The 57671-nt window shown below is 63.4% G+C and carries 48 protein-coding genes (2 of these 48 running past the window's edge); 24 read left to right on the top strand and 24 right to left on the bottom strand.

All coding sequences use genetic code 11. The features are described 5' to 3' along the window. Positions 1–1649, top strand: partial view of a M16 family metallopeptidase gene (locus VSX79_RS06100; RefSeq protein WP_326914805.1) — the 3' portion only. 1267 nt of this gene lie to the left of the window's left edge; the window shows 1649 of its 2916 coding nt (coding positions 1268–2916); its start codon lies beyond the left edge, outside the window; it ends in the stop codon at positions 1647–1649. 46 nt (positions 1650–1695) lie between these two features. Here the strand turns inward: VSX79_RS06100 and VSX79_RS06095 are convergent, their stop codons facing one another. Next, complete coding sequence (locus VSX79_RS06095) at positions 1696–3153, bottom strand: aminotransferase-like domain-containing protein (RefSeq protein WP_326914804.1); 1458 nt, start codon at positions 3151–3153, stop codon at positions 1696–1698. Between the two features lie 25 nt (positions 3154–3178). Here VSX79_RS06095 and VSX79_RS06090 point away from each other — a divergent pair, with 25 nt between their 5' ends. From VSX79_RS06090 to VSX79_RS06065, 6 genes are all read left to right on the top strand, one after another. Beyond that, complete coding sequence (locus VSX79_RS06090; RefSeq protein ID WP_326914803.1) at positions 3179–4381, top strand: alpha/beta hydrolase; 1203 nt, start codon at positions 3179–3181, stop codon at positions 4379–4381. A gap of 42 nt (positions 4382–4423) precedes the next feature. Continuing rightward, positions 4424–6643 carry a TonB-dependent receptor gene (locus VSX79_RS06085; protein ID WP_326914802.1) on the top strand — a complete coding sequence of 740 codons (2220 nt, stop codon included), beginning with the start codon at positions 4424–4426 and terminating at the stop codon, positions 6641–6643. A gap of 66 nt (positions 6644–6709) precedes the next feature. After that, positions 6710–7324 carry an FMN-binding negative transcriptional regulator gene (locus VSX79_RS06080; RefSeq protein WP_326914801.1) on the top strand — a complete coding sequence of 205 codons (615 nt, stop codon included), beginning with the start codon at positions 6710–6712 and terminating at the stop codon, positions 7322–7324. Positions 7325–7350: 26 nt separating this feature from the next. Further along, a complete protein-coding gene (locus tag VSX79_RS06075) occupies positions 7351–8538 on the top strand; it encodes a serine hydrolase domain-containing protein (protein WP_326914800.1) in 1188 nt (395 codons plus the stop codon). Positions 8539–8762: 224 nt separating this feature from the next. Further along, positions 8763–9365 carry a TetR/AcrR family transcriptional regulator gene (locus VSX79_RS06070; protein ID WP_326914799.1) on the top strand — a complete coding sequence of 201 codons (603 nt, stop codon included), beginning with the start codon at positions 8763–8765 and terminating at the stop codon, positions 9363–9365. Positions 9366–9778: 413 nt separating this feature from the next. Beyond that, positions 9779–10249, top strand: coding sequence for a MerR family transcriptional regulator (locus VSX79_RS06065; protein WP_326914798.1), 471 nt, complete (start codon positions 9779–9781; stop codon positions 10247–10249). Between the two features lie 81 nt (positions 10250–10330). On the opposite strand, the gene VSX79_RS06060 is transcribed toward VSX79_RS06065, so the two are convergent. Together VSX79_RS06060 and VSX79_RS06055 are read right to left on the bottom strand one after the other, a co-directional pair. After that, positions 10331–10774, bottom strand: a complete 444-nt coding sequence (locus tag VSX79_RS06060) for an acyl-CoA thioesterase (protein WP_326914797.1) — start codon at positions 10772–10774, stop codon at positions 10331–10333. Positions 10775–10873: 99 nt separating this feature from the next. After that, complete coding sequence (locus tag VSX79_RS06055) at positions 10874–11542, bottom strand: GntR family transcriptional regulator (RefSeq protein WP_326914796.1); 669 nt, start codon at positions 11540–11542, stop codon at positions 10874–10876. Between the two features lie 59 nt (positions 11543–11601). Between VSX79_RS06055 and VSX79_RS06050 the strand changes: the two genes are divergently transcribed. The 5 genes from VSX79_RS06050 to VSX79_RS06030 are packed head-to-tail and all read left to right on the top strand — an operon-like array spanning position 11602 to position 15939. Next, positions 11602–12354 (top strand): SDR family NAD(P)-dependent oxidoreductase, encoded by a 753-nt coding sequence (locus VSX79_RS06050; protein ID WP_326914795.1) that lies wholly within the window; start codon positions 11602–11604, stop codon positions 12352–12354. Between the two features lie 10 nt (positions 12355–12364). After that, positions 12365–13069: a CoA transferase subunit A gene (locus VSX79_RS06045; protein ID WP_326914794.1), complete on the top strand. Its 705-nt coding sequence runs from the start codon at positions 12365–12367 to the stop codon at positions 13067–13069. Between the two features lies 1 nt (position 13070). Next, positions 13071–13706, top strand: coding sequence for a 3-oxoacid CoA-transferase subunit B (locus tag VSX79_RS06040; RefSeq protein WP_326914793.1), 636 nt, complete (start codon positions 13071–13073; stop codon positions 13704–13706). Next, positions 13703–14890, top strand: coding sequence for an acyl-CoA dehydrogenase family protein (locus VSX79_RS06035; protein ID WP_326914792.1), 1188 nt, complete (start codon positions 13703–13705; stop codon positions 14888–14890). The genes VSX79_RS06040 and VSX79_RS06035 overlap by 4 nt, the downstream gene beginning before the upstream one ends. Further along, positions 14887–15939, top strand: a complete 1053-nt coding sequence (locus VSX79_RS06030) for a phosphotransferase (RefSeq protein ID WP_326914791.1) — start codon at positions 14887–14889, stop codon at positions 15937–15939. Before VSX79_RS06035 ends, VSX79_RS06030 begins: the two co-directional genes overlap by 4 nt. 63 nt (positions 15940–16002) lie before the next feature. Here the strand turns inward: VSX79_RS06030 and VSX79_RS06025 are convergent, their stop codons facing one another. The 3 genes from VSX79_RS06025 to VSX79_RS06015 all read right to left on the bottom strand — a co-directional run bounded on the left by VSX79_RS06025 (position 16003) and on the right by VSX79_RS06015 (position 20171). Further along, positions 16003–17436, bottom strand: coding sequence for an aldehyde dehydrogenase family protein (locus tag VSX79_RS06025; protein WP_326914790.1), 1434 nt, complete (start codon positions 17434–17436; stop codon positions 16003–16005). A gap of 84 nt (positions 17437–17520) precedes the next feature. Next, positions 17521–18495 (bottom strand): apramycin biosynthesis protein, encoded by a 975-nt coding sequence (locus VSX79_RS06020; protein WP_326914789.1) that lies wholly within the window; start codon positions 18493–18495, stop codon positions 17521–17523. A 41-nt stretch (positions 18496–18536) separates the two neighbouring features. Beyond that, a complete protein-coding gene (locus VSX79_RS06015; RefSeq protein WP_326914788.1) occupies positions 18537–20171 on the bottom strand; it encodes a GMC family oxidoreductase in 1635 nt (544 codons plus the stop codon). A gap of 49 nt (positions 20172–20220) precedes the next feature. Here VSX79_RS06015 and VSX79_RS06010 point away from each other — a divergent pair, with 49 nt between their 5' ends. The 3 genes from VSX79_RS06010 to VSX79_RS06000 all read left to right on the top strand — a co-directional run bounded on the left by VSX79_RS06010 (position 20221) and on the right by VSX79_RS06000 (position 24361). Further along, positions 20221–21291 carry an IclR family transcriptional regulator gene (locus VSX79_RS06010; protein WP_326914787.1) on the top strand — a complete coding sequence of 357 codons (1071 nt, stop codon included), beginning with the start codon at positions 20221–20223 and terminating at the stop codon, positions 21289–21291. A gap of 584 nt (positions 21292–21875) precedes the next feature. Next, positions 21876–22949, top strand: a complete 1074-nt coding sequence (locus tag VSX79_RS06005) for a maleylacetate reductase (protein WP_326914786.1) — start codon at positions 21876–21878, stop codon at positions 22947–22949. Between the two features lie 464 nt (positions 22950–23413). After that, entirely contained in the window at positions 23414–24361 is a 948-nt protein-coding gene (locus tag VSX79_RS06000) for a LysR family transcriptional regulator (RefSeq protein WP_326914785.1), read from the top strand. Positions 24362–24697: 336 nt separating this feature from the next. Here VSX79_RS06000 and VSX79_RS05995 read toward each other — a convergent pair whose 3' ends face one another. Further along, positions 24698–25675, bottom strand: coding sequence for a PDR/VanB family oxidoreductase (locus VSX79_RS05995; protein WP_326914784.1), 978 nt, complete (start codon positions 25673–25675; stop codon positions 24698–24700). Positions 25676–25685: 10 nt separating this feature from the next. Further along, entirely contained in the window at positions 25686–27371 is a 1686-nt protein-coding gene (locus VSX79_RS05990; protein WP_326914783.1) for an FAD-dependent oxidoreductase, read from the bottom strand. Positions 27372–27576: 205 nt separating this feature from the next. Here VSX79_RS05990 and VSX79_RS05985 point away from each other — a divergent pair, with 205 nt between their 5' ends. The 3 genes from VSX79_RS05985 to VSX79_RS05975 all read left to right on the top strand — a co-directional run bounded on the left by VSX79_RS05985 (position 27577) and on the right by VSX79_RS05975 (position 32196). Beyond that, positions 27577–28452, top strand: coding sequence for a LysR family transcriptional regulator (locus VSX79_RS05985; protein WP_326914782.1), 876 nt, complete (start codon positions 27577–27579; stop codon positions 28450–28452). Positions 28453–28615: 163 nt separating this feature from the next. Continuing rightward, entirely contained in the window at positions 28616–29623 is a 1008-nt protein-coding gene (locus VSX79_RS05980) for an MBL fold metallo-hydrolase (RefSeq protein ID WP_326914781.1), read from the top strand. A 341-nt stretch (positions 29624–29964) separates the two neighbouring features. Further along, complete coding sequence (locus tag VSX79_RS05975; RefSeq protein WP_326914780.1) at positions 29965–32196, top strand: TonB-dependent receptor; 2232 nt, start codon at positions 29965–29967, stop codon at positions 32194–32196. 150 nt (positions 32197–32346) lie between these two features. Here VSX79_RS05975 and VSX79_RS05970 read toward each other — a convergent pair whose 3' ends face one another. Continuing rightward, positions 32347–32943, bottom strand: a complete 597-nt coding sequence (locus VSX79_RS05970) for a TetR/AcrR family transcriptional regulator (protein WP_326914779.1) — start codon at positions 32941–32943, stop codon at positions 32347–32349. 69 nt (positions 32944–33012) lie between these two features. On the opposite strand from VSX79_RS05970, the gene VSX79_RS05965 reads away from it, so the two are divergent. Both VSX79_RS05965 and VSX79_RS05960 read left to right on the top strand, forming a co-directional pair. Beyond that, the gene (locus VSX79_RS05965; protein ID WP_326914778.1) at positions 33013–35202 is read left to right on the top strand and encodes a TonB-dependent receptor; all 2190 of its coding nucleotides are present in this window, start codon (positions 33013–33015) and stop codon (positions 35200–35202) included. 28 nt (positions 35203–35230) lie between these two features. Then, positions 35231–36520 carry a metallophosphoesterase gene (locus VSX79_RS05960; protein WP_326914777.1) on the top strand — a complete coding sequence of 430 codons (1290 nt, stop codon included), beginning with the start codon at positions 35231–35233 and terminating at the stop codon, positions 36518–36520. A 21-nt stretch (positions 36521–36541) separates the two neighbouring features. Here the strand turns inward: VSX79_RS05960 and VSX79_RS05955 are convergent, their stop codons facing one another. Next, positions 36542–37174 carry a glutathione S-transferase family protein gene (locus tag VSX79_RS05955; RefSeq protein ID WP_326914776.1) on the bottom strand — a complete coding sequence of 211 codons (633 nt, stop codon included), beginning with the start codon at positions 37172–37174 and terminating at the stop codon, positions 36542–36544. 435 nt (positions 37175–37609) lie between these two features. On the opposite strand from VSX79_RS05955, the gene VSX79_RS05950 reads away from it, so the two are divergent. Then, positions 37610–38290: an alpha/beta hydrolase gene (locus tag VSX79_RS05950; protein WP_326914775.1), complete on the top strand. Its 681-nt coding sequence runs from the start codon at positions 37610–37612 to the stop codon at positions 38288–38290. A 288-nt stretch (positions 38291–38578) separates the two neighbouring features. Further along, the gene (locus VSX79_RS05945) at positions 38579–39541 is read left to right on the top strand and encodes a ring-cleaving dioxygenase (RefSeq protein WP_326914774.1); all 963 of its coding nucleotides are present in this window, start codon (positions 38579–38581) and stop codon (positions 39539–39541) included. A gap of 133 nt (positions 39542–39674) precedes the next feature. Here the strand turns inward: VSX79_RS05945 and VSX79_RS05940 are convergent, their stop codons facing one another. The 11 genes from VSX79_RS05940 to VSX79_RS05890 all read right to left on the bottom strand — a co-directional run bounded on the left by VSX79_RS05940 (position 39675) and on the right by VSX79_RS05890 (position 51059). After that, complete coding sequence (locus VSX79_RS05940; protein WP_326914773.1) at positions 39675–39878, bottom strand: hypothetical protein; 204 nt, start codon at positions 39876–39878, stop codon at positions 39675–39677. A gap of 6 nt (positions 39879–39884) precedes the next feature. Continuing rightward, positions 39885–40508 (bottom strand): TetR/AcrR family transcriptional regulator, encoded by a 624-nt coding sequence (locus VSX79_RS05935; RefSeq protein ID WP_326914772.1) that lies wholly within the window; start codon positions 40506–40508, stop codon positions 39885–39887. Between the two features lie 42 nt (positions 40509–40550). Continuing rightward, positions 40551–41978 carry an efflux transporter outer membrane subunit gene (locus VSX79_RS05930; protein ID WP_326914771.1) on the bottom strand — a complete coding sequence of 476 codons (1428 nt, stop codon included), beginning with the start codon at positions 41976–41978 and terminating at the stop codon, positions 40551–40553. Then, a complete protein-coding gene (locus tag VSX79_RS05925) occupies positions 41975–43579 on the bottom strand; it encodes an MFS transporter (RefSeq protein WP_326914770.1) in 1605 nt (534 codons plus the stop codon). The genes VSX79_RS05930 and VSX79_RS05925 overlap by 4 nt, the downstream gene beginning before the upstream one ends. Further along, positions 43576–44610, bottom strand: a complete 1035-nt coding sequence (locus tag VSX79_RS05920; protein ID WP_326914769.1) for an HlyD family secretion protein — start codon at positions 44608–44610, stop codon at positions 43576–43578. Before VSX79_RS05920 ends, VSX79_RS05925 begins: the two co-directional genes overlap by 4 nt. 476 nt (positions 44611–45086) lie before the next feature. Then, positions 45087–46388: a spinster family MFS transporter gene (locus tag VSX79_RS05915; protein ID WP_407697259.1), complete on the bottom strand. Its 1302-nt coding sequence runs from the start codon at positions 46386–46388 to the stop codon at positions 45087–45089. Between the two features lie 149 nt (positions 46389–46537). After that, positions 46538–46984, bottom strand: coding sequence for a DUF4334 domain-containing protein (locus tag VSX79_RS05910; RefSeq protein ID WP_326914768.1), 447 nt, complete (start codon positions 46982–46984; stop codon positions 46538–46540). A 45-nt stretch (positions 46985–47029) separates the two neighbouring features. Then, on the bottom strand, positions 47030–47470 hold the full coding sequence (locus tag VSX79_RS05905; protein WP_326914767.1) for an SRPBCC family protein: 441 nt from the start codon (positions 47468–47470) through the stop codon (positions 47030–47032). Positions 47471–47514: 44 nt separating this feature from the next. Then, positions 47515–49047, bottom strand: coding sequence for an acyl-CoA synthetase (locus VSX79_RS05900; protein ID WP_326914766.1), 1533 nt, complete (start codon positions 49045–49047; stop codon positions 47515–47517). Positions 49048–49089: 42 nt separating this feature from the next. Beyond that, positions 49090–50193 (bottom strand): Zn-dependent alcohol dehydrogenase, encoded by a 1104-nt coding sequence (locus VSX79_RS05895; RefSeq protein ID WP_326914765.1) that lies wholly within the window; start codon positions 50191–50193, stop codon positions 49090–49092. Continuing rightward, positions 50193–51059, bottom strand: a complete 867-nt coding sequence (locus tag VSX79_RS05890) for a VOC family protein (protein ID WP_326914764.1) — start codon at positions 51057–51059, stop codon at positions 50193–50195. The genes VSX79_RS05895 and VSX79_RS05890 overlap by 1 nt, the downstream gene beginning before the upstream one ends. Positions 51060–51432: 373 nt before the next feature. Between VSX79_RS05890 and VSX79_RS05885 the strand changes: the two genes are divergently transcribed. Continuing rightward, complete coding sequence (locus tag VSX79_RS05885) at positions 51433–52992, top strand: AMP-binding protein (protein WP_326914763.1); 1560 nt, start codon at positions 51433–51435, stop codon at positions 52990–52992. Positions 52993–53075: 83 nt separating this feature from the next. Then, positions 53076–53768, top strand: coding sequence for a TetR/AcrR family transcriptional regulator (locus VSX79_RS05880; RefSeq protein WP_326914762.1), 693 nt, complete (start codon positions 53076–53078; stop codon positions 53766–53768). A gap of 77 nt (positions 53769–53845) precedes the next feature. On the opposite strand, the gene VSX79_RS05875 is transcribed toward VSX79_RS05880, so the two are convergent. The 3 genes from VSX79_RS05875 to VSX79_RS05865 form a co-directional block, all read right to left on the bottom strand. Next, on the bottom strand, positions 53846–55999 hold the full coding sequence (locus VSX79_RS05875) for a molybdopterin-containing oxidoreductase family protein (protein ID WP_326914761.1): 2154 nt from the start codon (positions 55997–55999) through the stop codon (positions 53846–53848). Between the two features lie 221 nt (positions 56000–56220). After that, positions 56221–57510, bottom strand: coding sequence for a metallophosphoesterase family protein (locus VSX79_RS05870; protein WP_326914760.1), 1290 nt, complete (start codon positions 57508–57510; stop codon positions 56221–56223). Between the two features lie 119 nt (positions 57511–57629). After that, positions 57630–57671, bottom strand: the final stretch of a protein-coding gene (locus tag VSX79_RS05865) for a TonB-dependent receptor (RefSeq protein ID WP_326914759.1). Its footprint extends 2415 nt past the window's final position; 42 of the gene's 2457 nt are visible here — the last part of the coding sequence; its start codon lies beyond the right edge, outside the window — the gene reads right to left on this strand; its stop codon occupies positions 57630–57632.

Genomic DNA, 57671 nt, shown 5'->3' with positions numbered 1-57671 from the left:
CGGCCTCCACGCGCGATTCGGTCGCGCTCGCCGGCAAGCTCGTTTATGCGGTGAATGACCGGCAGGTCTTCGCCGCACCCGCCACGTCGCTCGACATCTTCAACGCTGCGGTCGAAGGCCTGACGCTGGAAAAGGTCAATGCCATCGCAAAGACTATGTTCACGGGGCAGGGGCCGATCGTGTCGCTGCTTTCGTCCAGCCCCATCGAGGGCGGCAACGGAACGCTACGCGCAGCCTATGACAGCTCCGTCCGGCTCGCGGTCGCGCCGCCCAAGGCGCAACAGGCAAAGAGCTGGGCCTATAGCGATTTCGGCAAAGCCGGCACCGTCGTGAGCGTTGGTAAACCCGACCTGCTGGGCGCCACGACCTACACATTCGCCAACGGCGTCAAGCTGACGGTGAAGCAAGTCGATTTCAACAAGAATTCGATCTCGATCGGGCTTCTTACCGGCATCGGCGAGCGCAATTTCTCGCCCGACCGGGTCGACCCGCGCTATACCGCGCTGGGCGCCGTCGTTTCGGGCGGACTCGGCAAGATGACCATCGACGAGGCATCGCGCGCGCTCAACGGGCATCTTATCGGCGCGAGCCTCGCGACGCTCGGCCAGCGCTTCCTGCTTTCGGGCGGAACCCGCCCCGAAGACCTCCAGCTCCAGATGCAATATATGGCGGCGCTGATGACCGATCCGGCGCTGCGTGCCAACGAGTTCAACAAGGCGATCGCTTCAGCGCCGATGGGCTGGGCGCTCGCCAATTCGGACCCGAGCGGCGTCTTCTCGCTCGAAGCTGTGCCGATGATCGCTGGCGGCGACCAGCGCCTTGCAAAGGCCCCGCCGGAGGTTTCGAAGGACTGGAAACTCGAACCGCTGCGCGACGACGTCCGCCGCATGATCTCAAGCGGCCCCATCCATATCGTCATGGCGGGCGATCTCGACGTCGAGCAGGCGGTCAAGACCGTCGCTTCGACATTCGGCGCCCTCCCGCCGCGACCGCCGTATAACCCGCCGGCCCCCGGCGCCGACCAGCGTTCGTTCGGCACGCCGACCTCCGAACCGCTCGTCCTTACGCACAATGGACTCAACGATCAGTCGCTCGGCTCGGTCGTCTGGCCGACCACCGACCTTATCGGCCCGAATCGCAAACTCTCGCGCGAATTGTCCGTATTGAACGCTGTGTTTCAGCTGCGCGCAAATGATATCATCCGCGAAAAGGAGGCCCTCGCCTATTCGCCGCAGGTCGGAATCACATCTTCGGCGGATTATAGGGGCTATGGCACCCTCACCGCCTCCGCCGCCGCTGCGCCTGAGAAGCTCCCGGCCCTTTACGACGCGATCGACGGCATCGTGGCGGACCTGCGCAACAAGCCGATCGGCGACGACGAGCTGCACCGCGCGCGCGAACCGATGGTCGAACGTTTCCGGCAGTCGCTCAAGACTAACCGCGGCTGGTATGGCATGATGCTGGCCGCCGCCTACTCGCCCGAGACAATCAACGACGCTCTCACCGAGGTCGAGGTGGTGCAGGGGGTCACGCCTGCCCGCCTCCAGGAGCTCGCCCGCCAATATCTGGTGCCCGACAAGGCGATGCGGATATCGGTGGTGCCGAGCGCCACGGCCAAGGATTCCAAGATCCTCGCCAAGGCGGAGTGACATGGGCGCGCCGATCGCGTTTTGCGATCGGCGCGCGTTGTTTCGCCTAGTTCGCGACCTCGCGAAGAGACGTGAGCGCGCGGTCGGCTTCGTCTTCGTCGAGGCTCGCAAAGCCGAGCCGCAGTCCCCGCCCCCGAGAAGGCGGGATTGCGAAAGATGTCGATGGCGCGAAACGCAACTCGGCGGTCTCCGAAAATCGATCGATCCGATCGAGCAGGGCTTCGTCCCGAAATTGGAGCCAGAAGGCAAGACCGCCTTCGGGCATGGTGAAATCCGCAACATCGGAAAGATGCCGTCGCAGCGCATCGGCAAACGCCAACCGGCGGGCGGCGTAGATGCCGTGAGATTTTCGGATATGCCGACGCAGCTCGCCCGAAGCGATGAGATTGGCGACGGCTTCTTCGGAGATGATGTTTCCCTGCCTGTCCAGATTCATGACCTGACCCGCGATGCCGTCGACAACCTGGGTCGAGGCAACGACATAGCCGATGCGCAGGCTCGGCAGCGTGAGTTTCGACAGTGAGCCGATGTAGAGCGTCCCTGCCGGCGCGTAGCTCGCCAGCGGCCGCAGCGGCTTAGATTCAAAATGATACTCATGATCGTAATCATCTTCGATGATCGCGATTCCGTAATGGCGCGCGAGGTCGAGAAGCTTCAGCCGCCGTTCGGGCCCAAGCGATACGGTAGTCGGAAACTGGTGGTGCGGCGTAACAAAGATCGCGCGGACGGGGTGGCGCTTGCACAGAGCCTCCACTTCCTCGACATCGATGCCCTGGGCGTCGAGTCCCACGGTTACGATGCGCGCGCCGGCCTCCGCCAGCGCGACCGCTGCCGGCGAATAGCTCAGCCTTTCCATCACGACGATATCACCTCGCTCGACCAAGGCCCGCGCGACGATCGTCACCGCCATCTGACTGCCGCGTGTAATACAGATGTGCTCGGGCCGGACGACCATGCCACGTTGCGCTCCGAGCATCGCGGCGATGGCTTCTCGCAGCATCAGCGATCCGCGCGGGTCCCCATAGCTCAAACGCTTTGCCCGGCTCGCCTGTAATGCAGCATCGCGATATGCGCGCCCGAGCACGTCGGCAGGAAACAGCCGGCAATCCGGCGAGCCGAGATCGAGCGTCAAGGTGTCGCGGTGAGGTGTCACCGACAGCCGAATGTCGGCGCGCAAAAATTCGAAGTCGGGATGTTCGCCCGGTCCCGATCTTTCGACCATCTGGTCAGGGAGTTGCTCGGGAAGTGCGGCGGCGACGCGTGTGCCGCGCGTGCTCGTCGCTTCGATCCATCCCTGCGCTTTGAGCTCTTCATAGACAAGCACGATCGTCTTGCGATTAACGCCCACGGACACGGCGAGTTCGCGGCTGCTGGGCAAAAAAGCGCCGGGAGCAAGGCGCCCGCGCTGAATGTCGCGGATCATACTGTGAACGATGTGCATCCGCAGCGATTGCTGCCCCGGGTCTGGCAATTCATCGAGACTGAGCTTCCAGGGTCGGAGCATTGGACCACCATTTAAATCAGAACTGGTGGTCGCCTGTAGTCCAATAGGGGTCCAGTTTCAATCGCGGGAGGATCATATGAGTCGTTTCGTAACCTGGACCCTCGGCGCCGCCATGATGGTCGCCGCGTCTGCCGCAACTGCCGAACCAGCTCCGACGCCTTCGGAAAGAAAGCTGGTGGAGCTACTCGTCCAGCCCGAGAGCTGGTTCATCGAGCAGCTCGGCGGCAAGCGCGTCGTCGTCGACGGTCAGACGCTCGATCCCAAGATCCAATATATGCTCGCCCGCGACGCCACCGCGCCAAAGCCTTCGGGCCCGGCCGTCGATCCCGCGGCGACCCCCGAAGGCCGCGCCGCGCTGCGCGAAGGTGCCGACCGGTCATGGACCTACCGCACCCGCGTGACCGCACCGATGGCCGAGACGATTGACCGCGAGGTCAAGGGCCGAGGCGGACCTATCCCGGTTCGCGTCTACAAGCCTGCGGGAAGCGTGGGCGCCCTTCCCGTCCTCGTCTATTTCCATGGCGGCGGATGGATGACGGGCAGCATCGCGGGATCGGACCGGGCGGTGCGGCTGATGGCGAACGAGGCCAAAGCGATTATTGTGTCGGTGCAATATCGGCTCGCACCTGAGAATCCCTATCCGGCGGCTTGGGACGACGCTGAAGACGCGTTCACATGGGCCAGGGCCAACGCAGCCAGCTTTGGCGGCGACCCAGCCATGATGGCGGTGGGCGGCGACAGCGCGGGCGGTAATCTTGCGATCGCGGTTTCAAGCCGGCGCCTTGCCGCCGGGCAGACGCCGCCGCTCTATCAGCTTCTCTACTATCCAGCGGTCGATATGGGTCGTGACTATCCGTCGTGGACGCTCTTCGGGCAAGGCTTTGGTCTGGATGTAGGCTACGCCGATTATGCAGTTCCGCGGGTGTTCGGCACACGGGATCTCGCTCAGCCCGAAATATCACCGATCAAGGCGAAGTCGCTAAAAGGCATGCCGGCAACGATCCTTTCGACCGCGGGCTTCGATATCCTGCGTGATGCTGGCCGCGCCTACGCACGCCGGCTCGAGAGCGAGGGTGTCAGCGTCCTGTATCTGAACTTTCCATCGCTCAACCACAGCTTCCTGCAGGCCTCCGGCGTCATTGCCGATGCCGATCGCGCCGCGACGGACACGGCGCGTATCTTCGGCGCCGCGATCCGCAGCCGCGCCGGACCGGACACAGCGAACTGACGAACTACGGGCAATCGACAACAGAGCTACCAAGGGGGACTTATGACCAATCGCACCATGATCCGCGCGGGGACCGCGTGTTTGACACTCGCAGCGGCGCTCGTTGCTGCGCCAGCGTTTGCGCAGGACAGCGCCGCGGGCACCGAAGAAGATGATGGCGCAATCGTCGTCACGGCGCAGCGTCGCGAAGAACGGCTGATCGACGTACCAGTCTCAATTGCTGCGATCGGCGAGGATCGCATTACGGCGACCGGGGCGCGAGACGTAGGCGACCTCGGATCCTATGTCCCCAACGTCGTGATTGCCGAGGGTACGGGCCTCGGCTCGGCGGTCGTGATCCGCGGCGTCGGTGCATCGAGCCGCAACATTGGCTTCGACAGCCGCGTCGGCGTCTATCTCGACGGCGTCTATCTCGGCCAGTCGCCAGCGATCAACCAGTCGCTCGTCGATATCGAGCGCGTCGAGGTGCTGCGCGGGCCGCAGGGCGCCTTGTTCGGCAAGAACACAGTAGCGGGCGCGATCAACCTTGTGACCGCCAAGCCGGGCGATGATTTTTCGGCTTATGCCAATGTGCGCTATGGCAATTATGACGCCTGGTCGCTCACCGGCCGCGTCAATGTGCCCATAGCCGAAGGCGTCGCGGTGAAGCTCTCGGGCTCGCGCAACAAGCGTGACGGCTTCATCCACAATATCGTCGATGACAGCTATGGCGACACCGTCGACACCTGGACCTGGCGGGGTCAGCTGCGCATCGATGCAACGCCGAACCTCCAGTTCCTGATCAGCGGCGACGGCCTCATCGGACGCGAAAACGGGAGCCTCGGCAATGTGCTCACCAATTCGACGGGCACAACGATCGACACCGTCGCGCCCGGCCGCCGCGAGATTTCGGTGAGCAAGATCCAGCTCAACGACCGCACGCTCTGGGGCACGTCGCTCGACGCCGTGCTTAGCCTCGACAGCGGGCACACGCTGAAGTCGCAGACCTCGTACCGCGACACCAAGTTCCACACGGCGCTCGATCCCGATTATTCGGCCTTCGACATTTTCTATGTCGACTATCACGATCGCTACAAGCAGTTCATCGAGGAGGTGCAGTTCGTCTCGCCCTCGGGGCAGCCCTTCGAATATCTCGCCGGCCTCTATTATTACCGCACCAACGCCAAGACCGACCGTCTTGCCCGGACTGGAACGCAAGGCTTCCTGCTATTCGGATCGCCGAACAATACCGTGCTGCCGTCGGCCGGCACGGTTCGGACCGAGAATATCGCGCTCTATGCGAACCTCACCTACGATATCCTGCCGAATCTTGAGCTCGGCGCGGGTTTCCGCCTGTCGCGCGAGACGAAGAAGGCGACCTTCGACATCAACGGGTCGACGCTCCCGGTGCTCGGCATCGCGACCGGCAGCTTCGCCGACAAGCGAAAGGATGAGGATTTCTCGCCGAGCGTGACGCTGACCTACAAGCTCTCGCCGGAAATCTCGGCCTATGCGCGCTACGCCGAGGGCTATAAGAGCGGCGGCTATAATCTCGACTTCGTCAGCGCCGCGAGTTTCCCGAACGGGATCGAGTTCGACAAGGAAACGGTCAAGAATTACGAGCTTGGCCTCAAGGGTTCGGTCGAGGGCGGCCGCCTGACCTTCGCGCTGGCCGGGTTCATCGCCAATTACAGCGATTTCCAGATCAACCAGTTCCGCGACCTCGGTGGCGGGCGCACGGCGATCGTCATCGGCAATGCAGCGACCGTGAAGACCAAGGGCGTCGAGTTCGAGATGACGACGCGCCCCGTCCGCGGGCTAACGCTCGCCGGCGGCATCGGGTTCCTGAAAGCCGATTACGACAATCTGCCCCTCGATCCGGTGACGATCGTGAGCGGCAAACTGCCCAACGCGCCCGACGCGCAGGCCAGCGGCTCGATCGAATATGAGACGGCGGTCGGCGGCAGCCTCCAGCTCCGCTCGAACTTCACCTACACCTACCGCGGTAATTATTTCTCTAGCCTCGATAACCGCCGCCAGGTGACGGTCGGGTCTCCGGCGGGGCCCGTAACCATTCCCTACGACCGCGTGAAGGGCTTCGGCTACGCCGATGCACGGATCGCGCTCGGCGCCGAGAATGGCCGCTGGGAAGCCGCAGTCTTTGCGCGCAACCTGTTCAACAACACCTTTGTCGAGGGCTATGAGCGCGACTTCTTCGGCACGCTGATCGAAGGGCTCGGCGATCCGCGCACCTACAGCGTCGAAGCGACGTTCCGTTTCTGAATCAACCTCCCGGTGCAGCGCGGTCAAGGCCCAATCGTCCGCGCTGCTTTCGGAAATCGGATTTCCATGACCATACCTTTGACCATTCATCACGACCGGCAAACGGTGGTCCATCCCGCTATTGCCGATCTGATCGAGTCTTATCCGCTCGCTTGGGTCACCTCACGCCTCGGCGACGCGTCGATTGCGACACCCCTGCCCCTCGTCGCGGACTATGACGCCGAGAGCCGCCTCACTGCGTTCATCGGGCACTTCGCGCTGGCAAATCGACATGTCGCAGCGCTGCGCGCAGATGCGCGTTCGCAAATACTCTTCTCCGGACCTCAGGCTTATGTCTCGCCCAAGCATGTCGCTAACCGGACATGGGCACCCACATGGAACTATTCGGTTGCGCGCTTTGATTGCCGCATCGCGTTCGACATCGACGCCAATGACAAGGCGCTGCGCCGGCTTACCGATAAAATGGAAGCGATGTGCGGCGACGGCTGGACGGTCGACGAGGTCGGCAGCCCGCGATACGAGACAATGAAGACGCATATTATCGCGTTTCGCGCCGATATCCTTGGGTGTGACGCGACCTTCAAGCTCGGTCAGGACGAGCGCGAGGGGGATTTCGAAACGATCACTGCGGGTCTGGAAGATCAGACGATGGTTGCTTGGATGAAAAAGGCCCGCGGCTAATTTCAGGTGCAAGGGAGAATAGCTAAATGACACGGCGCGCGATCAATCGAGTTTCGAAATTTGTCATGCTCGGGCTGGCGCTTGCACTTGCGGGACCAATTGAGGCAAAGGAAACCGAGCTTCCCAAGGCCGCCGACATGCTGCGCTGGCGCGGCGACGCGCAAGTTGCCGGCTTTCGCAACGTCGACCGCATCTTCCCGGTGCGCATCGTCAAGCGCGGTCCCAAGGTTCGCCCGCTGCCGCGCGCCGACCAGCAGATTGCCCCTTCGCTGAACTACGATGGAAGCACGATCTCGATCGACGAGTATGTGGCGCGCGAGCGCATCGCGGGTCTTCTCGTGATCAGCCATGGCAAGGTCGTGCTCGAGAAATATGGCCTCGGCCAGAAACCCGAAGACAAATGGATTTCCTTCTCGGTCGCCAAGTCGGTGACCTCGACGTTGCTTGGCGCCGCGATCCGCGACGGCAAGATCAAGAGCGTCGACGATCTCGTCACCACCTATATCCCCGAACTCAAGGGCGGTGCCTATGACGGCGTGACGCTCCGCCAGGTTCTCGCGATGCGCTCGGGCGCACAGTGGAACGAGGATTATACCGACGCGAGTTCGGATGTCGGCCAGCTCGCGGCGTCGATGGCCGAGAACAAGGGCGCCTCGCTGATCGCGATGATGGCGACAAGGCCCCGTGCCGCCGAACCCGGCAGCCGCTTCCTCTACAGCACCGGCGAGAGCAACATGGTCGGCATCATCGTGAGCCGCGCCGTCGGCGAGCCGCTCGCCGACTATCTCTCGCGCAAGATCTGGGCGCCCTACGGGATGGAAAGCGACGCCAGCTGGCTCACCGACGGCGGCACCGAGATCGGCGGCTGCTGTCTCAATGTGACGCTTCGAGATTACGGCCGGCTCGGGCTGTTCATGATGGAGGGCGGCAGCGCGGGCGGCGCGGGCGTCGTCCCGGCGGGCTGGATCGGCGAGGCGACGACGAACAAGTCGTCGCCCGGCGAGACGCCCTATGGCTATCAGTGGTGGATCCCTTCGCCCGGCACTTATGCCGCGCTCGGCATCTTCGGCCAGACCATCTATATCGATCCTGCGAAGGATCTCGTCATCGTCCAGATCGCCGCCTGGCCAGCGGCAAGTGGCCCCCAATATTCGGCGCGGCGCCTCGCACTCGTCGGAGCGGTCAACGAAAGCCTCGCCCTGGCGAAACCCTGACCGCCGCCCGATATCCAGGGGCGCACGCGCGACGGCCCGGGGCCGCGCCGACATTGCCGTCCAAGCATCGTTGCGCGCCCAAGCCGGTCTTTCGTCATGCTCGCCATGATTGCGCCGGGCAATGAGCGTTGCCATTGACCTTCGCGGCGGTGATGATCACCACTCGATGCCGTCAAATGCTGCTGGGAGTATCGAACGTGGGCGACGCGCCAACCGGGAATCGTATGAAGGTGGGGCGCGAGGCGCTTCTTGATGCCGCGGGGGCCATATTCTTCGAACAGGGCTATGCTGCAACGCGTATCGACGACATCATCGAGCGCGCGGGCGGATCGAAGCGCAACATCTATGTGGAGTTCGGCAGCAAGGAGGGGCTGTTCACCGCGATCGTCTCGCAGCATGCCGAGCGCGCGGTCGCCGCGCTGTCGCTCGGCGATCCCAGCGCGGGCAGCCTCAAGGACATGCTTCTTGCCTTCGGGCGGCAATTGCTCGACATCTCGCTGTCGCCCGCGCTCGTCGGCGTGTACCGGATCGCCGCGACCGAATATGCCCGCTTCCCGGAGCTAGTGCGCCAATTCTATGAACTCGGCCCGGGGCTTGCGAGCCGGACACTGGCCGAAGTTCTGTCGGCGGCGCAGGCGCGGGGCGAGATCGAACCCTGCGACGCCGGCGCCGCGGCCGATCTTTTCGTCGGCATGATCCGCAGCAATGTCCATCTTCAGGTCATCCTCGCCCTTCGCGATGCGCCGGGCGAAGCGGAGCGCGCGGCACTTGTTGCCTCGGCGGTCGAGATTTTCCTGAATGGCCTCTCCGTGGGGACGACCCGCTAACCTTCACAGGACTTGATCGACAAAGCTCGAATCTGCCCGGGTCTCATAGCTTTGAAAACCACTGGCAGTCAGCCCTTCCGGCTGACCGAAGCGCCTCATCGTAAGGCCGTTCGCGGTCCAGGCCGCGCTTTTGCGGGCGCGAAAAAGGGAGCAGCCATCGATCCGGCAAAAGGCTTTGGCGAACCGACGCGCCAGAGAAGTCGCCCCTTCCCCGCTTCTTCCTGAATTGTGATGACGCGCGACGCTCGTACTCCTCACGACGCAAGATTCCAAGCCGACTCGGGCTGGATCGAAGAACCTCGGCGCGAAACGCTTGCAGAGACGCGAACGACACGGCAGTATCGAGAGACTTAAGTGATTCCCGATTATTTAACTCTATTGACGTTTACGTAAACGTAAAGTAGTTTTGGACAATGAGCGAAGAATACGGCCACGTCCATACCGATACGCCCGATCACGGCCGTGACGAGTACAGCATCACCGATCTGGCGAACGAATTCGACGTTACCGCCCGCGCGCTTCGATTTTACGAGGATGAGGGGCTGATCAATCCTTCGCGCAAGGGCATGCTACGCCTTTATTCGAAGCGTGATCGTGCCCGGCTCGTTTGGATCTTGCGCGCCAAACGTGTCGGCTTCCGCCTTGCCGATATTCGCGAGATGATCGATCTTTACGATGTCGGCGACGGTCGCAAGCGACAGCGCGAGGTGACGATCGAAAAGTGCCAGCAGCGCATCAGCCAGCTTTTAAGCCAGCGCGCCGATGTCGAAAGCGCCGTCGAGGAGCTAACATGCTTCATCCTTAGGGCGCGCAGCCGGGTCGAGCAGGAGCGTGGCGCCGAAGACGCCGGTACAAGCGGAGACGGTGCTCCGGCGTCAATCTGATCGCGCGTCCTTACCGTTCACGCTCGGCAGCCTGAAAAGGTCGGCAAGCGAACGCGGGCGCGATGATCGGCTCGCGTCAGGCTAATTACGGGCCGGCGTCACCATCTTCGCGGTCAGTCCGGCGATCAGTTCCGCTCTTAGCGGCTTCGCCTGCCCGTCGGTCCGGCAGACGATGACCGTATCGCTGGTCGCGATCGCGCGGCCGTTCTGGAACATCGCCTGAATGATCGTCCAGCTTGTTCCACCGAGGCGGCCGAAACCCGAAGCGATATGGACAGGATCGGGAAAATCGCCCTCGGCCAGATAGTTGATCTCGATGGCGGCCACCATCGTCCTCTCGTTCGATGGCCGCTCGGTCAACGGCTGAACTTGCGCGTTCAGGAACACGCGCCCGCTTTCGAACAGCGTCGCAATCGCCACATTATTGAGATGGCCGTTTACGTCCATGTCCTGGAACCGCGTCTGAAAATCGCCGCGCACGGGGTAATGCGCAGCGTCCAGCCGCCAGCTTGGCGCTCTGGGCATATCAGCGGCCTTCCATAGAAATACCGGCGGCGAGGCGGGCGCTCCGCCCAGGATGATCGCGGTTGGTTTCTTTCTGCGGATTGGGAGGCGAATTTGGCATCATCCAGCGCCGCTCCGCTGTGCGTGCCAGTCGGCGATCGCGGTTCGAACATTGTCGACATGGCGCCGCGCAGCCTCCTCCGCTCCGGCTGTGTCGTTCTGCATGATGGCGCCCGCTATCTCGGCATAATCGCGGTGACGGACTTTCTGGAGTTCGGGCGCTGAATATTGGACGTGGATGATGTGCATGCCCACGGAAGGGAAGAGCCGGCGCAGTTCGCGGTTTTCGCCGATCTGGAGCAGCACGCGGTAGAAGTGACGCCGCGCCGCGTTGAAAACCCCCTCCTCGCGGCCGGCCGCTCCCAGATCGAGGCGCTTGAGCACGTCGGCAAAGAGCGCTTCGTGCAGCTGTCCCGTATATCGGTCGGCGGCACTGCGCGCCGCGAGAGCGGTCATCGCCTCGGCGACGTCGAGAACTTCCATGCTCTCGGCGAGATCGAGCTTGCGGATCGAGGGCGAGCGATTGGCCTCCAGTTCGATGATGCCGCGCACCGACAGGTGCTGCATGGCTTCGCGCACGGCGTTCCGGCCCACGTCGTAGCGAAGCGCAAGATCGGTTTCCGCGAGCCGCTGGCCCGGAACGAGCTGCCGCTCGTCCAGCTCGGAGAGGATGCCCAAAACAACCTTCCGCGCGGTACCCGCCGGCTCGAACTCTGAACCACCGTCCATATTGCCCCTCTTGATTGTTCTACAATCATGTTCCATACACGCCTCGACAGGGAGTGCCCATGGAAAATTTGCTCAACCTTGCCGGCAAGAACGCGTTCGTCACCGGAGCGTCAAGTGGTCTTGGCGCGCATTTCGCAAAGATACTGGCCCGCGCCGGTGCCAATGTCGTGATCGCGGCGCGGCGACGCGAGAGCCTCGACGCCGTCGCGGCGGATATTGCCGCGGCCGTAGGCGCGTGCCGGGCAATTGCCCTCGACATTTCCTCCGCCGACAGCATCGCCGCGGCGGCGTCCGAGATCGAGGCGGCCGATATTCTCGTCAACAATGCGGGCATCGCACGCGACGCGCCGTTTCTCGATCACCTGGAAAGCGATTGGGACGATGTTCTCGCCACCAATGTGAAGGGCATGTTCCTGGCGACGCAGGTGGCGGCGCGCGGGATGAAGCGCCGCGGGAGCGGATCGATCGTCAATATCGCTTCGATCACGGGGCTCAGGCAGGCGGGCGGCATCGTGTCCTACGCCGTGTCGAAGGCCGCGGTCATCCAGCTGACCAAGGTCGCCGCGCTCGAACTCGCGCGCTTCGGGATCCGCGTCAATGCGCTGGCGCCCGGCTATATCGGCACCGACCTCAACGCCGGCTTCTTCGAGACCGATGCCGGCCAGGCCATGATCAAGCGCATCCCCCAGCGCCGCCTTGGAAGCCTTGCCGACCTCGACGCGCCGCTCCTCCTCCTTGCCTCCGATGCCGCCTCCTACATGACCGGCTCGGTCATCGAGGTCGACGGCGGGCACCTTCTCAGCAGCTTGTGAGGTCGGCACCATGGCAAAGAAGTTCCACGACACGTCAAGCGATGCCCTTGCAGGCCTGCTCTTCGACGGGATGACAATCGCGGCGGGCGGCTTCGGCCTCTGCGGCATTCCCGAGACGTTGATCGACGAGATCCGCCGCAGCGGCGTCAAGGATCTCACCGTCATCTCGAACAATGCGGGGGTCGACGATTTCGGCCTCGGCCTGCTGCTCCAGAGCCGCCAGGTGCGCAAGATGGTCTCCTCCTATGTCGGGGAGAATAAGGAATTCGAGCGGCAATATCTGACCGGCCTTCTCGAGCTCGAATTCAATCCGCAGGGCACGCTCGCCGAGCGGCTGCGCGCCGGCGGCGCGGGCATCGCCGGCTTCTATACGCGCACGGGCGTCGGCACGATCGTCGCCGAAGGCAAAGAGGACAAAATCTTCGGCGGCGAGCGCTATATTCTCGAGACCGGGCTGACCGCCGATCTCGCCATCGTCAAGGCGTGGCGCGGCGACGACAAGGGCAATCTCCTCTACCGCAAGACCGCGCGCAATTTCAATCCGATGGTGGCGACAGCGAGCCGCGTGACGGTCGCCGAGGTCGAGGAACTGCTCCCCGCTGGGGCGATCGATCCCGACCATGTGCACACGCCCGGGATCTTCGTGCAGCGGTTGATCCTCGCCGAACGAAACGAGAAGCGCATCGAGAAGCGCATCATGCGCGCGGAGGTTTGACATGCCCTGGACCCGAAACGACATGGCCGCCCGCGCGGCCCGCGAACTGCGCGACGGCTTCTACGTCAATCTTGGTATCGGCATTCCGACGCTGGTCGCCGATAATATTCCCTCCGGCATCGATGTGACGCTCCAGTCGGAAAACGGCATGCTCGGCCTCGGGCCCTACCCCGGCGCCGCCGAGGTCGATGCCGACGTCATCAATGCCGGCAAGGAGACGATCACCGAGCTTGCCGGCACGAGCTATGTATCCTCGGCCGACAGTTTCGGCATGATCCGCGGCGGGCACATCGATCTTTCGGTCCTCGGTGCGATGGAGGTCGCGGAAAATGGCGACATCGCCAACTGGATGATCCCGGGAAAGATGGTGAAGGGCATGGGCGGCGCGATGGATCTCGTCGCAGGCGTCAGACGCATCATCGTGCTCATGGATCATGTGTCGCGCGACGGCACGCCGAAGTTCCGCAAAAGCTGCACTCTGCCGCTCACCGGATCGGCGGTCGTCGACATGCTGATAACCGATCTTGCGGTCTTTTCGCGCCCCGACCGCGCCGCGGGCTTCCGCCTCGTCGAATGTGCGCCCGGGGTCGAACTCGATCAGCTGCGCGCGCTCACCGAAGCGGAGTTCATCGCATGAGCGCGCCCGGTTCGAGCGCGGCCGACGTCGCTGCGGACGTCGCCGCGAAGGTCGAACGCTTCGTTCGCGAAACCGTCTTCTCCTATGAGCGCGACCCCCGGTTCGAAGTGCATGGCCATGGCCCCTCCGACACGCTTGTCGCCGAGCTGCGCGCCAAGGCGCGCGAGGCGGGGGTGCTCACGCCGCATGTTCGCGCCGACGGAAGCCATTTCAGCCAGCGCGATACGGCGACCATCCTCAAGAAATCGGGCCTCTCGCCGCTGGGTCCGGTCGCGGTCAACACGATGGCGCCCGACGAGGGCAATATGTATTTGCTCGCGAAGATGGGGAGCGAGGAGCAGAAGGCTCATTTCCTCGAACCGCTCGTCGCGGGACGCGCGCGCTCGGCCTTTTTCATGAGCGAGCCCGCCGACGAAGGCGGCGCCGGCTCGGACCCCTCCATGATGAAGACCCGCTGCCGCCGCGATGGCGACGACTGGATCATCGACGGCCGCAAGGCCTTCATTACCGGTGCGCAGGGCGCGTCGGTCGGCATCGTGATGGCGCGTTCGGATGATGGTGCCTGCCTCTTTCTCATCGACCTCCCGAACCCCGCCGTGCGCGTCGAGCGATTGCTCGACACGATCGACAGCTCGATGCCCGGCGGGCACGCGGTGGTCGCCATCGACCAGCTTCGCGTCCCGCAGCACCATATGCTCGGCGCGAGCGGCGAGGGTTTCCGCTATGCGCAGGTGCGGCTCAGCCCGGCGCGGCTCTCGCATTGCATGCGGTGGTTCGGATCGGCGACCCGCGCGCAGGAAATCGCCACCGCCTATGCGTGCCGCCGCGAGGCATTCGGCAAGCCGCTCATCGATCATGAGGGGGTCGGCTTCATGCTCGCCGAGAATCTCATCGATTTGCGGCAGGCGGAACTGATGATTGACTGGTGCGCCGACACGCTCGACGGCGGATCGCTCGGCCTCGAGGAGAGTTCGATCACCAAGGTCGCCGTGTCCGAGGCGCTGATGCGCGTCGCCGACCGCTGCGTTCAGGTGATGGGCGGTACCGGGGTATCGGGCGACAGCGTCGTCGAACAGATTTTCCGGGAAATCCGCGCCTTCCGCATCTACGACGGGCCGACCGAGGTCCATAAATGGTCGATCGCGAAACGGATCAAGCGCAGCCATCTGGCGACGCTGTCATGACCCTCGCGCCCGGCGAAGACTCAACCACAGAAGTCAGGGCCGGCTTCGGGTTCGACGAAGCGGCGCTCGGCCGCTGGATGCGCGAACATGTCGCAGGCTTTGAGGGGCCTTTTTCGGTCCGCCAGTTCCAGGGCGGGCAATCGAACCCGACCTTCCGCGTGACCACGGGGGCCGCGTCCTATGTCCTGCGGCGCAAGCCGCCCGGTCCCCTCCTGCCCGGGGCGCATGCGATCGAACGCGAGGCGCGCGTACTCGCCAGCCTCGCGACGGCGGACTTTCCGGTCCCGCATGTCCACGGCCTGTGCGAAGATGCCGCCGTCATCGGCTCGCCCTTCTATGTCATGGACATGGTGGAGGGCCGGATCTTCTGGGATGCCGCCCTGCCCTCGCTGGCCCCTAAGGAGCGCGCCGCCTGCTACGACGCGATGAACGCGGCGATGGCTAGGCTCCACCGCGTCGATGTCGAGGCCGTGGGCCTTGCCGATTTCGGCCGTCCGGGCAATTATTTCGAGCGGCAGATCAGCCGCTGGTCGCGGCAGTATCGCGAGGACGAGACGGCGGGGCGCAACGCCGATATGGACGCGGTCATCGACTGGCTGGGCGATCATATCCCGCCAGGCGACGAATGCGCCCTCGTGCACGGCGATTACCGGATCGACAATCTCATCTTTCACCCGGTCGAACCGCGCATTCTCGCGGTGCTCGACTGGGAGCTGTCGACGCTCGGGCATCCGCTCGCGGACTTTGCCTATCATGCGATGAGCTACCGGATGCCGCCGCACATCGTCGCGGGGCTTGGTGGCACCGATCCGCACACGCTCGGCATTCCGTCCGAGGACGAGTATATCGCCGCCTATAGCATGCGGACGGGACGCAGCGGCATTGCCGACTTCGGCTTTTATCTCGCGTTCAACTTCTTCCGGCTCGCGGCCATTTTCCACGGCATCAAGGGACGCGTCATCCGCGGCACCGCCGCGTCGGCCGAAGCGCATGAACGCGCGAAGGCGTTCCCCGAACTCGCAGCGCTCGCGCTCGCGCAAACGCGCTGACGGCGGCGCAGGCGGAGCCGCTCTTTCCCGACGGCTTCGCCCTCCAGGATCGTCATGAGCCCGTCAGTTTCGCCGGATCACCAGGTTCCGGATCTCGCTCATATCTTCCATGGCGAAGCGCACGCCCTCGCGGCCCAGTCCGCTGTCCTTCACCCCGCCATAAGGCATGTTGTCGACGCGGTAGCTCGACACGTCGTTGACGACAATGCCGCCAACGTCGAGATGATCCCATGCGTCGAGAACTTTGTGGATGTCGCGCGTGAACAGGCCGGCCTGAAGTCCGAATTTGCTGTCGTTGACCTCGGCGAGAGCGGCCTCCCAGTCGGTGAATTTCGACAGGATGACAACGGGGCCGAACGCTTCCTCGCGCACCACATCGGTGTCGCCGGGGACATTTTCGAGCAGTGCGGCTTCGAGCATGTTGCCCTCGCAGCCACCGCCCGCGAGCAAGGTCGCGCCCGCGGCGACGGCGTCGTCGATCCAGCCCTTCAGCCGCTGCGCTTCCTTGACCGAAATCATCGGCCCGATGAAGGTGTCGCGATGCTTCGGATCGCCCGATTTCAGCGTCTTGACCTTCGCGGTGAGCATGTCGCGGAATGTGTCGTAGATCTCCTCATGGATGATCACGCGCTGCACATGGATGCAGCTTTGCCCCGACTGGTAATAGCCGCCGAAGATGATGCGCGCGAGCGCATGGCCCAGGTCGGCATCCTTGTCGACGACGACCGCGGCATTGCCGCCGAGTTCGAGCACGACCTTTTTCTTGCCCGCCTTCGCCTTCAAATCCCAGCCGACACCCGGCGAGCCGGTGAACGACAGCAATTTCAGCCGCTCGTCGGTGGTAAACAGGTCGGCGCCGTCGCGCGTCGCGGGCAAGATGCTGAACGCACCCTCGGGCAGGATATCGCACTCGGCGAGCACTTCGCCCATGATGATCGCGCCGAGCGGGGTCAGCGATGCCGGCTTCATCACGAACGGACAGCCGATCGCGATCGCGGGCGCGATCTTGTGCGCGGCGAGGTTGAGCGGGAAGTTGAACGGCGAGATGAAGCTGCACGGCCCGATCGGCACGCGCTTCCACATCCCCATATAGCCTTTGGCGCGCGCTGACACGTCGAGCGGCTGGACCTCGCCATAATTGCGCGTCGCTTCCTCGGCGGCGATGCGGAAGGTGTCGATCAGGCGCGTGACCTCACCCTCGCTGTCGGCGATCGGCTTGCCCGCCTCGACGCAGAGCGCATAGGCCAGCTCGTCGAACCGCTCCTGAAAGCGCCCTACGCAATGGGTGAGGACGTCGCGCTTCTCATAGCTCGCCAGCCGCGCCATCGGCTCGGCGGCGCGCACGGCGCCCGCGATCGCTTCGTCGATCACATCGGGGGTCGCGAGCGCAGTACGGAACGCGACCTCGCCGGTGAATTTGTCGATCACCTCAAGGTCGGTGTTGGGCTGCACCGCCTTGTTGTTGAGATAGAGCGGATAGACGTCCTTGAGTTTCATGCGGCCGGACTCCCATATCCGGGCGAAGGCCGGGCCCACTGTCTGGACTCGGGCCCTCGCCGCGGCAAAATGCACCAGATGTCTTTATGGCCGCTGGAGAGCGCGCGCGACGCGGCTGAGGTAGAAAACGCGTTCGAAGGTCGCATCATACGCCACCGGAATCATCTGGTCCGCTGATCGGAACCAGCGTCCGTCCTCGGCTTGCACGTCGCAGATCCATTCCGCCATGCGCGCCGCTGTGTCGCGGAAACCCGCATCGCCGGTTACCGAGAAGATCTCGGCGCAGCCCCACGCGATCTTGCCGTTAGACGTCGATTCAAAGATCTGGGGGTGGCAGGTTTTCACGAAGACGAGCAGCTTCTCCGCCGCATCGATCCATTTGCGCTCGCCCGTCAGCAGGTTCATCTGCGCCATCAGCGCGAGCGCATATCCGATATACCAGTAGACCTGGCCGCTCTCCGAACGCTGGACGGTCCAGCCTCTCGCGTCTTCTCCGGCCCCCGGCCGGATGAAGCCATTGTCCGGGGACCAGCGAAAATAGAGGGCCTTTTCGGGCTCGGGCTGATCTTCGACAAGCTGCCGGACGAGTTCCGCCCCTTTTAACACCGCATCGCTCTGCCCCGCGGCGAGCAGCGCCGTCAGCGCGCAGCACGTCAGGCCGATGTCGATGGTCCGCGCCGATCCCTCGGCAAGCGCGCCGCCCGTCGTCCCGCAAAGCTGCCGCGCGATCGCACGCGCGGCGGGCACGGACATGTCGTAGCGACCGGCGATATGCGCGCCCCAGGTCAGCCATGAGTCGCGGTAAATCGGCCCGACGGTTGCGGCGGAATATTGTTCGCCGCCAAACTGCCCGTCCTTGTAGAAGTCGCGCTTGATCTTCCGCGCGGCGCGCTCGGCTTCCAGATAGCGTCCCGCCGCGGTGAAGGTCAGGAGAGCCTTGTAATAGCCGAACAGGACAGTCTCGCTGCCTTCGAGTTCGCCCTCCGCCGATACGCGGCCGGCAAGCCATTCCAGGCCGCGCGATATGGCTTTCTCGCAGCGCTCGACAATATGGGCCACGCGATCCTCCCCGGGATTTCCGATATATGTTTGAAGCGGCCTCATACCGCCGCCTCGCGGATGAGCGCGGCACCCTTCTCGCCGATCATCAGCGCGGCCGCATTGGTATTCGACGAGGGCATGGTGGGCATGATCGAGGCATCGACGACGCGCAGCCGGTCGATCCCGCGAACGCGCAACCGGTCGTCGACGACTGCCAGGTCGTCGTTCCCCATCTTGCAGGTCCCGATTGGATGATAGGAGGTCTGGCCGCTCTGGCGGATATAATCCACGATCTCGTCATCGGACGACGTCTCGGCGCCCGGCCGCAATTCAGCGACGACGAACCGCGACAGCGCCGCCTGCGACGCGATCGTACGGGCGATCCTGATGCCCGACGTCAGGACCCGGATGTCTTCCTCGTCCTCGAACTGGTCGGGATAGATGCGCGGCGCAATATTCGCATCGGGCGATGCGATATGGAGACGGCCGCGCGACCGCGGCGACAGTTGAACGACGCCGATCGTAAGACCCGGATGCGGATCGATCCCGAGGTCCTTGCTGTACGCCATCCGGTCCTTGCCGCTGAAATGGTGAAGCTGCAGCTTGAGATCGGGAAGCGGCGCATCGGGGCGCGAGCGTATGATGGCATGCGCCGATGCGAGCGGGGTCGACATCAGTCCCCGGCCGAGGAAAAGCCATTCCGCACCGACTTTCATGCGGAACGCCAGGTTTCCGACGAGTTCGTTGAGGCCGGCCGTGTTCCTGGCCTTCAGGCTGATGCGGGTTTGCAGATGATCGATCAGATTCTCGCCGACACCGGGCAAATGGTGGACAAGCGCGACGCCGGCCTTCTCGAGGATGGGCGCGCTGCCTATGCCCGACACCTCGAGCAGTTGCGGCGACCCGATCGCGCCCGCGCTGAGGATGATCTCGCGATTGGCGCGGATCGTTTGCTCGCCGGCGGCATTCTGCAGGACCACCCCGCTCGCGCTCCCGGCCACGACATGGATTTTCCTGACCTGCGTGTCCGTCAGAAGATGCAGATTCTTTCGCTTCATGGCCGAGGATAGATATCCGACGGCGGCGCTTTGCCTTCGCCCATAGCGGGTGTTGAACTGGAGCGGGCTCGCACCCTCGATCGAGGCGCCGTTATAATCGCCATTCTCCGGGATTCCCGCCTCGGCGCAGGCATCGATAAAGGCCCTCGTCACCGGCAGATTCAGCCTGAGGCGCTCGACCGAAATCGGACCCCCGCGCCCCCTGTACTGCGGGTCGCCATCCTCGAAATCCTCGAGCTTGCGGAAGAAGGGCAGGACATCCTCATAGCCCCAGCCGCCATTGCCCATATCCCTCCAGCGATCATATTCCTCGCGCAGCCCGCGAATGAATATGGTGCCGTTGACCGAACTCGAACCGCCGACGACCCTGCCCCGCGGCCACCGCAGCGTCCGGCCGCCGAGCGCGGGCACGCCTTCTGTCTCATAGGGCCAGATCACGTCGGTGCGGCGGAGCATCTGCCCGGTTCCGAGCGGCGCCCGCATCCAGAACAGCTTGTCCGGGCCGCCGGCTTCGACGAGCAGGACCGAATGCTTGCCGCTTTCGCTTAGCCGGCTGGCGACGATGCATCCCGACGAGCCCGCGCCGATCACGATATAGTCGTAGGAACTCATGACGTCGCCCGGCGCTAAATTCATATCGACGCTATCCATCCTCCAGCGGCGGCTTGCAGCGAAAGAGGAGCCCATGCGCGCACGCACGCATGGGCTCCTACACTCGGCAGCCCCTCCCGGCCCCTGTCGTTCATTTTTTGAACGGCAATCGACATCTAGTTTCATATATCGGAACTGTCAAAGCAATCTTGTCGATATATCGAAATTTGATTTTTTACCCCGCGTCGCTATCAGTGTGCCGAAGGCGAATTTCCGTTTCCTGTGGAATGGCTGGCCGGGTGCGCGGCAGCCGGCAGGGCGAAGGCGAAGCCTGAAAGACAAGGTGGGACAATCAGTGGCGGACGAGAAGCAGGGTTCGAAAGCAAGACAGCGCTCCTCCCCGAATCCCGACCCCTTCTTTGCGACCACGCTCGACAGAGGCTTGAAGGTGCTTTCGGCTTTTGGGCCGTACGATGCCTGGCTGAGCAATTCGGAGATATCCTCGCGAACGGGAATGCCGCGGTCCTCGGTCTCGCGCCTCACCAACACGCTGGTCCAACTGGGCTATCTCGGCCGCAACGAAAGCGGCGCCTATCGCGTGGGATCGCAGGTTCTTTCGGTGGCCTATCCGCTCCTTGCGCGCTTCAAGATCCGGCAGGCCGCGCGGCCTTTCATGCGGGATTTTGCGGTGCGGGCGGGCGGCAATGTTTCGATGGCAATGTCGAACGGCCTTCACGCGATCATGCTCGACGTCACACGCTCGGACGACACGGTGGTGTCCGACTATATTTCCGACATAGGTTTCTCGGTCCCGCTTTACAGCACCGCGGTGGGCCGCGCGATCCTCTCGCTCATGACGTCCGGCGAGCGCTCTGCGCTTCACACCAGAACGCTGGAGACGGCTCCGCATCTTGCCGGCGAGAAAGCCGAGGCCGATCGCGGCGCCGAAGATTGCAAGGCGCACGGGTTCTGCTTTGTCTCGTCGTGGCGCGCCGAAACCCTTGCCGTCGCGGCCCCCCTGTTGCGGACGGCCGACGGCGAATGCCTGGCGCTGGTGTGCGCGACGCCCGCCTTCCAGACCAACGAGACAGAGATGCGGAGCGATACCGGGCCGCGCCTCGTATCGCTTGCCGCGCGGATAAGGGCCTTGCCGGGGGATCGCTGATCCGCCGTCGACCCGTGGGGGAAAGAGGTCGTCGCAGACGCCCGGTACCCGATAGTTGAAGGGCAATATTCCGAGGGCGAAAGCGCCGGCGCTCTTCCAGGAATACGCGCCGCCAGCTGCCTGCAACCGACATCAAAACGATAAGCGATGCCCCCACGCTCGCCGCAGCGAAATCGCCGGAAGGGCGAGAGTCCGGCGACGATGCGCGAGGCAATGATTGGATGACCGCCCGGTGGTGTTGTCGTGATCGGCGGAAAACGCGTCGTGCCCCGCGCTGCGGTTATTCGGAATGTGTATAACCCCTATCTGGTTTCGGAGGTTCATCGCCGCTCGCCACGTTGCTATCCCCGGCTGGCATAGCGCGGCAAAGCCGCTTTTAAACGGTCCCGGCTCGCGTGCCGGGGGACGATACAGGGAGAAAGGTAGTCCTTCTTGGCGCGGCCGCGGGGTATCGGATCGCGCGTGCGGCCCCGACGCCCGCATCGCATCCGCCATCGCGGCGATGCCCTGCCTTTGCAACCAGCCTGTCTTCGTTTCCCGGCGCGCCTGCGGCGCCCCTGTCTGGATTTGATCGGATCAACCTCATGGACTTCACATTCAATTCCTTTCCCTACCGCGTCATCTTCGCGCACGGCGCACTGAACCGTGTCGCCGACGAAGCCGCGCTGATCGGGAAACGCGCGCTGATCCTGTCGACGCCCGAACAGGCCTCGGCCGGACGGAATGTCTTCGCGCTGCTCGGCCCGCTCGCCGGAGGCCTTTTCGACCGGGCGACGATGCACGTCCCCGTTTCCATCGTCGAGGAAGCGCTGGTCGCGGCGAAAGAGATCGGGGCCGATTTTACGGTGGCCATCGGCGGCGGATCGACGACGGGCCTCGCCAAGGCCCTGTCGCTTCGGGCCGGCTTGCCTTCACTGGTCATTCCAACCACCTACGCCGGATCCGAGGTCACCCCGATCTGGGGCATGACCGAAGACGGCATCAAGACCACCGGGCGCGATGCCGGGGTGGTTCCGCGAACGGTCATCTACGATCCCGACCTGACGCGCTCGCTTCCGCTTGGCATGACCGTGGCGAGCGGCCTCAATGCCATCGCTCATTGCATGGAAGGCCTTTATGCCGTCGATGGCAATCCGATCGTGTCGATGATGGCCGAAGAGGGCATAAGATCGCTTTACGAGAGCCTCCCCCGGCTCGCGGAAGATGGGGGCGACGACGAGGCGAGGACGCAGGCGCTTTACGGATGCTGGCTCGCAGGCATGGTATTGGGTTCGGCGTCGGTCGCCTTGCATCATAAGTTGTGCCACACGCTCGGCGGCCGTTTCGACATGCCGCATGCCGAGACGCACACCGCGATCTTGCCGCATGCGATCGCCTATAACGCGCCGGCAGCCCCCGATGCGATGGTGCGCGCGTCGCGTGCCATGGGCGGCCGCGAGCCGCCGGCCGCTCTCTATGAGCTTGCCTCGAAGCTGGGCGCCGAAATGTCGCTGGCAAAACTCGGCATGCCCGAGGAGGGCATCGAAATCGCAGCGAAGCTCGCGATCCAGAATCCCTATCCCAATCCGCGGCCGGTGACCGAGGATGGCATTCGCGCGCTTCTTGCGCGGGCTTATACTGGCGCCATGCCGCAGAGCGCGGAATTGGAGCCAGCCTAGCAAAGCGCATGTGCAGCGAGGCCTCGTCGGATGCCTCGCCTGTTCGGGCGTTTCTCTGCCCGGCGCGCACCCGCCCGGTGAATCAGCCGGAACATATCGGCGAAAGCGGCGCCCTTCGTTTCGCCAGGCCCGCGCGGCGTCAAACGCGCCGCACGGGCCTGCGGGCCTGCAGTAGAAAAGCGCGGTCAGTGGCTTCCGACGCGGCGCCGCCGGCCCGCTCGTGAATTAGGATTATTCATAATCTGAATGCGCCCTATCCAGGCGATTTTCTTGCTTCCGCCCGGTGAAGGGCGCAGCTTTTCCGGACAAGATAAAAATTGCCCGGAGAGGAGCGGCGTCGGGCAGCCGCTTTAGAGCAAGGGAGCCCCAGCGATGCCGCCGTGGGTCTGCAATCATAACATGGGGCGCTTGCGGCGCCGCGACGGGTCGCCGCCGATCCCTCCATGTGCGGCGGAGGCCGGCTGATGCTGTCTTTCCTCCATTTGACGGTTTTCGAGACGCTGCTGCGGCTCAAGAGCGTGACCCAGGCGGCCGAAGCCCTCGACTTGCCGCAGCCGACGCTCAGTCGTCACCTCAAATATCTGCGATCGCATTTCGACAATCCGCTGTTCGTGCGCACCAGCAAGGGTCTCGAGCCGACTGCGATGGCGATGTCGATCGCGGGCGCCATCTCGGATGCCCTCGAAATCTACGCGAAGCGATTGTCGGCGGATCAGGACTTCGACCCGTCGGCCTCGCACCGGAATTTTCTGATCGCGGCGACCGACATCGGGCATTTATTAACCCTCCCGTGGCTCGAGGACTGGGCCCAGAAGACCGCCCCGCATGTGAGCTTTACGGCGGTTCCGTTGGGGCGCTCTCGGCTTGTGGCGCAACTGGAATCGGGGGAGGTCGATGTCGCGATCGGCAGCTTTCCGAATTTGGTCGCCGGGATTCGCGAACAGACGCTTTTCAGGGAGCATTATGTCTGCATTGTGCCCAGAAATCTCGTGAAAGGCCGAGAACTTACATTAGACGAATATTGCAGCGCGCGGCATATTCTGGTCGACGGAAAGCGCCTCGGTCATATCCACGAAGAAGTCGAAAAGCGCATCCTCGATGTCATCGGCGAAAGCCATGTCCAGATATTGTCGGAAAATTTCCTGCTGAGCGCCCACATGGCCGAACGCTCGAACATGATCCTGACGGTCCCCTCACGCGTCGCGGCTATCGCGAGCCCCGAGCGGGTTTGCCTGATGAAGCCGCCGATCGACTTGCCGGGCTTCGATGTGAAGCAATATTGGCATGAACGGTTCGACAGCGAGCCCGGAAATATCTGGCTGCGCGCGCATATTGCGCGGATCCGGCAGGTCGAGGCCCGCACCGCTTGCCACCCCGAATGGGAACCCAGAAAAATAGCCGCGAACATGTGACGCATCGGCGCGATGACGTATAACTTTCTGTCGTTTGCGCAGGTCGCGGAGAGAGCAAGACCGTGATCCGGATCGTCGGTGAAGGCTAAGTGCGCTGGACTTAGCCATGCGGAGCGCACTCAGTGGATGCTATTCTATCGCGAATGAAATTGCCCAAATGCGGCCGTGACGCCCACATCGCGAATGAGGAATTGAAGGCGGCCTCGAGGTGCCGGTCACGACTTTCCGAGGAAGAGCCAGGTTTATATGCTTCATGCAAATCAGGCCCCTCCCGTTAAAGGGAGGGACCTGAAGCACTCAGCCTGAACGGGACGGGCTTCGGGGCCTGTTCTTCGATCAAAGATCGAGAACGAGCCGGTCCGTCTTGCTGAGCGAACAGCAGATCAGCATGACATCATTCGACGCCTTCTGATCGTCGGAAAGCACCCAGTCTCGATGATCCGGAACGCCTTCGAGCACGGGTGTCCTGCAGGTGCCGCACACGCCCTGGGTGCAGGAATAATTCTGGCTGATCCCGTTCTGCAGCAATGTCTCGAGGATCGTCATCCCTTCCTCGACCAGAAATTCGCCGCCGCTCTTGGCGAGCACGACCGTGAACTCGCCGGCGGGGCCGGTATCGGCGGGTGCGGCTGCCGCGCCGAAATGTTCGAGGCGCACGCGATCGGACGGAACAGCGGCTGTCGCCTGCTTATAGGCTTCGAGCATCGCCGCGGGCCCGCAGCAATAGAAGATGCTGCCATCTGGCGCCTTGTCGACGATCGCCTTGATGTCGAGGACCTGGCCGCCGCTTTCGCTATCCAGATGCAGCTTGACCTTGCCGACGGCGTCGCCGTCCGCTGCTGTGATATCTTCCAGAAAGGCCGCATATTCGGCGGCGCGGCAGGCGTAGTGAACCTCCCACGACCCGCCCAGTTCGACCTGCCGCTGGATCATCGACCAGATTGGCGTGACACCGATTCCGCCCGCGATGAAAACCGAATGCGCCGCGCTTTCCTCGAGCGGAAAATTGTTCGACGGCGCGGTGATCGTCAGCCGGTCGCCGACCCGCACCTTCTCATGCATGAACTTCGATCCGCCGCGGCTGCTCCGGTCGAGGTTGACCGCAATCACATAGCGATCGGACTGCCCCTGCGGATTGACCAGCGAATAGCTTCGCACCAGGCCATTGCCGAGACGGATGTCGATGTGCGCGCCGGCCGTGAACGGGGGCAGTGTGCCGCCCTCGGCCGGCCGCAGTTCGAAGGAAGCAATCCCCGTCGCTTCGTGCGTGATCCGTTTGACGACAACGTCGATCGTATCGAGCGATTCTGTCATGGCCTGATCCTTATCCGCATGCTTCGACGAGCGTATCGCTCAGTGCGTCGGTGATGACGGCAAGGCGATCGAGCCGGGCGCGGGCATGGATGTAGGTGTCCGGGCGGATCAGCGCCGCCCAGCCGGCCTCATTGGCTCCCCATTGCCGGGCGAGATCGCCCGCCGTGTCGACGAACACATCTTCACGGATTGAGGCATCGCTACCCTTGGGCAGGACGGTGACCAGCTTGACCTGCGGCCAGCGCTTGGCAACGGTCGCCGCAAACGCCTCAGCCGCCTCTCGCTCGGCCTCGGTTTGCGGCGCGAGGAGCAGCGTGAAGCGCGTGTGGCGCGTCAGATCGAAGAGGCGAATGCGCGGCGCCAGATCGGCATCGGGCACGCGGTCGCCAGCCTTCGCCCCGGCCAGGCCATCGTCATTATAGGCGGCGAGCTGCTCGCAATAATTATACGACATGCCCGATACCCGGCGGGTGGCGGCATCGTGCCAGCCGGCCTCCTGCGTCTTTGCAATGCGATCCTCGAGCCCCTGGCCATGACCCATGATGATCTCGTGCATCGCGTGGGTGCCTTCGAGAAGCTGCGCCGCCACCGGGGTTCGCTCGGGCCCATAGGTTTCGACGAGCGAGCGATGCGCCTCGCCATTTTCGACCATCGCGATCTTCCACGCGAGATTGAACGTATCCTGCATGCTGACGTTCATACCGCTGCCGCCTGACGGCGAATGGCAATGCGCCGCGTCCCCCGCCAGGAAGACGGCTCCCTGCTGATAGCTGCTCGTCATGCGCTTCCACACGCGCCACTTGGTGGCCCAGCGCGGCTCGTCGAGCGCCGCCACATCGTCGAAAGCGCTGACATAGCCCTGGAACGCCTCGCGGGTTTCCTCAAGGCTGGATTTGTCGGCCTTGCCGTTGTCGCTGATCAGGACGCGGTAATTGGTGCCGGGTAATTTGGTGACGAGCACGAATTTGTCCTGCCCGATGAAATAGTGAATCCAGTCGTCGCCCGCGTTGAAATCATTGATGCCGACATCCATCATCTGCAGGACATTTTCTTCATAATCCTCGCCCTCATAGGCGATGCCCAGGCATTCGCGCACGCGGCTGCGCACGCCATCGGCGCCGATGACCCAGCGCGGACGGATCGTCTCCTTGCTGCCGTCGGCAAGGCGGAGCCCGACTTCGATGCCGCTCTCATCCTGTTTCAGCGACAGCAATTGGGTGCCCCATTCGGGGCGGAAGTTGAATGTCGCATCGAGATGCTGGCGCAGCACGCGCTCGGTTTCGTTCTGATTGTAGATCATGATGAACGGAAAGCGCCCCGGCAGGGTGGAGAAGTCCAGAATCGGCTTCGCTTCGGTATTCTCGAAATTGAAGGTGAAGCCGTTGCTCTTGATGCCCGTGTCGAGATAGCGGTGGGCGATGCCGATATGCTCCATCATCTCCATCGTTCGCGAGTGGATCGTGAAGGATTTCGAGGTCTGGTGCGGCACCGGCAGCCGGTCGATCAGGCGGCACCTGACGCCGCGGCGAAGGAGTTCGCCAGCCGCGATAAGACCGGTGGGCCCTCCCCCTACAATAAGAACAGGAGCATCCGCCTTACCGTCCGAAGAAATCGAACCAAATTCCGCTTTAGTCACGACTATATCTCCCAAATATAGAATTATTTTTATTCGCAAAATCCGGTCGAGCCCGGGCACACTTCGCAGAAGGTCCAGGCCGTCGGATTGGTCACAATTTATAAAGACGCAGATATCCGAAAGAAATTGCGATTATCGCCCGCGGGTGAATTGACTCCATACGGATACTGAATAGGCCGCACGTCCGCAGGACCCGCTTTCCTAATGCGATCCGAGGCGATAATGCCCCGTCATGAATGAGCTTCTGCTCCCGCTCGGCCACCTGATGGTTTTCGACGCGATCTACCAGCATCGCAACGTCAGCGTCGCCGCGCGCCTTTTGGCCGTGCCGCAGCCCACATTGAGTCGCTGGCTGGGGCAGCTGCGGCAACATTTCGACGATCCGCTTTTCGTGAGGACGCGGTCGGGAATGGAGCCCACGCCCTTTGCAGACCAACTGGCCGCGCCCATCCAGGACATGATTGCCATCTATCGCCAAAAGGTCCGGACCGAACAGAAATTCGACGCGGCGACCACGACCCGCAACTTCAAGGTAGCGGCGAGCGATTTTGGCCAGGCCCTCTTCCTTTCCAGCCTCTATTCCTCCTTGTCGTCGGCGGCGCCGAGCGCACGCGTCAGCGGCGTCACCCTCGGACACAAGGCCTTGATCGAAGAGCTGGAGTCCGGAGCCGTCGACATAGCTATCGGCGGATTCCCGGCGTTGGCTGGCGGCATCAAGGCGCAGACCCTGTTCCGCGAGACCTATGTGTGCGTGATGCGCCGCGATCACCCCGCGCGCCGGACCCCCTTCGATCTGCAAGCCTTTCAAGACTGCGATCACATCGTCGTCGCGGCGCATGAAATCGGCCATGTGCACGAGCAGGTCGAGAGCAAGCTTCTCGAAATCTGCCCGCCCGAACGGATCCGAATGGTGTCGGAAAGTTTTATCGTAAGCGCGATGATCGCCGAGGAGACCGATGTCGTGCTGACCGTGCCCGGGCGCACGGGCCGCTGGTTCGCGAAGCGCGGCGTGCTCGAGGTCGTCGACGTGCCGTTTGAGCTGCCCGCCATCGACGTCAAGCAATATTGGCACGAGAGATATCATAATGACTCCGGCAACACGTGGCTTCGCCGGACGATAGCCGATCTCGATTTTCGCTGACGGGCGATCGGCTCTCCTGGCCTTGCGGCCGCAAATTCATTTTTCGCTCCCCGGCCATCCATTCCCGATACTGGCCAAGGTCGGGGCTGCGCCTATCCTGCCCCGCACCGAGGCACCTAGAGCGCTGCCGCGCCCGCCTTCGTAGACAAGGGAGCATTTGCACATGGGCGATTTCGAACCGACGCGGCGGGCGGTCCTTCCCCTGCTCGGCTTGCCGCTGCTGGCGCCCGCCGGCGCGCAGGCCTTCGAGGAGGCGGCGGGCTGGGCGGATCAGCGCGATGCGCGAGGGGCCTCGGTGCGCCGCGAGCTTGAAAAGGCAGTCGGCACGAAGCTCGTCCTGCTCGGGACGGGCGCGGGTCCCGTCGCCGGGCGCGCCCGGCAAATGGCGTCTTCGCTGATCGTCCGCGGTGCCAAGGCTCATATCGTCGACTGCGGCCTCGGCGTCACCGACCTGTTCATGCGGACCGGGGTGCCCTTTCGCGCGGTGGAATCGATCTTCCTCACGCACCATCATCCCGACCATAATATCGAATATGGCCCGTTCCTCCTATTGGGTTGGCTACGCGGCCTCCCGCGGCAGCTTGCGGCCTATGGCCCGCCTCCCCTCGCCCAGATGACGACCGACTATGTCCGCGCGATGGCCGGTACCACCGCCATGTGGGCGCGTGATTTTCATCTTGCGGATTTTTCGGCGCCGCAGGTCCACGAAATACCGGCGTCCGGCGTGGTACTACATACCCGGGATCTCACCGTCCGCGCGGTGGCAGTCGATCACCCACCCGTCGATCTCGCGCTCGCCTACAGGTTCGACTTTCCGGACCGGTCAATCGTCTTTTCGGGCGACACGCGTGCTTCGGACAATCTAACCGCACTGGCCGCGGGCGCCGATATTCTCGTTCATGAAGCCATTCATCTTCCCGGGATCGAGCGTCAGGCCCGGGAGCAGGTGGCCGGCGGCCTCGCGATGACACCAGCGGACTTTGTGCAGCATATTGCCAGAGCGCACACCCCGATCGGCGACGTCGGAAAAATCGCACAGCGGGCGGGCGTCGGGACATTGGTGCTCAGTCACATCTATCCTGACGATGTTGCCGCCGAGGTCTGGCGGGATGAGGCGGCCAAAGTCTTCAAGGGCGATATAATCGTCGCGAGCGACCTGACCATCGTGTGACATATCGCGCGGGCCGTTCGGGGCCTTTTCTGGTGCCGCGCCGGACGCTTGCGAATGGACAAACAGCGACGCCAGCCGATTTTCGAATTCCGGCTATTCAGTTTCGGCAATTGCGAGCCTGCGCGCTGCCACATAAAATATCTCCACAAGGGCGAAAAACGCCATGAAATTACACAAAAAAATATTTTGGGAGATGGACTTTGAAGAACGAGGGAACTGTATCGCGCAAAAAATCCGGATATAACGGCGTGCTTGCAAAGACGGGGCTGGCCATATCTTTCAGCTTGTTCGCTTGCCCGGCGCTATACGCGCAGGAGACTGCAACCGAGATAAGCGAAAATATGGAGGCAGCGCCCATCGAGGCGCCCACGTCCACCGACGCCGTACCGCCGCAAGAGGCGCCGACGGAAGAAGCCGTCAGCAGCGGCGGCGTCGAAGATATCGTGGTGACGGCGCAGAAGCGTTCGGAGAGCCTCCAGAAGGTCCCGATCGCCATCTCGGCGCTGGGCAACGAGGCGCTCGAGACCCGTGGCTTCGACAATCTGTCGACATTGACCAAGCTCGCGCCGTCGATCCAGCTCAGCAATTTCGGTCCGATCGCCTATGTGACCTTGCGCGGGATCGGTAACGAGAACAGCACCGCAGGCGGCGATCCCGGCGTCGCGTTCCACTTCGACGGCATCTATATCGGCCGCCCCGTCGGAACGCTGTTTTCCGCTTTCGACACCGAGCGCGTCGAGATTCTGCGCGGCCCGCAAGGGACGCTCTATGGCCGCAATGCCACCGGCGGCTCGGTCAACTACATCACCAAGAAGCCCTCGCAGGACTTCGAAGGCAATGCCGACGTCACGATCGGAAACTACGACATGTGGCGCCTGCGCGGCGCGGTCAACATTCCGGTCAGCGAAGGGCTGAGCACGAGGTTCGTCGCTTTCCGCGAAAAACGCGACGGCTTCACCCACAATAGCGTCCCGGGGGGCACCGATGCCAACGACGCCGATAATTACGGATTTCGCGGGCATATCCTGATCGAACCGACGTCCAATTTTTCGGCGCTGCTGTCAGGCACGTTCATCCATTCGGGCGGCGTCGGCAGTCAGCCCGAGCTCCGTACTCCCTTTCCGGGATCGACGACGGGCCAGAATCTCGCGGGCCCACCCATCCCCGGCACGAACAATTATCTCGTTGGCGGCGCTCCGCTCGTGAACGACCTGCGGCCGTTCCACGAAGGCAAGGATATCGCCGAATTCCAACGCAATGAACTGTTGCTCTTCGGCGCCAATCTCGAATGGGACATGGGGCCGATTACCGCGAAATCGATCACCGGCTATGTCAAGCCGACGTTCCGGACGCGGCAGGATGCGGACTTCTCGCCGAAGGATCTCGGCAGCCTCAACCTGAGCGAACGTGCCGAACAATTTTCGCAGGAAATCCAGCTCCTCTCGAACGCAAGTGGCGCGGCGCCCTTCACCTGGATTTTGGGAGCCTATTATTTTCACGAGAAAGGCAGCCGCGAGTCCAGCTATCGCGGCAGCCGCTACGATATCATCGCGAACGCCAACAATCGGCCGTACGGCTTCGTGATCGGCGGCAATATCACTTCGGAATCCTACGCGACATTCGGCCAGGCCACTTTCCGCCCGACCGACAGCCTGAGCTTTACGGGCGGGATTCGCTACACGCACGATGAAAAGCGCGGGAATAATTATGGCTTTCAATTCGCTCCGCCGGCCTATGACGGGCCAGTCGAAGGATCATGGCAGCGTGTCACCTACCGCCTGGCCGCCGACTATCAATTCACGCCCGACGTGCTGGCTTATGTCAGCTACTCGACGGGCTACAAGTCGGGCGGCGTCAACCAGGCGATCAATCCGATCGTGACCAACGCGGTCTATGACCCCGAATATGTGAAAGCCATCGAAGTCGGCGTGAAATCGCAGCTCTTCGATCGGCGGCTCCAGGTCAACACGTCACTCTATCGTAACAAGTACGACAATCTCCAGTTCCAGATCTTCGGGCCCTTCGGACCGCAGGCGTTCAACGCGGATGGCGCGACCGTTCAAGGCATCGAACTCGAAATCCGGGCGGCGCCAACCGACTGGCTCCAGTTCGACGCCTCCGGGGCCTATAGTGACGCTACGTTCGACCCCCAGGTGATCCAAGGGGTGCAACTCGGCGGCAACCGGGTCCAGCGCACGCCCGAATGGACCGCCAATCTCGGCGCTTCGGCGGATTTTTCACTGGGATCGGCGGGCAGCGGGCGCTTTCGCATCGACTATTCCTATACGAGCAGCATCTTCTACACGGCCTTCAACCGCGATACCGCCTTTCCGGTCCCAGCGGGATCGGACCTCGCGCCGAGCTATAATAATGTCGATCTGCGCCTCTTCTATTATTCGCCCGACAAGCGCTGGACCGCGGAATTCTTCGCGACAAATCTCTTCAATACGGTCCAGGTCGGCAACCTCTTTCGCGGGATCGGCTTTACCGACGTAGCGGGCGGCGGCGGGCCCGAAATCACCAGCTACAAACCACCCCGCATGTATGGCGTGCGGGCCGCATTCGCTTTCTAGAGCACAGGATCGATCCTGGGTGCCCCTATGGCCGCACGTTCAGAACGTGCGGCCATCCTTTTTGGGAAATGGCGGTTCGCGCGGCCGCGCGCCGTCGGACGTTTGACCGGGCCGGCGCCCCCAAGAGGGACGTCCCGACGCCCCCCGACATCACGCCTGCCGCGCGCCGGTGTAAAAGAGGCGCCACAACAGAAGCTTCGTCTCGTTGTGATCGCCCACCATGAACATCCGGTACAGGCTGGTCAGGCGGATGGCGTGATGGGCAAGAACATCCGCCGCGGGAGAGGCCATGACGCTGCCTTCGAGCTGCGCCGCGTGTATCACGTCGCTCGTATAGGCATGGATCGTTCCCGGTCCGGTGCCGGGAGACATGTCGCCTCCGAAGGTGTGGCGAAAATCGTCGAGCATGGGGGCTGCAATATCGGGCGATTCCATATTATCGTAGATGAACCAGATTAGATGGCGGAGGATTTCGTGTGCGGGAAGCTCGCCCAGGTCCCCCCTTTTGCTCTCCCATAAAGCGCCGAGACGCCGGCTGCCTTCGCCGACGAGCGCCGCCTTTTCCTTGAAATGGAGGAAAAAGGTCGCCCGGGAAATTCCTGCGGCCTGACAGATATCGCCCACTGTCGTCGCGGCATAACCCTTCGCGGAAAAGAGTCCTACCGCGCAATCGTAGATGTGGCGGCGGGTCCGCTCGCGCTTGCCGACCGCGCTGCCGGCCGCTTCCTCGATGATACTCACTGCCACGTCATAACCCTGTCACAACCCGTTTCTAGACACCCGTCCAATTCTTACGGCAACGGGAGTTTCGAGGAAATGAAGAAGTTGATCAAGGTCGGAAGCGCGATGGCGCTTCTGGCCCCGGGGATTGCTGTCGCTCAAACGGCTGACCAGTCGGGCGGCGAAATCATCGTTACGGCGCAAAAGCGCGAGACGCGGATCGTGGACGTGCCAGCCGCGATCAATGTGGTCGGCGGCGAGCAGCTTTCCGACAATGGTGTCGCGAACTTCGAGGATCTGACGTCGCAGGTCGCCGGCATGAGCATCACATCGAATTTCGGCGGCGTGGCATCGACGACGATCAGCATCCGCGGCGTCGGCGGCCAGGACGATTACCGCCCGAACGGCAGCCCCTCGGTCGCGATGCACATCGACAATGTCTATCAATCCTCGAACGTCTTCCTCTCGGCGCCCTTCTTCGATGTCGAACGCGTCGAGGTCCTGAAGGGGCCGCAGGGCACCCTCTACGGCCGCAACAGCACCGCGGGCGTCGTGAACCTGATCACGCGCGGCCCGTCGGACAGCTTCGACGGCTATGTCCAGGCGGATTATGGCAGCTATGACCGGTTCCGTGCGGAGGGCGCTGTCAGTGTGCCGCTCACCGACAGCATCGGGCTGCGCGTCGCGCTGCTCACCGACCAGGGCGGCGGCTTCATGGACGGCAAGGGCGCGGGCCCGGCGACGGGCATGCAGCTGCGTCCCGAGCTGCCGCCACTTCCCGATCCGGGCGCGCGCGACAATTATGGCGACCGCAACCTCTTTGCCGGACGCGTGACGCTGCGCGCCGAAACCGATGGCGGCGATCTGACGCTCAAGCTCTGGAAAAGCCGCGATCGTTCCGAGAGCCAGCCGCAGGATTCGGTCGGGGGCGTCAGCAATAACGGCTGGCTCGAGCCCGACGACGATCCCTTCACCTTCTATTCGAACCGCTATCCCCGCCGGAGCATCGACCTGTTCGGCGTCGGCGCCACGCTCGCGCAGGATCTCAGCGACGCCCTCCACCTCGACCTGGTGATCGGCCACGAGACCTCGGACCGAAACCTCGACGGAGCGCCCGGCGCGCCGATCCGCGTCAACCAGTTCATCTTCACCGACAAGGTCAAGCAGACGTCGGTCGAGGCCCGGCTATCGAACGCGAGCAGGGGCCGGTTCGGCTGGGTGGTCGGCGCCTATTATTTGCGCGACAAGACCGATTTCGGCACCACCCTCTTCTACGAGGATTCGCGTTTCACGCAGATCAACACCGACTATCACCAGGGCCGCAAGAGCTTCGCGGTCTTCGGGCAGGCCGACTGGCGGCCGATCGACCAGCTGACGCTGACGGGCGGCATTCGCTACACGACCGAAAGCTCGGACTATTCGGGGTCGACGATCGATGCCAACCCCTATGGCATCACCACCGGCATCGGGCTGCCCTTGCCGGTGATCTTCGACAATGACTTCAGCGACGACAATATATCGGGCCGCGTCTCGGCCAAATTCGATATCACCCCTTCGCTCTCGGCCTATGCCGCTTACGGCCGCGGCTACAAGGCGGGCGGTTTCGACGGCACCAGCATCTTCTCGCTGCCCGAGGCACTGTCATTCAAGTCCGAGACCGTCGATTCCTTCGAAGGCGGCATCAAATGGTTTCCGTCCTCGCGCGCCTTCAGCCTCGCGATCGACGGCTTCCATTATTCCTTCAAGAATCTCCAGTCGAGCACCGCGACGCCCAATGGCAATATTCGCACCAACATCGCCGCGGCGACGCTGAAGGGTCTCGACATTACCGGAACGCTCCAGATCGTCCGGACATCGACCCAGCAACTCGCCTTCGATCTCGGCGCGACCGTGCTCGACAGCAAGATCACCAAGTTCGAATCGGCCAACCCGGTCCTCGTCACGCTCAATCTCGGCAACAATCTGCCCGCCGCGCCCGATGCTTCGGGGCATGCTCGCCTCAGCCACTCGATCACGTTCGGCGACGCATGGCGTCTCAAATCGAGCGTCGATGCAACCTACAAAGGCAAGGAGTTCAAGCGCCTCGACAACGCGCTGTCGGCGCAAACCGCTGCCTATACGCTGATCAACCTTCGTCTCGAGATCGAGAATCTGGCGTCGGGTCTGTCGCTCTATGGCTATGCCCGGAACCTGACCGACGAGCGATATTATATCGACATCGCCGGCCCGTCGCGACTGATCGGCACGCCCCGCACCTTTGGTATCGGCGTCCGCGCCGCCTGGTAATCGCAAGCAACTGGTAGAAAGCAAGTTCATGACCCAGAGAAAATTTCGCCATGCGCTGGCGATCGCCCTCACCGCCGCCGCCTTCTCGGTGCCCGTTGCGGCGCAGCAGGACCGGGACGCCTTCACCATCGCGGTGATACCCGACACGCAGAATTACATCGATTTCAGCCACCAGCGCGAAGCCGGATTTCCAATCGACGCGAAGGAAATCTTCTTCGACCAGATGGAATATATCGCACGCAACGCGCGCTCGGCGGGCGGCGACATCGTGTTCGCCACCGCCGTCGGCGATATCTGGCAGCATGGCAGCAAGCCAATCGACGCGAAACACGCCGCAATGGGGCAAAAGTCGATTTCTAATTCCGTCTTCGGCGCCTACCTCACTCCCGAGCCGAATACGCTGTCCGTCGAGATGCCGACCGCACGCGCAGGCTATTCGATCCTTTCGGGCAAATTGCCCTTTTCGGTGGTGCCGGGAAATCACGACTATGACTCGGTCTGGTCCGATGCGCGCTGGCCCGCCACGGCGGACGCAGCAAGTCCGCTACGCTATGGCACGCTCCACTATGGCGGGCTCGACAATTTCCGCTCGGTCTTCGGGAGCGATTCCGACTTTTTCAAGGGAAAGCCCTGGTATGTCGGCGCGTTCAACGGCGGCGCCGACAGCGCGCAGATATTCGAGGCGGGCGGCTATCGCTTCCTCCACATCGGGCTCGAAATGGCGCCCGAGGATGACGTGATCGCCTGGGCCGAGGGACTGCTCAAGAAATATCCCGGCCTTCCGACCATCATCTCGATCCACGATCATCTGAATGTCGCGGGCGAACGCAAGGCGATCCCCGCGGTCGACTTCGACGCGGTGCACGCCGAGCATAATGATCCCGAGGAGCTCTGGCAAAAGCTGATCCTGCCCAATGACCAGATCTTCATGGTGCTGAGCGGCCATCAGCATGGCCAGTCGCGCCGCATCGACAAAAATGCCGCCGGCCATATGGTCTATCAGATTCTCGCCGATTATCAGGATCGCGGCCAGGCGCTCGCGATGCTCGCGCCCGACGCGAAACCGGCCGCGCTCGGCGACGGGTGGCTGAGGCTGATGCGGTTCGACCTTTCCGCCGCGGTGCCGACGATCGCGGTTTCGACCTACTCGACCCATTTCCATAGCTCGTCCGAACGCATGCCGACCTATGCGGCGCTGTACAGGCCCCATGAACAGCCAACGATGAGCGACCCCACCTTCCTCGGCGAGGAGAATTTCACGCTGCGCCTTGAGGATTTCCGGCAGCGATTCGGTCCTGCGCAATCTTCGAAGAAGTGAAGGCGAAGAAGCGGCGGCGTGTTACGTCCAGGACAGGCCTTCTTGTGCCAACGCGTTCGCCATCGACGGCCGCGCCGCGATCCGGTCGCCGAAAGCCGCTAGCCGCGGCAGCGCATCGAGCTTCCCCGCGAGCACCGGCCGCCGCGACCACAGAATGAAAACGAAGAGATAGAGATCGCAGAGGCTGAAGCGCGTTCCGAGCGTAAAGGGCGCATCGCCAAGCCGTTCGTCGAGCAGAGCAAGCACCGCGCGGAGACCCTCCAGGCCGGTCGCCGCGACGTCCTGCTGCCCCGCCTCGCTCACGGCGAGACGCCCCGGCCGGAAAATCGGACGAAAAGCGACATGGACCGTGCTCGAGAGAAGCGCGAGCCATTCGAGCGCGCGAGCGCGCTCCATCCCCGAAACCGGCAAGAGGCCAAAAGCGGGAACCTGTTCGGCGATATAGGTCAGGATCGCAACATTCTCGGTGAGGATGACGTCGCCGATCTCGAGTGCGGGGACTTTCGCCCACGGGTTCTTGGCTAGATACTCGGGCTTGGTCTGCTCGTTCTTGCCGAGATCGATGCGCTCGAGTTCATAGGCGAGGCCGGATTCTTCCAGCGCGGCATGGGAGGCCAGCGAGCAGGAGCCCGAATTGTAATAGAGTTTGAGCAACCTTCATCCTTTCTGCGAACAAGGCATAGCCGTGCGGCTGCCGGCTGGCAGCGGCAAGCCATGATTGTGGATTTTGTCTTTTCATCTTGCCGCATCGGCTGCGCCAGGGCGAAGCGCTCGCTTCGTTCAGGCGACGCCTCAGCCTCGAAGGCGCCGGAAAGGCGCAATCGAGGTGTATGTTTTCATTTTATTTTTCTGGATCTGGAAAGGACTCTGCAGCGCGGCCACAACATCCCGGGCCCTCCGCCCCACGTCCATATTCATTTTTCGCATTCACCCCATCCGATCTTCGCGCTTCCAACAAAGGGTGTTCTCTATCCACTGTCGCGAAACAAAATCGGTCCGAAATCGATGCGGCCCGGCCAGCATGAGATGAGCCGCGATTGAGACCTGCTCCGCTGGTTTTGATCGACACCCGCCCGGCGAACCGCGGCCTTGCCGGCGCTTGCGCGCGGGCTCAAAAAGAGGAGATGCTCGATGTCGCGAGACCAGGCCATCGTCATGCGCTACGACAGTCCCGATGAGGGAGGCGACAGCCGCGACATCGTCTATCTGCACGGCCGTGGTAGCACCGAGCGCGAGGCAGGCTTCGCCCTCTCGCTCTTCGGCAACGCGAATGTTCGCGCCTATCGCGGGCCGATCGCGCAAGGAGGCGGCTTCGCCTGGTTCCTCAATGCCGGCACCGGAACCGCGGTCCCGCAGAGTCTTGCGCATGAGACCGCCAAGATCGGGAACTGGATCGCAGCCGATACGGGCCGCCGCCTTCCCTGGCTCTGCGGGTTCAGCAACGGCGCTGCAATGGCCGCGTCGCTCCTGCTCGACCGCCCGCGCGCCTATGCCGGGCTTATCATGATCGCCGGCTGTTTCGCGATCGACGACAGTGCCATGCCGTCCTTCGCGATCGCGGGAAAGCCGGTGCTCTTCTGCCGAGGGCAATTCGATACCGTCATTCCCGCCGGCAAGTTCGAGCAAGCGGAGCGCTATCTCAAAGGACGCAGCGGCGCGCTCACAGCGTTCATCGAATACGAGGGCGGCCATGAACTGCCGCTTCCGATCAAATCCTCCATCCGGACCTGGCTGATCGAATGCGAGGGCGGCGCCCGGTCATCCGGTTGAGCATGGTGGGGCTCCGCATCGAACTGCCTGATACCAAGGACCGCCCATGCGAAGATGCGCGCTGTGTCAAGGCGCGGGGCGAACCCTACGCATGGCTTGCCGACACGCCATAGTCATGCTCGCCGCCGCGACCGCTTCTAACGCATCCACATTCGCTTTTCGAATGGGCAGTATCCGCAAGCTTGCATGGAGAGCGTTCGAGCAGAGTGCTATTTCCAATATGACCCCGAGGCGATCCGAGACCAACCTCCCCGCCGCGGTTCATGGATCAAATATTGGAGAGCGATCGTGGATTCGAACCATATTACCAGCCTGCATCATATCACCATCTGCACCGGCACGGCGCAGGGCGACATCGACTTCTTCGTCAAGATCCTGGGACAACGCTTCGTAAAGCGGACGCTGTTCTACGACGGCAGCACTCCCATCTACCATCTCTATTTCGCGGACGAGCTCGGCACCCCCGGCACGGTGATGACGACCTTCCCGACGCGCCGCACGGGCCAGAAGGGACGCAAGGGATCGAACCAGTTCACCGTCTGCACCTATTCGATCCCGAAGGGTTCGCTCGAATGGTGGATCGAGCATCTCGACAAGAATGGCATTCCGACGGGCAAGCCGGGCGTGCGCTTCGGTCAGCGCTTCGTCGGTTTCGAGCATCCCGATTGCGGGATCGAATTCGAGGTCCTCGAGGATGAGCATGACACACGCGAACCCTACGCCTCGCCCTACGTGCCCCTCGAGCATGCTCAGCGCGGATTCCACAGCTGGACCGCCTCGGTGCGCGAGCTTGAGGACATGGATTTCTTCATGAACAATTGCTGGAACTTCGAGAAGATCGGCGAGGAAGGCAATCGGCACCGCTATCGCGTCAAGGGCACCAAGGACTCGGGCACGGTCATCGACATCGTTCATGAGCCCGATCGCCGCCAGGGCAGCTGGACGATCGCAGAGGGCATCATTCACCACGGCGCCTTCGCGGTCCCTGACATGGACGTCCAGGCGCGGATCAAGTTCGAGACCGAGGGCGTCGGCTTCACCGATTTCTCGGATCGCAAGAACCGGGGCTATTTCGAATCGACTTATGTTCGCACGCCGGGCGGCGTGATGTTCGAGGCGACGCACAGTCTCGGCTTTACGCATGACGAGGATGAAGAAACGCTCGGTATGGACCTCAAGGTCTCGCCGCAGTTCGACGACAAGAAGCACCTTATCCAACAGGCGATGGCCGACGATCCGATCGTCGTCTGAATCATCGGGCGGAAGGCCCCCCGGGGAGATGATCACTTCCGCCCGATGACATCCAGTTTCGCGAACGGGGTTCGCCCGCAGCGTGGGGACGCTGCGGGCGACGCTTTCATGGGCGAGGGAAGCAAAGGCCTGACTAGGCCATTTTCGGACGCATCGACGTCATGACGGGCTGCCAGTTCTCTTCATCGGACGGTCGGCAGAGGATTGCCGCAGCAGATCGAAGCGGCGGCGTCTTGTCGCTGCGCCGGCGCGAGGGGTTATTTGGGGTAAAGAACAGCTGCATGACGTGAATTTGCGCACTCGGGCCGGCAACCAGCAACCCGGATAGCTTGATCACATCATCCTATTCGTCATCCTCCTCCTTGGCCTGCAATTCTCGATGGGTGTAAAGATCTTTAAGCACGGCCAGCACGAACTGCGCACGCGCGCGCGGCGGAATGCCGGCGGCTTCGGCCGGCCGGAAAAGGCGTCGGGGGTCGAGGCCGAGGCAAAGCGCGATGGTCAGCTGCGCCGCGCGCCCCGGATCGCTGCGGCGAAGCGCGCCCATCGCCATCCGCGTGGCAAAAAAGTTCGCCAAGCGCGTTTCAACCACGCCGACCAGACGGTCGTTGAGCAGCCGGCCAATGGCGATCCGCTCGATTACTGCAGCGGCTTGCCGCTGTAGTCTCAGTGCCGCCGGCGTCGATATGGCGGTGATATAGGTTTCGGCAAAGGTGCAAAGTATCTCGAAAGTCTCACCTTCCCGGTCGAGAATGACCAGCGCCTCGGCATGGATTCCCTCGGTATCCGTCTTTACAAGTTCGGCAAAAAGATCGTCCTTGGACTTGAAATGATTCCACAATGTGGCTTTCGAGCCGCCGACGTCTGCCGCGATCGCCGACATCGTCGTGGCCGCATAGCCCCGTGCGAGAAAATGCCGCCGCGCGATGGCCAGGATATGGCTCCGCTGCGCCGTGCGACGATCCATGACCGCCGCACTTTCGACAGTTATATGGGTCACCGTCATCGGTCAGAAACTGCCGGCCTCGGCGGCTTCCCATCCGCCGCCAAGCGCCTTGTAGAGCGCTGCAAATTGGCGGAGCCGCGCCGCGCGCGCCTGAAGATGGAGCCGGTCGGCCGCGCTGAACGCGAGCTGTGCCTGCAACAGCCCCGTCAGATCCTCTTCGCCGGCGACATAGCGCCGTCGCATCAATTCGACCGCCTCAGCCGCAGCGGCGAGCGCCGCGGCACGTTCCTGCTGGATGGTGCCCGCCGATATGTACCGGCTTATGCTGGTCTCGCTGTCGGACAGCGCACTCAGCACCGCGCGTTCATAGCGGGCCTTGGCACCATCCGCGCGCGCGTCCGCAGCGCGGATCTGCGCACGGATCCGTCCACCCGAGAAGATCGGCCAGCGCAGCGACGGGCCAAGCTGAAGACGCAGGCTGTCGCTCGAGTGCAGATCGCCCAGCGTGCGCGCCTGCAAGCCGATCCCGCCGATCAACGAGAAGCGCGGAAAAAGTTCGGCGGTTGCAACCCCGACCTCGGCGGTCGAGGCGGCGAGGTCGCGTTCGGCCTGACGGATGTCGGGGCGACGGCGTAGCAGGTCCGAGCGCAGTCCCGCCGCGATCTCGACATCGGCAGCGGGGAGCTGGCCGGGCTCGCGCAAGCGGGGATCAAGAACCTCCGGCTGCTGCCCGACGAGCAGCGAAAGGCGGAACGACGCCGCGGCGGCCTCGCTTTCAAAGGCGGGGATCGCAGCGACGCTTCCCCTTACCTGCGTTTCCGCGCGCATCAAGTCGACGCGCGAGGCCAGTCCGACGCGCAACCGGTCGGCGATCAGCCGCGCGATTTCGGCTTGCGCCCGGGCATCATGCGCCGCGTTCGCCTTAAGCGCCTGCGCGGTGCGCAGGTCGATATATGAGCGGACGACCTCGCCGATCACCTGCATGACAACGGCGCGCCGGGCCTCTTCGGCTGCATCAGCCCGCGCTTCGGCGCTTTCGATCGCCCGCCGCGTGCCGCCCCACAAATCAATCTCCCACGAGGCGTCGAATCCCGTGTCGAAGATCGACAGCTCGGGGCCGAGCCCCGGCACCTTGCCGACTGGCAGCTGGCCATTTTCGCTGAGGCGGTTTTCGGTCGCTATCGCCGATGCGGTCGCCTGCGGAAGTTCGCGGCCGAGCACTGCTTCGCGATTGGCACGCGCTTCGCGCAACCGCGCCGACGCTTCGGCGAGGTCCTTGTTGCCGAGGATCGCGGCTTTGACGAGTTCGGTGAGGAGCGGGTCGTCGAATTTGCGCCACCAGGCGCCGTCGACCTCGGCATTGCTGACCGGCCCGACCCATTTTTCGCTGACAGCAATTTCGGGCCGCCGATAATCGGGGCCGACGGCGCAACCCGCGAGACCGCCCGCAGCCAACGCAGCGACCAGGGAGAATTTGATCGGCGGTATCATGTCGTTGCCCCTGGTCGATCGGATCGACGCGATGCCGTCGTCTTTGCGAGGAATATCTTGAATGCGATGATCATCGGCGCGCCGAATACAAACAACAAAGCCACGAGGTTGAAGGCAGTATCGAAGGCGATCACCGCCCCCTGTCCGCCGACCGCCCGGCCGACCATGGCGGTCGCCGTCTTTGCCGCCGCGCTTGCCTCGACCCCGCGCGATACGAGTAAATCGGTAGTGGCGGCGATCCGCTCGGCCAGCGCGGGCGATCCCGTTTGGATCGCGGCCCCCAGCACCGTCTGATTGTAGACGAGATCGTGGTCTATGGACGTCTGAAGCACCGCAATGCCGATCAGCCCGCCGAGTTGGCGCCCGATGTTGAAGATGCCGATGCCGAAGGCGACGCTGGCGGGGGGCAGCTTGCTGAATGCGATCAGCGTGATCGACAGGAACAGGAAGCCGAGGCCGAAACCACGTAGCAGGATTGCCGGCATCATGTCGGCGGCGCCGCTTTCGCCGTTCGACCCTGACAGCATCCACATCGCGACCATGATCGATAAGACGCCGAACGGCACCGTTGCGACCGGCGGCAGGCCACGCGCCTGCATCATATAGGCGGCGAACAGCAGCGTCGCGAGGAAGCAGGCGCCGCTCGGCAGAAGCAGTTCGCCGGCCTCGGTCGGGGAGAAGCCGAGCACCGACACGGCAAAAGCCGGAATGACAAAGGCGCTGCCGAATAGCGCCGCGCCGGCAACGAAACTGACGAAGAAAGCAAAAGCAAAATCCTCGGTCTGGAAGGTCGACAGGTCGAGCAAGCCCTCATCCCCAACGCGAAATTGCCGGAACGCGAACAGCAGGAGTGCCGCGATGGCGATGGCGCTCATCCAGCCGATCCGGCTCGCCTCCAACCAGTCCCAGCGGCTGCCCTGCGTCAGCACATAAGTCGCGCTAAGCAGCGCCGCTCCGAACGCGCCGAGCCCGATCCAGTCGAGGCGGCGCGGCGGTGCCGGCCGTGCGGGCGTCGGGTCGGCCACGATCAGCAGACCCGCGGCGCCCAGCGAAAGCGGCAGGACCATGAAGAAAATCCAAGTCCAGTCGTGATTGTCGATCAACCAGCCTTCAAGAAAAGGTGCCGCGGTTGCCGGCGCGACGACCGATCCCATCGCGAACACCGCCTGCAGGATCGGCTGGCGCGACGCAGGAAAATTCCAGAAGAGGATCGTCTGCCCGCTAACCAGTAGCGTCGCTCCCGCGAGTCCCTGCACCGCGCGCAGGACGACGAGGACGTCGAGCACTGCGGTGGCAACAGCAGCGGCGCAGGCGGCGCCCATTACCAGTGTTGCGATCAACAACAACCGCCGCGGATCGACGCGGGTTAGCAGCCAGGGTGCGAAGACGAAGCCGATCAGCTTGAACGCGGTATAACCGACGTCGAGCCAAGCAAACTCGTCGGGAGTCGCATAGGTGTCGCCGATGATGTCCGCACGGCCGAGCGCGAGGATGGTACTCGCGATCGCTTCGGTCAGGCATGCGAGGACAATCCCCGCCACTAAAATCCTGCCGGTTGCGACCGGCGCACCCACGTCGATACGGGCTCCGGCGGCCGTCATGATCCACGTCCGTGCAACACCTCGACGCGCGCGGACAGTCCGGGCACCAGGCGGCCGGAAAGCGGATTGCCGCGCAACCTAATCTTCACCGGCACGCGCTGGACGACGCGCACGAAATTGCCGGTCGCATTGTCGGCGGGGATCAGGCTAAAGGCCGAACCGCTGCCCGGCGCGAGGCTGTCGACAAATCCGTCCAGCGCCACGTCGGCATAGCCGTCGACGCGGATGCGTACCGGCTGGCCGGGGCTGATATGCTCGAGCTGCGTCTCCTTGAAATTCGCGACCACATAAAGATCGGCGACGGGAACGATATCGAGCAGCGAGGCGCCGGGCGCCACGAGCCGGCCGACGCGCACTTGGCGATTGCCGACGACGCCCGCGATCGGCGCCCGAACGACAGTATTGTCAAGATCGATCTGCGCGAGCTCCCGCGCAGCCTGCGCCTGCGCGAGCGCTGCGATGGCCGCCTCGCGCTGCGTGCCAAGAAGGCTGATTCGCTGGCGCTGCGCGTCGAGCGTCGCGCCCGAGGCCGCGATCCCGGCTTCGGCACGCGAGCGGCCAGTGTCGCTCTCGTCGACCTGCGCTTGGCTGACCGCGCCGCCGTCAACCAACGCCTGACGCCGGTTGCTGGTCTTGCGCGCCAGCATCAGGTCGGCAGCGGCGGCGCGGCGCTGCGCCGCTGCATGCCGCACAAGGATATGCTGAAGCGCGATGTCTTCGGCGCTGTTCGCCACTCGCGCGCGCGCCGCCTGAACATTGGCCTCGGCCTGCGCGAGCTTCGCCCGATAATCGCGGTCGTCGATCCGAAACAATATGTCGCCCGCCCTGACCACCTGATTGTCTTTGACCTCGACCGCGATCACATAGCCTGCGACCTTCGGTGCCAGCGAGGTCACGTCGCCGCGGATATAGGCATTGTCGGTTGCCGCGGCCTCGTCCCCTGCCCCCCACGTCCAGATCACCATCGCGGCGGCAACGGCCGCGGCGATGAGCAGCAGGCCCATCTTCTTCCGTTTGGTCAGGATCGCCATGAATCGCCTCCGGTAATGAATATTACCGGCGTTTACGGTAACAACTATTACCGGTCAACGCCGGCAAATGCCGCCGGATGATCGAACGGGGCGAGGCACCTGCCGGAGGCGTGGCAAAAAGGCAGTCTAACCCGTCGGGCCGCTGCTAATTTTCCGCCACTTTTTAAGAGACCAGATCGGGCGCCATATCGCCTAAGACGATGCAGCTAATCCCAGGTCAACGGCCCGCTCCGTCGGAAAGCATAGCGGTCTCGGCGTGCCGGGCTCATTGAGCCCCTCATGAGGGCGAGCGCCGGCCATAATCGGGGACATTTTTGCAAATTCGCGCACGGCAATTCCGGGAAGGCCCGATCTCGTCTGGCCTGCATCACAAGGGTCGGCTGGGTATCGCCCTCGCTTTAGCAGAAGATATCAGCGCGGCTTACACGGAGCGCCGGGCGACCGGCAGATCAAGCTGTCCAGGCCAGGTCTCGGCTTTACCCCGATTTCAATTCGGCATTGAGCCGCAAACTCGCGCGCCATAAGAAGAAAGCAGGGATCAGGCCCAGCCAAGCCGCGCCATAAAGGACATAGCGCACGCTCTCGACGCCGACAGTTGGCTTCAGCATTTCCGACGCCATGCCGAACAGCAGCGGGCCGAGGCCCAGCCCGACCAGGTTCTGCACGAACAGCAGTATCGCGCTCGCCATCGCGCGCGCCTCGGGCCGCACCAGACCATGCACGCACGCGAAGGTCGGGCCATAATAGGACGCATTGAAGACCGTCGGTATGAAGATCAAAGCGATAGCGATATGCCATTCGTCGACCCAATAGCCGAGAAAAAGGATCGGCGCGCCGAGCGCCATACCGATCGCGGGCGTGGTCAGCATATGGCGCCTGTCGACGCTGCCGAAACGGTCGGCCAGATAGCCGCCAAGCCAGGTGCCGACGATCCCCGCGACGCCAATGGTGACGCCGAGCATCAGTCCGGTCTCTCCCGCGCTGAGGCCGTGCGAGCGCTGGAACAGGATCAGCGCCCAAAGATTCTTGCCATAGGTGAGGAAGGCAACAAACGATCCGCCGATGGCGAGGTAGAGGAAAGAGCGCGTTCCGAACACTTCGCGTAGCGCGCCCATCACGGTGAGGTCAGCACCCGGCGTCGTCGATGCAGCCGGCTTCTGACGTACATCGCGGATTATGAACGGCAGGATGACAGCCATCAAGATGCCCGGCATGCCGACGAGCATGAAGGCGACACGCCAGCCCCACAGGTCGTTGACGAAGCCGCCGATGACCAGCCCCAGAAGGGTCCCGATCGGGATGCCGAGGCCATAAAAGGCGATGGCCGACGACCGCTTCGAGGGCTCGACCGTATCGGTGATCAACGAATGCGCCGCCGGCGTGCAGCCCGCCTCCCCTACCCCAACGCCAATGCGCGCGAGGAGGAGTTGGACGTAATTATGCGCCATTCCACATAAGATGGTCATCCCCGACCAGATAGCGAGTGAGATGGAGATCAGCCCGACGCGATTGGTCGACGTTCGGTCGGCATAGCGCGCGATCGGAATGCCCAGGACCGTATAGAAAAGCGCGAAGGCCAGCCCCGTCATCAGACCGATTTGCGTATCCGACAGTCCGAGGTCCTTGGAAATGGGTTCCGCAAGGATGTTGACGATCTGCCGGTCGAGAAAATTGAGGACATAGACCAGGAGCAGCACCCACAGCATTGTCCGGGTGCGCGACGTGCCCGCCTTGGCGGGGACCACAGCGGTCGCCACCATACGATCGGTTTCGTTCATTTTCCTCTCCCGGCGCCAGGGGCGCAGATGTCGCTGGCGGTGTCAACGTCGTTGCGTCGACCCGCCAGCCTATCCCAAAAGGGATCGATCGCCTTTCTGGCCCATCGCTTCGCGTCGATGCTCCGGCCGGAAAGGGTAAGCGTCCGCCTCTATTTCTTGTCCCGCGCGAGCCAGAAAAAGCTCTTCGCTTTTCCTTTCCAGTCGCCGAGCCCGAGCACGAGATCGTCGTTGACCTTGCGGAAATAGTCCATCAGCGGCCGGTCGTCGTAGATCACGGTCGACTGTACCTTGCCGCCATAGCCGACTTCGCGCAGCCGCGCTTCGCCCCAGTCGGGCCAGGCGAAGACCGTGCCGTCCTCCTTCGTGCGGAGCATCGGCTCGCAATGCTCTTCCGAATTGAAGCGCTTGCCGTAGAAATTGCCGATGTCGCGATCGTCGAACGTGCCGCCGCGCCATTGTCCGAACATGAACTCGTTGGTGGTCGGCTCGAGTTCGGCGAACAGCCCCTTCAGCGCCTGATAGGTTGCATGCTCGCCATTTTCGACCATTCGCGCGAGCTGCTCGTGCACGCTGGTGGCTGCTTCCTGTTCACTCATCTCTCTTCTCCTCTCGGACGTTCGACCGATTTCATTCCGGAATATTCAATTCGGCAGGCAAAATTGCCGCATTGCCTCGACCGCGCCCCCAAACCGGCTTTCGATCCGCGCCCGGCTCGCGGCCCGCTCGTCCGGATCGAGTGCCGACTGGTCATATGCGAGGGTGTAGACAATCATGCTCGAGCCCTCGTCCGCGGGCTCGCAGGCGAGCGTGCCATGATAGCCGAGCGCCGCCATCGGTCCCTCGGTCTGCGCATAGGTGTAGCTCAGCGACGTGGCGCCGATCAGCGGCTCCACCACCGCCCCGTTTATGATCCGGATGCTTCCCGTCTCGCCGCTTCCGGCGACGGGCGCGCATTCGACGTCGAGCCACTTGTCGAGATCGAAGAAGCCGCCGATGAGATCCCAGACCTCCCGCGCCGGCCGCGGTACCGCGGCGCGGATCGGAATGACCGCGAAGTCTGCGTCCATGGCCCTGTTGCTCATCATGCCTTCTCCGTCGCCTTCGTGCGCTTCGCCGCGGCCACCGGTCAGATCCGGCGCCCGGCCGCTTCCCAATAGGGCGCGCGAAGCTTGCGCTTGAAGATCTTGCCCGAATCCTCGCGCGGCAGTTCGCCGACCAGTTCGAAGCGCCGCGGTACCTTGTAGCTTGCAATATCCCGGCGCAGCGCGTCGGCGAGGCTCGCGGGCGTGAGCTGCTGCCCTTCGATCGGCTGGACCACCGCCATCACCGACTCTCCATATTCGTCGTCGGGAATGCCGAACACGGCGCAGTCGCGCACGCCGGGCACGCGCGCCAGTGCCGCCTCGATCTCGGCGGGGTAGATGTTCACGCCGCCCGAGATGATCATGTCGGTCGCGCGATCGCAGATGAAGAGATAGCCCGCCTCGTCGAGATAGCCCATGTCGCCGGTCGCGATCAGGCCCGCGCGGTCGATCGACAGCCGCTTGCCGTCGTCGCCCTGATAGGTGAAGTCCGACGCGGTCGGATGACCGCAGATGATTTCGCCGACCTCGCCCACCGGCAAGGCATTTCCCTCGGCGTCGACGATCTGGATCTCGGCCCCGGCGAGCGAGCGTCCGACCGTTCCCGGGCGCTCCAGCCATTCATGCGCGGTGCAGGCGGCGACCGCGCGCACTTCGGTGCTGCCGTAAAATTCGTGAATGACGGGGCCCCACCATTCGATCATCTGGCGCTTGATATGTTGCGGGCACGGTGCCGCAGCATGGACCACGAAACGCAGCGAAGAGACGTCGTAGCGCTCGCGCACCGATGCCGGGAGCTGCAACAGCCGGTTGAACATGATCGGCGCCAGATAGAGGTGCGTGACCCGCCATTTCTCGATGAGCGCGAGCATGTCTTCGGGATCGAAACGGGGCTGCAGAATGACGTCGGCGCCGATCCGCACCGAAAACAGGGACTGCGCGTTGGGCGCCGAATGATACATGGGCGCGGAGACGAGGCTGACGACGCCCGTGTCCGACGCGCTGAGCCCGTAGGAGCCCGCGATAATCGCCTCGGTTATGGCACTCTGTTCGGCGGTCGCAGGCGCACGGCGGACGCCCTTGGGCTTGCCGGTCGTACCGGACGTGTAGATGATCGTGCCGGGCGAGACTTGCGCCGATTGCAGCGGCGCGAAGCCACCGAGCCAGGCATCCCAGCGGCGCTCGCCGGGCGCCGCCACCGGAGCCTCGCCAAGGCCATAGGCGGCCGCGATTTCGGGCGGCGTGTCGACGACGATAGCGGCGGCCGTTTCGGGTATCGCGGCGGCCAGCCCCTCATAGAGGTCAGCATGGATGATCACGGCCTTGGCGCTGCAGTCGCCGAGCACATAGGCCGCTTCGGCGATACTGAAATGCCAGTTTACCGCAACGGGATAGGCTCCGAGGAGCCCCACCGCGACGCTCGCTTCGAGAAAGGCGATGTCGTTGCGCAAAATCAGGGCGACGGTGTCGCCCTTGCCGACCCCGAGCGACTCCAACCCCGATGCGGCCCGCCCGGCGCGCTCGAGCAACGCCTCGCCCGAAACAAAACGATCGCCGCTGACGATTTGACTTGCCATCAATCTACCTCACCCGCCTTACCCGATTGGGACCCTGCCCTCTTAAAAGGTGATCACCGTGCGAAGGGCCGCGCCGCCCTCCATCACCGTGAACGCATCATTCAGTTCGTCCAGCGGCCGGCGCGCACTGATCATGCTGTCGAGGTCGAGACGCCCCTGGCGATAGAGATCGAGATAATAAGGCACGTCGAGCTTGAAGCGGTTCGAGCCCATCATCGAGCCGGTGATGCTCCGTTCGCCGCCGAGGAAGCCGCGCGCCTCGATCTCAAGCTTTTCGCCCGCGGGAATGGCGCCGACAAGCACCGCGGTGCCGCGGGGTCCGAGCGAGGAGAAGCATTTGCAGAGCAGGTCGGTGCTTCCGACTGCATCGAAAGCATAATCGACACCGCCGCATTGGTCGCGGATCGCCGATACCGGATTGGTCTTCGACGAATCGATCGTGGTCGTCGCGCCGAAGCCTTTCGCCTGTTCAAGCTTGCTGTCGACGATGTCGACGGCGAAAATCTCGCGCGCGCCGGCGATCCGCGCGCCCTGGATGATCGAGGCGCCGATGCCGCCGCAACCGAATACCGCGACGCGCGACCCGGGTTCGATCTTCGCGGTGTTGAGCGCCGCACCGACGCCGGTCAGGATCGCGCACCCGATGAGCGCGGCGCGATCGAGCGGAATATCCTTGTCGATCTTCACCACCGCGCGTTCGGGCAGGAGCATGAGCTCGGCGAAACCGCCAAGATCGGTGAACGGGATCAGCTTCTCGCCGTTCGCCGACAGGCGAGGCGAAGACCCTTTGGGTCGCCGCGCGGCGGGGCCCATGCGATCGAGGCACAGATGCGGCCGGCCATAGAGGCACTGCTTGCAGGTGCCACAATAGATGGTGTTGCACGCGACGACATGATCGCCGGGCTGCAAGTCCCGTACATTCTTCCCGACCTTCTCGACGACGCCCGCCGCCTCATGCCCCATCACGGTAGGAACGGGGAAATGGGGCATTGCACCTTGTTTGAAATGCAGATCGCTGTGACACACGCCGCACGCCGCGGTCCGGACAAGAACCTCATTGTCGGCGGGCTCGTCGACCTCGATCGTCTCGATCGTAACATCACCGCCATATTCGCGGAGCACCGCAGCGCGGGCCTGATAACTCATTATGCTTTCTCCCTAGCCTGCTCGAATCCGACCGTGGCCCCCAGCGCATGCTCGGGATCGACAATGAGCGATCCGTTCGCGCCGCGGCGATAGGGGAGCGCCAGCTCCTTCAAGAAGATTTCCGCCGCCGCGAGGTCGGCGACATGAAAGGCCATGCCGAAGACGCCATCGCCGAACCCGCCGAGCTCGGGCGAATTGCTCGCCACGAGCTCGACGATCGTGTCGTCACCGACCTGAAAGGCGCGGCGCCCGTCGCTCCAGGCGGTCGGAACCTCGACGCCGCCCATGAGGCCCTGATAGGTCTCGGACGCCGCGGCAACGTCGCGCACGGCCGTCACGATGGTCATCTGGCCCGTGAGGCCGAGCGGATGCTCATCGCGCCAATAGGCCGAAGACCAGAAGGGCTGCGCGCGCGGATCGATCGTATACTCGGGTTTCAGGCGAGCGAACTCGACCATGCCGTGGGTATCGGCAGGGTGGGTCCAAAAATATTTGATCTGGCCGACATGATCGAGATCCTCGACGCTGCGGCCGGTGACGTCGGTCATGCGCACGCCCCGCTCGCGGCAGGCCTCGAAAGCGCCCTCGAGGTTGTCGACATACCAGGCGACCGAATGGAGCCGGTTGCCGTAGCGCGCCTTGAAGCGCGCCAGTGGCGAGCGCTCGACACCGGGAAGGTTCGTGGCAATCTCGACGGGTTCGATGACAAGGTCGCTGATCGCGAGGAGAGAGGCGTCCCGAAAGGCTTCGGGCATCAGCGCCCGGTAGAAACGACAGGGCGAGAAGAGGCGGTTATACCACAAATCCGCAGCGTCGAGGTTTTCGACGACCTGCGTCATGTGAAAGAGCTTGCCGACCTTGAACACCCTCATCTCCCCTGTCGATTTTATGTTGCGGACATGCGTCCGGACCGGATGCCCGGCAGACGCCGATGCTCCGTTTCGACTATCATATGGGGATGATTTTTTAGAGTCAATGATGATTCCCGAACTGACCTGAAGGACATATGGCGACCTCAAGCCACAGCGCCTTATACCAGAATTAATATCCTTTATTTTCCGCTGCCTAGATAAAAACCATGTTGCCACTTGCAACCATTCGGCTGACGGATCCCCAAACTTTTCAGTTGATCGACCCGACATAAGGGGTCATAAATGTTCCTAAATCATGCAGTGATAGCATGTGCGCCAGCGTCCGGATCTGCCGGCCGCCGTCGAGCGCAACCTGGGAGCAGGAAAGATGACCATCCACGACCCTGAACAAGACGCCATACCGGCCCCGTGGCTACGCATCGGCACAGCGCGCCGTGCTGTCGGCGACGTGCGCGAGCGAGGGCTCAGGGCAGCGGCGGCGCTGAAGTCGCTCGGCATCGGCAGCGGCGATGCGGTGGCGACGCTGCTGCGAAATGATTATCCCTTTATCGAACTCTCGCTCGCGGCGCAGCATATCGGCGCCTATCTGACGCCGATCAACTGGCACAGTTCGCCGGCCGAGGTCGGCTATATCGCGGACAATTCGCAGGCCCGGCTGCTTCTCGGCCACGCCGACCTGCTGGGCGCGGTCGCGGCCGCGCTTCCCGCCGGCCTCCCGGTCGCCGCATGCGCGGCTCCCGAAGCCGATGCCCCGCTCTTGGAAACGGTCGGCGAGCTCCCGCCATGGGCCGAATGGATCGCCGGCTTCGCGCCCGACACCTCGCCTCCGGCGCCGCCCGTCGGCTCGATGATCTACACGTCGGGGACCACCGGGCGCCCGAAGGCGGTCCGCCGCGCCGCGCCCACGGCGGAAGAGACAAAGGCCAATTTCGCGCATTATGCGCATGTCTATGGCGCGCAGGGCTTTCTAGAACGCGGCGAGGCAATGGTCGCGATGACCCCGGGGCCGCTCTACCATGCGGCGCCCAATGCCTGGTCGAGCTTCTTCCTGCGCTGCGGCGCTAGCGTGGTGATCGACACGAGGTTCGATGCGGAGCGGCTTCTCGCGACGATCGAAGCCGAGAAGGTGACGCATCTGCTCGTCGTTCCGACGATGTTCGCGCTGCTGCTCAAGCTTCCGCAGGAGGTTCGCGAGCGCCACGACCTGTCGAGCCTCCGCTTCGTCATGCATGGCGCGGCGCCCTGTTCGCCGCATCTCAAGAAAGCGATGATCGACTGGTGGGGGCCCGTCATCTTCGAACATTATGGCGGGACCGAAACCGGCGCGCTCACCTTCTGCGGTCCCGAGGAATGGCTTTCGCATCCCGGCACGGTCGGGCGCGTTCTGGACGATGCCTATTTGACGGTCCTCGATGCTGCCGGGGCGCCATGCCCGCCCGGCGTCGCGGGGCAGGTCTATGGTCGGCGCGCGCATTTTCCCGACTTCACCTATGTCGGCGACGACACCAAACGCCGGAACGCCGAACGAGGCGGCCTCATCACGCTCGGCGATGTCGGCTATCTCGACGCGGAGGGATATCTGTTCCTCACCGGCCGCAACTCGGATGTGATCATTTCGGGCGGCGTGAATATCTATCCCGCCGAAATCGAAGCCGAGATCATGGCGATCCCCGGCGTCGTCGACTGCGCAGTCATCGGGGTGCCCGACGAGGCGTTCGGCGAGAGCCTGCTCGCCATCATCCAGCCCGAGGTCTCGGTGACGATCGACCCCGATGAGGTGCAGCGGATCCTTCGCACACGGCTCACCGGATACAAGGTTCCCCGGGCGATTATCTTCGAGACCGAACTCCCGCGCGAGGATTCGGGCAAGGTGTTCAAGGGGAAACTCAGGGAACCTTATTGGCGCAGCGCCGGGCGGCAGATTTGAGCGCGCCCTCCAAACCGCCCCGGCCCGGCCTTCCGTTGCCAATATCTGGGAAAGAAGCTAGCGAAGAAGGTCAATCCTATTCGATGGTCAACCAGGTGGAAGATATAATAGACGTCAAACCGAGCCCGCCGCCCAAAAGCGGGCGGGGAGCGCGCGGCCCTCATAGCGTCCGGCGTGAGAACACGCGCAGCCGGGTGCTCGCCGCCGCGGTCGAGTGCCTGCACGAGACGGGATATGCCGGCGCGAGTACGCTCGCGGTCGCCAAGCGCGCCGGCGTGAGCCGCGGCGCCTTGATGAAACAATTCCAGAGCAAGGCGACCCTTTTCGCCGACCTTGTCGAGCATCTACTCGACGAGATGCGCGAGGAAACGGTGAGCTATGTCCGCAAGTTCCCATACGGCCTGCCGCGCATCATGGCCCGGGTCGATCATGTCTGGGAACTCTACAAGAAGCCCAAAGCGCTCGCGATGGTCGAAGTCATGCTCGGCGCGCGCGGCGACCCAGAGCTTTCCGAACGCCTGTCCCGGGTCGGCCGCACCCGCCAGCTCATCGAGCGGCAATTGCTCGGGGAGGAATTCAAGGAGATGGGCCTGACCGATCGCCGCGCCGCGGGCCTTGCCATCATCCAGATGACCGCGGCCGTTCGCGGCCTCGCCCTCGAGCGCCTCCTCAATCGTGACAGCCCCTCGATCGACGACGCCTTCGCATTGCAGAAGCGTCAGACCGAGGAGTTTTTCCGCGCGCTTCTCGAAGCATCGGCCGCGGCCAAAAGCTGAGCCTGTCCGGTACCAGGCGCGACCGCCGGCCGCGCGTCGCGTCCGGCCGGCCGATCGATGCCCGGCGGCGCGGCCTCTCAGGCGGGGGTTACGGTGACCGCGATGCCGTCGAGATGCGCCATTCCCGATACCTGCTCGAAATCCCCTGGCCGCGCCGAAGCGAGCAGGTTGATGTTGACGCCGGGCAATTCGGCGGCGCGCCGCCAGCCGCCCTTGTGCCCCCATCCGTGCGGATAGTTCACCGAACCACGTACGACATCCTCGCTGATCTCGGCTTCGACCTCAAGCGAGGCAATGGCCGTGCTGATGCGCACGCGCGCTCCGTTGGCGATCTGGCGATCGCGGGCATCGTCGGGATGCATCAGCAGCGTCGGCTTTTCCGAGCGAACAAGCCGCTCGACATTGTGCATCCAGCTGTTCAGCGAACCGAGTTTGCGGCGGCCGAAGAGATAGAGCGTGTCCGCGCCCTCTTGCGCCCGCTCGGCGAGAAGCCGCTCGAGTTCGGCGTCGGTGACCTCGTGCCACAGCCGCACGCGGCCGTTCTCCGTTCGCACGCGCGTCCATGATGCGGCAGCGTCCACCCGGTCGGCGACGCGCGCGCCGTGGGGAAATTCCTCGCGCAGCCTCGCGATCGACAAGCCTTCGGGCTTCGTCCCGAACCTGTCGCCATAGGCGCCCATGCGCAGCAGCGTGTCGGCAGCCTCCATCAGCCCGGGGCGCGGCGTCTCGCTTGTACCCAGCGCCGCGAACAGGCCCGGCAAGCCGAGCCGTTCGAGGATTTCGTCATAGACGTCAGATTCGAGCCGCGCCTCGCCGCGCGGCCCGATGACCGGCGGCGTATATTGCACCCAGGGCCGCACCGCGTTGGTGACCCAGAGGTCGGTCAGATCCTCGCGCTCGTAGAAGGTCATGGCGGGCAGGATATAGTCGGCGTGCCGCGATGTCTCCGTCATGTAGAAGTCGATCGAGACGAGCAGTTCGAGCTCCTCCAATGCCGCCGCCGTCTTGTCGCCCTCGGGATAGGAGTGGACGGGATTACCGCAGTCGACGAACAGGGCCTTCATCCGCCCCTGCCCTGGCGTCGTGATCTCGTCCGCCAGCGTGCCGCCGGGCGTATAGTTCAGGATCAGCGGGAAATTGCCGATGCGCGAGCGCTGCGCGCCATAGGGCGGAAAGGGTGTCGGGACGTCGGGGTTCGCGATCGGCGATATGCCCGTCACCCAGCCGCCGGGCTGGCCGAACCGGCCCGCGACGACGTTCAGCGATTCGATGAGAATATTGGTGAGCGTCGAGTAGCGGCCGCGATTGGTTCCGACCCGTCCGTAGCAGGCGGATGTGCGCGCGCGAACAAAGCGCTCCGCAAGGTCGCGGATCGTCCCGGGCGCGATGCCGCAGCGCCCGGCGGCCACCTCGGGCGTGAGGGGACGTAGCGCCGCGCGCAGATCGGTCCAGCCGGCGGTGCGCGTCTCGAGCAGTTCGCGGGCTTCCAGTTCCCGCGCGAAAATATGATTGAGCATCGCGGCGAGCAGCCAAGCGTCGCTGTCGGGACGGACGGCGACATGCTCGAAGCGCCTCGCGGTCTCAGTGCGGCGCGGATCGACGACGACCACCCCGCCCCGCTCGTGGATCGCCTGCAATTTGTGCAGCGCCCGCGGCTCCGAGATGATCGACATGTGCGACACCATCGGGTTCGCACCGAGCAAGATCAGGAAATCGCACTCCTCGAGGTCGGGAAAGGTCCAGTGCACCGGGCTTCCGAACAGAAGCTCCTGCGCCAGATTCTTAGCGCCGGTGTCGACATGGAGCGCATTGAAAATCTTCGCGGGTCCAAGCGCCCGCCCGAACGAGCTTGCATAGCTGTAATGGAGCGTCGCAAAGGACGCGGGATTGCCGGCATAGACGCCAACAGCGCCGCCACCGTCGCGATCGAGCACCGTCTTCAGCCGCGCCGCGATGTCGCCCAGCGCCTCGTCCCAGCTCACGGGTGTAAATTCGCCCGGGCCGCCCGTGCGCTTCAGCGGCGCGAGGACGCGGTCAGGGTCATAGGTGATCGAGACCATGCCCGGCCCCTTGACGCACAGATGGCCCTCGGAAACGGGGTGCGCCCGGTCGGGTCCGACCTTGACGATCACCCCGTCCCGGACTTCCGCCACGAGGCCGCATTGCGCCTCGCAAAGGCGGCAATAGGTGATGTGGGAGCCGTCCGCTCCCGCTGCCAAACGATCAGCCATCCTCAGTCCTGCCTTTTGCCGGGGCCATTCAACTCCAAGCATTACAGGTCATCGCCGGACGACCGATTGTCCGGCGATGACCCTCGGAGCCCCGGTGACTGTGGGGCCAATCGGGGCTCCGCCCCCTTCTCGGGCCGCCTCGCCGCGCCGTTGGCGCCAGAGCTGGAACGGGTTTTCGCGAAAGCCGTTCGCTGCCGGGCCTCAAGCGGAAAGAGCGGCCATCACTTGCGCTTGCCCTTGCCCTTGACCCGGGCCGAGGCGAAGCGGCTGTAGAAATCGTCGAGATCGATTGTGAACTCGTCGGAGGCGACGAATTCCTCGTCGGTTGCCGTCGGCTTTTCCTTCTCCTTGTAGAAGGCCGAATAGGTCGGGAGCTTGGACGCCGTCGTCTTGTAATAGGTCGAAATCGTGCTCACGCGCACGCTCGCCTGTTCGCCCGACAGGTCGAATTTCATCAGCCGCATCCAACCGTCGCCGATCGTCTCGCGTTCGGCCGCGCGCGCCGGCGCCGCGGTCACGAACGACTGCCGCCGCCCCTGATAGTCCGACATCACCTGGTAGACCTTGTGACCGAACTTGTTGAGGTCGACGCGGCGCGACTGCCCATATTGATGAGCGCTGAGCATGAGAAAGATCTGGTCGTTCTGCGACAGAAACTTGTCCCAGACATCCTGCGGGTTGTTGTGCACCGGATCGACCGCCTTGAAGTCGACCGCGGCGATTTCCTTCCGCTCGGCGGCGGGATTGAGATAGCTGTGCGTGCTGACGATCGTCGGAACGCCAGGATAGCGCTTGATCACGCCTTCGGCCCATTTGAGCACCTCGTCCGACGGCGCCATCTCGAAGCCGATATGCAGGAAGCGAAATCCGCCCGCCTCGAAGACCTGCGCGCTGTTGGCGCCGCCATTGAAGCTGTCCACATACCAGGGCTTCTTCTTGAAGAAGGGCGTGTCCGCACCGAACACCGAGTTCCAGTTCTTGAGGCCGCCATAAGCGAGCATGCCGTAGGGAAATCCGTCCTTGCCCTCGGGATAGCGTGAATCGGACCAGTTGGAATCATAGTCATGATTGCCGGGGACGACCGAGAAGGGAAGCTTGCCGGAAATCATTTCATAGCCCTTGCGCGCCGTCGGCATTTCGACCGTTAGCACGCGCTGGTCGGGATAGATTTGCGGCAGGTTCGTGATGAAGCTGTCGACATGCTTGTGACCCTTCGCCGCATATTCGGGCGTCATGCGCTGGCTTGCATGCTGCCAAACATCGCCCAGCGCTGTGGCGAAAGCGATATCGCCGCCCTCGGACTCCGCGTTGGCGGCGATATATTGCATCTGGTCGAAGAAAAGTTCGCGCGCATCGAACGGGAAGCCTTCCTCGGTCTGGTGGCGATAGTCGGTATAATATTGGGTGTCGGGGACGACCGCGATCGTGAATTTTCCGTCCTCGGCCTGCGCCGCCGCCTGCGACGCGCCGAGCACGGCAAGCAGCGTAAGCACAATATGTTTGATCGACATGATATCCGCCTTCCCAAAACGCCTTCAGAGCCGCCCGGCGGAACGCCGGACGACTCTGAAAACCTCATTAAATAATCTGCTGGAGCATCGGTCCTGTTTTCCTCAAAACCGGCCGCGCTCTAGAATTCGTACCGCACGCCGCCGCCGAAGAGCCGCGGCGA

Origin of the sequence: Sphingopyxis chilensis, assembly GCF_035930445.1 — a bacterium.
In the GTDB taxonomy this organism is placed as follows: Bacteria; Pseudomonadota; Alphaproteobacteria; order Sphingomonadales; family Sphingomonadaceae; genus Sphingopyxis; species Sphingopyxis chilensis.
Note: the sequence above shows the minus strand (reverse complement) of the source record. Positions and strands in the feature narration are given on the sequence as shown.

Coding starts and splice junctions, on each gene's coding strand:
- VSX79_RS05965 (WP_326914778.1), top strand. CDS start 33,013: ATGAAGAAGTTGATCAAGGTCGGAAGCGCGATGGCGCTTCTGGCCCCG.
- VSX79_RS06025 (WP_326914790.1), bottom strand. CDS start 17,436: ATGAAACTCAAGGACGTCTATCCGCTCTATCTCAACAACAAGGCGGTG.
- VSX79_RS05915 (WP_407697259.1), bottom strand. CDS start 46,388: ATGAACGAAACCGATCGTATGGTGGCGACCGCTGTGGTCCCCGCCAAG.
- VSX79_RS05930 (WP_326914771.1), bottom strand. CDS start 41,978: ATGATACCGCCGATCAAATTCTCCCTGGTCGCTGCGTTGGCTGCGGGC.
- VSX79_RS06000 (WP_326914785.1), top strand. CDS start 23,414: ATGCTGTCTTTCCTCCATTTGACGGTTTTCGAGACGCTGCTGCGGCTC.
- VSX79_RS06060 (WP_326914797.1), bottom strand. CDS start 10,774: ATGCCCAGAGCGCCAAGCTGGCGGCTGGACGCTGCGCATTACCCCGTG.
- VSX79_RS05980 (WP_326914781.1), top strand. CDS start 28,616: ATGGGCGATTTCGAACCGACGCGGCGGGCGGTCCTTCCCCTGCTCGGC.
- VSX79_RS06075 (WP_326914800.1), top strand. CDS start 7,351: ATGACACGGCGCGCGATCAATCGAGTTTCGAAATTTGTCATGCTCGGG.
- VSX79_RS06010 (WP_326914787.1), top strand. CDS start 20,221: ATGCGCGCACGCACGCATGGGCTCCTACACTCGGCAGCCCCTCCCGGC.
- VSX79_RS06050 (WP_326914795.1), top strand. CDS start 11,602: ATGGAAAATTTGCTCAACCTTGCCGGCAAGAACGCGTTCGTCACCGGA.
- VSX79_RS05870 (WP_326914760.1), bottom strand. CDS start 57,510: ATGTCGATCAAACATATTGTGCTTACGCTGCTTGCCGTGCTCGGCGCG.
- VSX79_RS05900 (WP_326914766.1), bottom strand. CDS start 49,047: ATGGCAAGTCAAATCGTCAGCGGCGATCGTTTTGTTTCGGGCGAGGCG.
- VSX79_RS06035 (WP_326914792.1), top strand. CDS start 13,703: ATGAGCGCGCCCGGTTCGAGCGCGGCCGACGTCGCTGCGGACGTCGCC.
- VSX79_RS06005 (WP_326914786.1), top strand. CDS start 21,876: ATGGACTTCACATTCAATTCCTTTCCCTACCGCGTCATCTTCGCGCAC.
- VSX79_RS05880 (WP_326914762.1), top strand. CDS start 53,076: ATGGTCAACCAGGTGGAAGATATAATAGACGTCAAACCGAGCCCGCCG.
- VSX79_RS05995 (WP_326914784.1), bottom strand. CDS start 25,675: ATGACAGAATCGCTCGATACGATCGACGTTGTCGTCAAACGGATCACG.
- VSX79_RS06065 (WP_326914798.1), top strand. CDS start 9,779: ATGAGCGAAGAATACGGCCACGTCCATACCGATACGCCCGATCACGGC.
- VSX79_RS06040 (WP_326914793.1), top strand. CDS start 13,071: ATGCCCTGGACCCGAAACGACATGGCCGCCCGCGCGGCCCGCGAACTG.
- VSX79_RS06045 (WP_326914794.1), top strand. CDS start 12,365: ATGGCAAAGAAGTTCCACGACACGTCAAGCGATGCCCTTGCAGGCCTG.
- VSX79_RS06070 (WP_326914799.1), top strand. CDS start 8,763: ATGAAGGTGGGGCGCGAGGCGCTTCTTGATGCCGCGGGGGCCATATTC.
- VSX79_RS06085 (WP_326914802.1), top strand. CDS start 4,424: ATGACCAATCGCACCATGATCCGCGCGGGGACCGCGTGTTTGACACTC.
- VSX79_RS05920 (WP_326914769.1), bottom strand. CDS start 44,610: ATGGCGATCCTGACCAAACGGAAGAAGATGGGCCTGCTGCTCATCGCC.
- VSX79_RS05905 (WP_326914767.1), bottom strand. CDS start 47,470: ATGAGCAACAGGGCCATGGACGCAGACTTCGCGGTCATTCCGATCCGC.
- VSX79_RS05925 (WP_326914770.1), bottom strand. CDS start 43,579: ATGACGGCCGCCGGAGCCCGTATCGACGTGGGTGCGCCGGTCGCAACC.
- VSX79_RS05935 (WP_326914772.1), bottom strand. CDS start 40,508: ATGGATCGTCGCACGGCGCAGCGGAGCCATATCCTGGCCATCGCGCGG.
- VSX79_RS05875 (WP_326914761.1), bottom strand. CDS start 55,999: ATGGCTGATCGTTTGGCAGCGGGAGCGGACGGCTCCCACATCACCTAT.
- VSX79_RS06095 (WP_326914804.1), bottom strand. CDS start 3,153: ATGCTCCGACCCTGGAAGCTCAGTCTCGATGAATTGCCAGACCCGGGG.
- VSX79_RS05885 (WP_326914763.1), top strand. CDS start 51,433: ATGACCATCCACGACCCTGAACAAGACGCCATACCGGCCCCGTGGCTA.
- VSX79_RS05960 (WP_326914777.1), top strand. CDS start 35,231: ATGACCCAGAGAAAATTTCGCCATGCGCTGGCGATCGCCCTCACCGCC.
- VSX79_RS05975 (WP_326914780.1), top strand. CDS start 29,965: ATGGAGGCAGCGCCCATCGAGGCGCCCACGTCCACCGACGCCGTACCG.
- VSX79_RS06015 (WP_326914788.1), bottom strand. CDS start 20,171: ATGAATTTAGCGCCGGGCGACGTCATGAGTTCCTACGACTATATCGTG.
- VSX79_RS06055 (WP_326914796.1), bottom strand. CDS start 11,542: ATGGACGGTGGTTCAGAGTTCGAGCCGGCGGGTACCGCGCGGAAGGTT.
- VSX79_RS05910 (WP_326914768.1), bottom strand. CDS start 46,984: ATGAGTGAACAGGAAGCAGCCACCAGCGTGCACGAGCAGCTCGCGCGA.
- VSX79_RS05985 (WP_326914782.1), top strand. CDS start 27,577: ATGGTTTTCGACGCGATCTACCAGCATCGCAACGTCAGCGTCGCCGCG.
- VSX79_RS05895 (WP_326914765.1), bottom strand. CDS start 50,193: ATGAGTTATCAGGCCCGCGCTGCGGTGCTCCGCGAATATGGCGGTGAT.
- VSX79_RS06080 (WP_326914801.1), top strand. CDS start 6,710: ATGACCATACCTTTGACCATTCATCACGACCGGCAAACGGTGGTCCAT.
- VSX79_RS06030 (WP_326914791.1), top strand. CDS start 14,887: ATGACCCTCGCGCCCGGCGAAGACTCAACCACAGAAGTCAGGGCCGGC.